General features: G+C 69.7%; 42 protein-coding genes and 1 pseudogene. 21 read left to right on the top strand and 22 right to left on the bottom strand.

The features are described from left to right. Nucleotides 1–38: 38 nt before the first annotated feature. A complete protein-coding gene (gene map, locus ACPCUW_RS26045; protein ID WP_423427706.1) occupies nt 39–806 on the bottom strand; it encodes a type I methionyl aminopeptidase in 768 nt (255 codons plus the stop codon). Nucleotides 807–883: 77 nt separating this feature from the next. On the opposite strand from map, the gene ACPCUW_RS26040 reads away from it, so the two are divergent. After that, complete coding sequence (locus ACPCUW_RS26040) at nt 884–1,147, top strand: helix-turn-helix domain-containing protein (RefSeq protein ID WP_030517033.1); 264 nt, start codon at nt 884–886, stop codon at nt 1,145–1,147. A 6-nt stretch (nt 1,148–1,153) separates the two neighbouring features. Here ACPCUW_RS26040 and ACPCUW_RS26035 read toward each other — a convergent pair whose 3' ends face one another. After that, nucleotides 1,154–1,801, bottom strand: coding sequence for a TetR/AcrR family transcriptional regulator (locus tag ACPCUW_RS26035; protein ID WP_423427704.1), 648 nt, complete (start codon nt 1,799–1,801; stop codon nt 1,154–1,156). A gap of 97 nt (nt 1,802–1,898) precedes the next feature. Here ACPCUW_RS26035 and ACPCUW_RS26030 point away from each other — a divergent pair, with 97 nt between their 5' ends. Continuing rightward, the gene (locus ACPCUW_RS26030) at nt 1,899–2,402 is read left to right on the top strand and encodes a hypothetical protein (RefSeq protein ID WP_423427702.1); all 504 of its coding nucleotides are present in this window, start codon (nt 1,899–1,901) and stop codon (nt 2,400–2,402) included. 16 nt (nt 2,403–2,418) lie between these two features. Here ACPCUW_RS26030 and ACPCUW_RS26025 read toward each other — a convergent pair whose 3' ends face one another. After that, nucleotides 2,419–3,807 carry a metallopeptidase TldD-related protein gene (locus tag ACPCUW_RS26025; RefSeq protein ID WP_423427817.1) on the bottom strand — a complete coding sequence of 463 codons (1,389 nt, stop codon included), beginning with the start codon at nt 3,805–3,807 and terminating at the stop codon, nt 2,419–2,421. 118 nt (nt 3,808–3,925) lie between these two features. Next, nucleotides 3,926–5,449 (bottom strand): TldD/PmbA family protein, encoded by a 1,524-nt coding sequence (locus tag ACPCUW_RS26020; protein ID WP_423427700.1) that lies wholly within the window; start codon nt 5,447–5,449, stop codon nt 3,926–3,928. A 206-nt stretch (nt 5,450–5,655) separates the two neighbouring features. Here ACPCUW_RS26020 and ACPCUW_RS26015 point away from each other — a divergent pair, with 206 nt between their 5' ends. Then, nucleotides 5,656–6,309: a TetR/AcrR family transcriptional regulator gene (locus ACPCUW_RS26015; protein WP_081879689.1), complete on the top strand. Its 654-nt coding sequence runs from the start codon at nt 5,656–5,658 to the stop codon at nt 6,307–6,309. Between the two features lie 7 nt (nt 6,310–6,316). Here ACPCUW_RS26015 and ACPCUW_RS26010 read toward each other — a convergent pair whose 3' ends face one another. After that, the gene (locus ACPCUW_RS26010) at nt 6,317–7,078 is read right to left on the bottom strand and encodes a sulfite exporter TauE/SafE family protein (RefSeq protein WP_228816858.1); all 762 of its coding nucleotides are present in this window, start codon (nt 7,076–7,078) and stop codon (nt 6,317–6,319) included. Between the two features lie 87 nt (nt 7,079–7,165). On the opposite strand from ACPCUW_RS26010, the gene ACPCUW_RS26005 reads away from it, so the two are divergent. The 8 genes from ACPCUW_RS26005 to ACPCUW_RS25970 all read left to right on the top strand — a co-directional run bounded on the left by ACPCUW_RS26005 (nt 7,166) and on the right by ACPCUW_RS25970 (nt 28,889). Continuing rightward, a complete protein-coding gene (locus ACPCUW_RS26005; protein WP_181063949.1) occupies nt 7,166–8,386 on the top strand; it encodes a sensor histidine kinase in 1,221 nt (406 codons plus the stop codon). Between the two features lie 31 nt (nt 8,387–8,417). Then, complete coding sequence (locus tag ACPCUW_RS26000; RefSeq protein WP_036501594.1) at nt 8,418–9,077, top strand: response regulator; 660 nt, start codon at nt 8,418–8,420, stop codon at nt 9,075–9,077. An 84-nt stretch (nt 9,078–9,161) separates the two neighbouring features. Next, nucleotides 9,162–9,644 carry an FxsA family protein gene (locus ACPCUW_RS25995; RefSeq protein WP_063013551.1) on the top strand — a complete coding sequence of 161 codons (483 nt, stop codon included), beginning with the start codon at nt 9,162–9,164 and terminating at the stop codon, nt 9,642–9,644. Nucleotides 9,645–9,694: 50 nt separating this feature from the next. After that, entirely contained in the window at nt 9,695–11,290 is a 1,596-nt protein-coding gene (locus tag ACPCUW_RS25990) for an amidohydrolase (protein ID WP_423427697.1), read from the top strand. A gap of 107 nt (nt 11,291–11,397) precedes the next feature. Continuing rightward, nucleotides 11,398–12,987, top strand: a complete 1,590-nt coding sequence (lnt, locus tag ACPCUW_RS25985; RefSeq protein WP_423427815.1) for an apolipoprotein N-acyltransferase — start codon at nt 11,398–11,400, stop codon at nt 12,985–12,987. Between the two features lie 370 nt (nt 12,988–13,357). Next, nucleotides 13,358–27,001: an amino acid adenylation domain-containing protein gene (locus ACPCUW_RS25980; RefSeq protein ID WP_423427695.1), complete on the top strand. Its 13,644-nt coding sequence runs from the start codon at nt 13,358–13,360 to the stop codon at nt 26,999–27,001. Then, complete coding sequence (locus ACPCUW_RS25975) at nt 26,998–27,987, top strand: ATP-binding cassette domain-containing protein (RefSeq protein WP_063013557.1); 990 nt, start codon at nt 26,998–27,000, stop codon at nt 27,985–27,987. Before ACPCUW_RS25980 ends, ACPCUW_RS25975 begins: the two co-directional genes overlap by 4 nt. A 119-nt stretch (nt 27,988–28,106) precedes the next feature. Next, nucleotides 28,107–28,889, top strand: coding sequence for an ABC transporter permease (locus tag ACPCUW_RS25970; RefSeq protein WP_423427813.1), 783 nt, complete (start codon nt 28,107–28,109; stop codon nt 28,887–28,889). A 66-nt stretch (nt 28,890–28,955) separates the two neighbouring features. Here the strand turns inward: ACPCUW_RS25970 and ACPCUW_RS25965 are convergent, their stop codons facing one another. Then, the gene (locus tag ACPCUW_RS25965; RefSeq protein WP_030517018.1) at nt 28,956–29,291 is read right to left on the bottom strand and encodes an RNA polymerase-binding protein RbpA; all 336 of its coding nucleotides are present in this window, start codon (nt 29,289–29,291) and stop codon (nt 28,956–28,958) included. A gap of 205 nt (nt 29,292–29,496) precedes the next feature. On the opposite strand from ACPCUW_RS25965, the gene ACPCUW_RS25960 reads away from it, so the two are divergent. The 3 genes from ACPCUW_RS25960 (at nt 29,497) to ACPCUW_RS25950 (ending at nt 33,401) form a co-directional block, all read left to right on the top strand. Beyond that, a complete protein-coding gene (locus tag ACPCUW_RS25960; RefSeq protein WP_082856969.1) occupies nt 29,497–29,823 on the top strand; it encodes a hypothetical protein in 327 nt (108 codons plus the stop codon). A 1,402-nt stretch (nt 29,824–31,225) separates the two neighbouring features. Further along, nucleotides 31,226–32,539, top strand: coding sequence for a hypothetical protein (locus ACPCUW_RS25955; protein WP_063013561.1), 1,314 nt, complete (start codon nt 31,226–31,228; stop codon nt 32,537–32,539). A 4-nt stretch (nt 32,540–32,543) separates the two neighbouring features. Further along, nucleotides 32,544–33,401, top strand: a complete 858-nt coding sequence (locus ACPCUW_RS25950) for a DMT family transporter (protein ID WP_146100575.1) — start codon at nt 32,544–32,546, stop codon at nt 33,399–33,401. Here the strand turns inward: ACPCUW_RS25950 and ACPCUW_RS25945 are convergent. Together ACPCUW_RS25945 and ACPCUW_RS25940 are read right to left on the bottom strand one after the other, a co-directional pair. After that, a complete protein-coding gene (locus ACPCUW_RS25945) occupies nt 33,340–34,038 on the bottom strand; it encodes a phosphoribosylanthranilate isomerase (protein WP_423427692.1) in 699 nt (232 codons plus the stop codon). The genes ACPCUW_RS25950 and ACPCUW_RS25945 overlap by 62 nt on opposite strands. Before the next feature lie 80 nt (nt 34,039–34,118). Beyond that, nucleotides 34,119–35,099 (bottom strand): glycosyltransferase family 9 protein, encoded by a 981-nt coding sequence (locus tag ACPCUW_RS25940; RefSeq protein WP_063013567.1) that lies wholly within the window; start codon nt 35,097–35,099, stop codon nt 34,119–34,121. Between the two features lie 221 nt (nt 35,100–35,320). On the opposite strand from ACPCUW_RS25940, the gene ACPCUW_RS25935 reads away from it, so the two are divergent. Continuing rightward, nucleotides 35,321–35,611 (top strand): hypothetical protein, encoded by a 291-nt coding sequence (locus ACPCUW_RS25935; protein WP_030517012.1) that lies wholly within the window; start codon nt 35,321–35,323, stop codon nt 35,609–35,611. Nucleotides 35,612–35,803: 192 nt separating this feature from the next. Next, nucleotides 35,804–36,154 carry a hypothetical protein gene (locus ACPCUW_RS25930; RefSeq protein WP_423427690.1) on the top strand — a complete coding sequence of 117 codons (351 nt, stop codon included), beginning with the start codon at nt 35,804–35,806 and terminating at the stop codon, nt 36,152–36,154. A gap of 58 nt (nt 36,155–36,212) precedes the next feature. Here ACPCUW_RS25930 and ACPCUW_RS25925 read toward each other — a convergent pair whose 3' ends face one another. From ACPCUW_RS25925 to ACPCUW_RS25910, 4 genes are all read right to left on the bottom strand, one after another. Further along, nucleotides 36,213–37,433: a Dyp-type peroxidase gene (locus ACPCUW_RS25925; protein WP_423427811.1), complete on the bottom strand. Its 1,221-nt coding sequence runs from the start codon at nt 37,431–37,433 to the stop codon at nt 36,213–36,215. Then, nucleotides 37,399–38,037 carry a copper chaperone PCu(A)C gene (locus ACPCUW_RS25920; protein ID WP_423427688.1) on the bottom strand — a complete coding sequence of 213 codons (639 nt, stop codon included), beginning with the start codon at nt 38,035–38,037 and terminating at the stop codon, nt 37,399–37,401. Before ACPCUW_RS25920 ends, ACPCUW_RS25925 begins: the two co-directional genes overlap by 35 nt. A gap of 706 nt (nt 38,038–38,743) precedes the next feature. Continuing rightward, nucleotides 38,744–39,301 carry a hypothetical protein gene (locus tag ACPCUW_RS25915; RefSeq protein WP_423427686.1) on the bottom strand — a complete coding sequence of 186 codons (558 nt, stop codon included), beginning with the start codon at nt 39,299–39,301 and terminating at the stop codon, nt 38,744–38,746. Nucleotides 39,302–39,412: 111 nt separating this feature from the next. Further along, entirely contained in the window at nt 39,413–39,922 is a 510-nt protein-coding gene (locus tag ACPCUW_RS25910; RefSeq protein WP_030517007.1) for a GtrA family protein, read from the bottom strand. Nucleotides 39,923–40,023: 101 nt separating this feature from the next. On the opposite strand from ACPCUW_RS25910, the gene ACPCUW_RS25905 reads away from it, so the two are divergent. Continuing rightward, nucleotides 40,024–40,824: a helix-turn-helix domain-containing protein gene (locus ACPCUW_RS25905; RefSeq protein WP_030517006.1), complete on the top strand. Its 801-nt coding sequence runs from the start codon at nt 40,024–40,026 to the stop codon at nt 40,822–40,824. On the opposite strand, the gene ACPCUW_RS25900 is transcribed toward ACPCUW_RS25905, so the two are convergent. Both ACPCUW_RS25900 and ACPCUW_RS25895 read right to left on the bottom strand, forming a co-directional pair. After that, nucleotides 40,810–42,582, bottom strand: a complete 1,773-nt coding sequence (locus ACPCUW_RS25900) for an FAD-dependent oxidoreductase (RefSeq protein ID WP_423427683.1) — start codon at nt 42,580–42,582, stop codon at nt 40,810–40,812. The two genes, ACPCUW_RS25905 and ACPCUW_RS25900, sit on opposite strands and share 15 nt — an antisense overlap. 124 nt (nt 42,583–42,706) lie before the next feature. Next, the gene (locus ACPCUW_RS25895; RefSeq protein WP_423427681.1) at nt 42,707–44,167 is read right to left on the bottom strand and encodes an NAD(P)/FAD-dependent oxidoreductase; all 1,461 of its coding nucleotides are present in this window, start codon (nt 44,165–44,167) and stop codon (nt 42,707–42,709) included. A gap of 236 nt (nt 44,168–44,403) precedes the next feature. On the opposite strand from ACPCUW_RS25895, the gene ACPCUW_RS25890 reads away from it, so the two are divergent. Beyond that, a complete protein-coding gene (locus ACPCUW_RS25890) occupies nt 44,404–45,756 on the top strand; it encodes a WS/DGAT/MGAT family O-acyltransferase (protein WP_423427680.1) in 1,353 nt (450 codons plus the stop codon). Nucleotides 45,757–45,821: 65 nt separating this feature from the next. Here the strand turns inward: ACPCUW_RS25890 and ACPCUW_RS25885 are convergent, their stop codons facing one another. The 4 genes from ACPCUW_RS25885 to ACPCUW_RS25870 form a co-directional block, all read right to left on the bottom strand. Further along, complete coding sequence (locus ACPCUW_RS25885; RefSeq protein ID WP_423427678.1) at nt 45,822–46,889, bottom strand: cobalamin B12-binding domain-containing protein; 1,068 nt, start codon at nt 46,887–46,889, stop codon at nt 45,822–45,824. A 26-nt stretch (nt 46,890–46,915) separates the two neighbouring features. After that, nucleotides 46,916–48,523, bottom strand: a complete 1,608-nt coding sequence (locus tag ACPCUW_RS25880) for a PP2C family protein-serine/threonine phosphatase (RefSeq protein ID WP_423427676.1) — start codon at nt 48,521–48,523, stop codon at nt 46,916–46,918. Nucleotides 48,524–48,584: 61 nt separating this feature from the next. Further along, nucleotides 48,585–49,118, bottom strand: a complete 534-nt coding sequence (locus ACPCUW_RS25875) for an ATP-binding protein (RefSeq protein WP_082857228.1) — start codon at nt 49,116–49,118, stop codon at nt 48,585–48,587. A gap of 6 nt (nt 49,119–49,124) precedes the next feature. Beyond that, nucleotides 49,125–49,484: an STAS domain-containing protein gene (locus ACPCUW_RS25870; protein WP_197516605.1), complete on the bottom strand. Its 360-nt coding sequence runs from the start codon at nt 49,482–49,484 to the stop codon at nt 49,125–49,127. Between the two features lie 434 nt (nt 49,485–49,918). On the opposite strand from ACPCUW_RS25870, the gene ACPCUW_RS25865 reads away from it, so the two are divergent. Together ACPCUW_RS25865 and ACPCUW_RS25860 are read left to right on the top strand one after the other, a co-directional pair. After that, nucleotides 49,919–50,305 carry a DUF1304 domain-containing protein gene (locus ACPCUW_RS25865; protein ID WP_423427674.1) on the top strand — a complete coding sequence of 129 codons (387 nt, stop codon included), beginning with the start codon at nt 49,919–49,921 and terminating at the stop codon, nt 50,303–50,305. A gap of 336 nt (nt 50,306–50,641) precedes the next feature. Continuing rightward, nucleotides 50,642–51,118 (top strand): TspO/MBR family protein, encoded by a 477-nt coding sequence (locus ACPCUW_RS25860; RefSeq protein WP_423427809.1) that lies wholly within the window; start codon nt 50,642–50,644, stop codon nt 51,116–51,118. Nucleotides 51,119–51,141: 23 nt separating this feature from the next. On the opposite strand, the gene ACPCUW_RS25855 is transcribed toward ACPCUW_RS25860, so the two are convergent. Next, nucleotides 51,142–52,695 (bottom strand): AMP-binding protein, encoded by a 1,554-nt coding sequence (locus ACPCUW_RS25855; RefSeq protein ID WP_423427807.1) that lies wholly within the window; start codon nt 52,693–52,695, stop codon nt 51,142–51,144. 163 nt (nt 52,696–52,858) lie between these two features. Here ACPCUW_RS25855 and ACPCUW_RS25850 point away from each other — a divergent pair, with 163 nt between their 5' ends. Next, a complete protein-coding gene (locus tag ACPCUW_RS25850; RefSeq protein WP_423427672.1) occupies nt 52,859–53,497 on the top strand; it encodes a TetR/AcrR family transcriptional regulator in 639 nt (212 codons plus the stop codon). 78 nt (nt 53,498–53,575) lie between these two features. On the opposite strand, the gene ACPCUW_RS25845 is transcribed toward ACPCUW_RS25850, so the two are convergent. The 3 genes and pseudogenes from ACPCUW_RS25845 to ACPCUW_RS25835 form a co-directional block, all read right to left on the bottom strand. Next, nucleotides 53,576–54,496 carry an SDR family oxidoreductase gene (locus ACPCUW_RS25845; RefSeq protein WP_104364661.1) on the bottom strand — a complete coding sequence of 307 codons (921 nt, stop codon included), beginning with the start codon at nt 54,494–54,496 and terminating at the stop codon, nt 53,576–53,578. 115 nt (nt 54,497–54,611) lie between these two features. Further along, nucleotides 54,612–57,272 (bottom strand): excinuclease ABC subunit A, encoded by a 2,661-nt coding sequence (locus ACPCUW_RS25840; RefSeq protein WP_423427670.1) that lies wholly within the window; start codon nt 57,270–57,272, stop codon nt 54,612–54,614. A 206-nt stretch (nt 57,273–57,478) separates the two neighbouring features. Then, a pseudogene (locus ACPCUW_RS25835) lies at nt 57,479–57,671 on the bottom strand (hypothetical protein); the annotation flags it as partial.

Genomic DNA, 57,671 nt, shown 5'->3' with positions numbered 1-57,671 from the left:
CGAACGACACTGCCTGATCGGCATGGCCCAGGGGTGAATCATGCCGTGTGGGTGAGGATTCGGGGGCCCGCGTCGGTGATGGCCACGGTGTGTTCGGAATGTGCGGTGCGCGAGCCGTCGGCGGAACGGATCGTCCATCCGTCCGGATCGGTGATGATGCGATCGGTGGTGCGGGCGAACCAGGGTTCGATCGCGATGGTCAGGCCGGGGACGAGCCGCATGCCGCGCCCGGCGCGACCGGCGTTCGGAACGTGCGGATCCTCGTGCATGGTGCGGCCGAGCCCGTGGCCGCCGAATTCGGTGTTGACGGGGTAGCCGTGCCGCCGCGCGACGCCCGCGATGGCCGCGGAGATGTCGCCGAGCCGCCCTCCCGGCCAGGCGACCTCGACGGCGGCGGCCAAGGCCTCCTCGGTCGCGGCCACCAGCCGGGCGTCCTCGGGATCGGCGGCGCCGACGATGGTGCTGACCGCGGCGTCGGCGACCCAGCCGTCGACCGAGACCGCCAGATCCATGGTCAGCACATCACCGTCGCGCAACCGGTAGTCGTAGGGGAGTCCGTGCAGAACCGCGTCGTTGACCGACAGGCAGACGGTGTTGCGGAACGGGCCGCGCCCGAACGAAGGCGCGTAGTCCCAATAGCACGACACCGCCCCTCGTTCCCGGATGCGCTGCCGCACATACTTTTCCAGATCGAGCAGATTCACCCCGACCTCGGCCCGCTCCCGCAGCTCCGCGAGCACCTCGGCGACGAAGCGTCCGGCCACGCCCATCCGCTCGATCTCGGCGGCTGTCTTCAGTTCGACCACGAAACCTCCCCGGTATCGGTATTTATATACCGACTCTAACCGTAGCGGTATTTGAATACCAGCTCTATGCTGGGGGCATGGTTCGACTTCCGCTGACCCCGGCCCAGGTAGAGGCCGGTCGTCGCCTGGGCGCGCATCTACGTGCGGTCCGGGGCGATCGGGACCCCGTGGAGATCGCCCGCGCGGCCGGCATCTCACCGGAAACGCTGCGCAAGATCGAATCCGGCCGGCTGCCCAGCCCGGCGTTCGGCACCGTCGTCGGACTCTCCGGGGCGCTCGGAATTCCGCTGCAGGAGTTGGCCGAGGTGTGGCAGTCCGCCCGCCTCAGCGCCTCGGCCTAGCGGTAACTAGGAGTTTTCCGCGCGGAACAGGGGAAGGGTCGCGTCGGCTATCGCCTCTGGGGAGGGGAGTGCGGCCCGTGCCTCCGGCGGGCTCATTCGCGACTGGAGTGCTCGCTGGTGGGCTGCGCCCACGAGCAGTAATGCGGCGGTGCGTGGTTCGGTGACGATGTGGTGGCGGGCCGACAGGTGTCCGATCACCACGTCCAGGGCGCGATGCGGGCCCAGATCGAAGTCGCGGCTGCGTTCCGAGTACACCGCGCGCAATTCGGCGTCGGAGTCGATCGCCGCCATGACCGGTAGCGCGGCACGGAAGAAGTCCTCCAGCACGGTCACCAGGTGCACGAGATCGCTTCGCAGATCGGCGGATTCGGCCGCGTCCGCGGAATGGGACGAATCGGCGAGCATATCCTTCAGCGGCCGCAGGTGATGCTGGATCACCGCTTGGAGCAGGCCGGTGCGATCGCCGAAGTGATAGAAGATGCTCGACTCGGCGACGCCCGCGCGAGTGGCGACTTCCTTGGTGGTGAGCCGGGCGACCCCGGAACCGGTGAGGACGTCCTGTGCGGCCACGATGACAGCCTCCCGCACTCCGCTGCGCGGCCGCCCCCGGGTGCGTGTGGGCGGTTCGGTGTTCTGGGCGTGCTGGCGCGGCACCGCGTGTTCCTTCCGATCGGTTCGTGCCCTTGCAGTATGCCGCAACCCGTCGTATTTTCTGAGTAGGCACTCGAAAATACTGATCGGAGCTGTCGACATGTCCACTCCCGGCACACCCCCATCAGCCGGAACCGCCCGCGAATCGGCGGGCCGGGGCCGGTTGCGCATGCAGACGGCGGTCGACGCCGGCATGCGCGCCCTGTTGCGGTCGCCGCTGCATCGCCTGCTCAGCGCGAAATTGATGATCGTCACCGTGGTCGGGTGCAAAACCGGCCGCGTCTACGCGAATCCGGTCGGCTACGCCGAATCCGACGGCGCACTGCTGGTCGGCACCGCGGCGGGCTGGCGGCGCAATCTGCGGCCGGGCGAACCGGTGCGGATCACCTGGCGCGGCCGGGAGCGGCTCGCGGACTGGGAGGTGATCTCCGGTGAAGAGGAGATCGCCGAGCCCTACCGCATCATCCTCACCCAGAATCCGACGCACGGCCGCTTCGCCGGTATCAGCCTCGATGCCGACGGCAACGTCGACCGGGAACAGCTGCGCGCCGCCCTCGGCCGCGGCACGGTGGTCGTGCGGCTGCGGCCGCGATCGATGCGCTGAGTGCGGGTGACCGCGCTCAGGTGGCCTGGCTGACCGAGGACATGTGGAAGTCGGGGATCCGCATCGGCGGCATGGCCGTGCGGGTGAACCAGTCCTTCCATTCGCGCGGCAGCGTGATCTCGGTGGCGCCGACCTCGGTGGCGCGGCGCAGCAGATCCAGCGGGCTCTCGTTGAAGCGGAAGTTGTTGACCGCGGCGGTGACCGCGCCGTCCTCCACCAGGTACACGCCGTCGCGAGTCAGGCCGGTCTGCAACAGCGTGGCCGGATCGACCTCGCGGATGTACCACAGACAGGTCAGCAACAGGCCACGCTCGGTGGTGGCGATCATCTGCTCGAGGGTGGTGTCCGTCCCGCCGCTCAGCAGCAGATTCTCACCGGCCACCGTGACCGGAGCGTCGTACTGCGCGGCCACTGCGCGCGGATAGATCAGCGACTCGATCACTCCCTCGCGCAGCCAGTCCACGCGACCGGCCGAGAGACCGTTGTCGAAGATCGAGGAGGTCTCCGATGAGGCGGCGGTCGCGACGAACGGCCGGTACTCCAAACCCGCGGCAGTCGGATCCGAGTACAACGTCAGCGGCAGGTCGGTGAGCCGCTCCCCGATGCGGGTGCCGCCGGCCCGGGCGAATGCGGTGTGGCCCTCGTGGGCGCCGCGTCCGTCCATCGACCACAGCATCGGAATCAGCAGGTCGGCGACCGCCGAGGGCGGCAGCAGGGTGGGATAGCGACCGGCCGGCAGCTCGACCCGGCGGGCACACCAGTCCAGGCGCCCGCTCAGCTCGGCCAGCAGTGCGGTGACGCCGATATCGGTGAAGTCGGCGGTCGGCGCGCCCACCCAGGCGCTCGCGGGATCGCCGTCCCCGCCGCGTTTGCCGTTGATCTCGATGGATCCGGTGGGCTCGGTCCACCGGCGGCGAATGCCGGTGGAGGTGCCCAGCCAGGTGGTGTGCAGCTGATGATGGGCGAAACCGTAGAGCCGGTCGGCGCCGGCGAACCCGACCGCGAGCTCACCGGCGAGTCCGGTGAATACCTCGATGCCGGTCTCGCGCACGGGGCCCGCCCACTCCGAATCCAGGTGTGCGCCCGCGGTTTCCGGGTCCAGCAGCGGCATCGCGTCCGCGGCGGGCTCGGCCGTGCGAGCCGCCTCTTCGGCGCTGCGCACCACGGCCTCGATCTCGGCCGGATCCACGCTCGTGGAACCGGCACTGCCCACCCGCGCCGAGCGTGGGCCCTCGCGCAGGATCGACACCACCGCCCAGGATCGTGACACCGACGACCCGTTGGTGGTCATGGAATTGCCGGCCCAGCGCAGCGAGGCCTCGGACGCGTCGGTGACGATGACGATCGTCTCGTCCGCGCGCGCGACGGCCAGCGCCCGCTCCACGACCTCCGCGCCGTGCATCATCGTCACCGACCGGCCTCCCGCGTTGTGTGCCAATTCCGAATCGTGGCCATTACCCCGCCTCCTGTGTGGCGGGACCCCCGCACCCGGTCGGCGCGGCGAGTGGCTGCGCGAGGGTTACTCACCCCGCCTCCTGGCGGGTGTTGAGGATGTTCACCCCGCGCACCAGCACCGACGGACATCCGTGCGATACCGCCGCGACCTGGCCGGGCTGGGCCTTACCGCAGTTGAACGCCCCGCCGAGGACCCAGGTCGACGGGCCGCCGACGGCTTCCATCGCGCCCCAGAAGTCGGTGGTGGTGGCCTGGTAGGCGACGTCGCGCAGCTGACCGGCCAACTCCCCGTTGCGGATCCGGAAGAACCGCTGCCCGGTGAACTGGAAGTTGTAGCGCTGCATGTCGATCGACCAGGACCGGTCGCCGACGATGTAGATCCCGTCCTCGACGCGCGAGATCAGCTCGGCGGTGCTGGTATCGGACTCCGGATCGGGCTGCAGGGACACGTTGGCCATGCGCTGGATGGGCACGTGATGGGCGGAATCGGCGTAGGAGCACCCGTTGGACCGGGGCACCCCGAGACGAGGCGCGAAGACCCGGTCGAGCTGATAGCCGACCAGGATGCCGTCGCGCACCAGATCCCAGCGCTGCCCGGCCACCCCCTCGTCGTCGTAGCCGACCGTCGCGAGGCCGTACTCCTGGGTCCGGTCGCCGGTGACGTGCATGATCGGGGTGCCGTAGCGCAGCGTCCCGAGCTTGTCGGGAGTGGCGAAGGAGGTTCCGGCGTAGGCCGATTCGTAGCCGATCGCGCGATCGTATTCGGTGGCGTGGCCGATGGATTCGTGAATCGTCAGCCACAGATTGGTCGGGTCGATCACCAGGTCGGTGGGGCCCGGCGTCACCGACGGCGCGGCGACCTTCTCGGCCAGCCACTGCGGCATCCGTGCCAGTTCCTCGTTCCAGTCCCAGACGCCGTCGGCGCCGGTGACGTACTCCCAGCCGCGCCCGGCCGGGGCGGCGAGGGTCCGCATGGTCTCGAAACCCCCCGTCGCGGCGTCGACGGTGATCGCCTCGAGTTGCGGATGCAGTCGCACCCGCTGCTGGGTGATCGTGGAACCCGCGGTGTCGGCGTAGTAGGTCTGCTCCTTGACCTGCAGCACCGATGCCGTCACGTGATCGATGCCCGCGGCCGAGGTCAGGCGCTGCGAATAGTCCTGCAGCAGCGCGACCTTCTCCGGCGTGGGCACGGTGAACGGGTCCACCTGGTAGGGCGAGCCCCAGGTCGCGTCGCGATAGACCGGTTCGCCGGCGAGTTCGACCCGCTCGCGGTTGAGCGCCCGCAGCGTCGCCGCGACGGTGACCGCGCGCTGGGCCACCGCCACGGCGGTCGCGGGTGTCAGTTCGCAGTGCGAGGCGAAACCCCAGGTGCCGTCGACGATCACGCGGACCGCGAAGCCCAGGTCGTCGGCATTGTCGATGGATTCGACGCGGCCGTCGCGCAACCGGATCGATTGCGTCAGCAGCCGATGCACCCGCAGATCGGCGTACTCGGCGCCGGCCGCGCGCGCCGCCGTCAAGGCCGCATCGGTCAGGGCGGCCAGCGGCAGCGCGCGGAACTGGTCGTCCACGGCCGCAGATGCGATGCTCACCCGGCCTACGCTAATTGCTGAACGCCGGCCGGGCCACCGGATCGGCCGACGGGTGCGGCGAAACACTCTGGGGCCCAACGCGACACGCCGTGCATGATTGCAGACGATGCAAACATGCACGAAATGCGGTGTGGCACGGACTGAAACGCGCGCGAAACGCGCAGCCTGCCGCAGGTTGCGGCGCCGATGGCGTACTGTCTGCCCGCGTGCCGCCATCCGCACTCCGTGACCGTAAGCGGGAACGCACCCGCCGCGCCCTCCTCGAGGCTGCCGCCGATCTGTTCGAATCCCGCGGCTACGAGGCGACCACCGTCGCCGATATCGCCGCGACCGCCGAGGTGGGTACGAGGACGTTCTTCAACTACTTCGAGAGCAAAGAGGAACTGCTCTTCCCCGAACCCGATGAACGCGTCACCGCGGCGGTGGCCGCGATCGCGAGCCGTCGTGCCGACGAACGACCCGTCGAGGTGCTGCTGCGCGCGCTGCGGGCCGCCGGGGACAATCCCGGTGATCACCTCGGCGACGATCTGGCGGCCCGCATCGCCGTGTTGCGGGCCCAGGTCTCGCGCACCGTGCCCGCCGTCAGCGGCCGGGCCGCGCACGCCCAGCTGGCCGCGCAGCAGGAGATCGCGCGGCGGCTGCGCGACGCCTTCCCCGACGAATTGGACGAGGTCGGCGCGGCCGCGCTGGTCGGCGCCGTCGTCGGGGCGGTGTCGGGTGCGCTGACCGTGCTGTTCTCCGGCCGCCACGCGATCGAGGACGGGGAACGGCTGCATCGCACCATCCGCGAGACCACCTCGCGGGTGCTGGCGCCCTGGCTCTCGGCCGGCCGGCATCTGACCGCGGAGGCGCGCTGCTGAGCGCCGCTCAGCCGAACTGCTGCCAGCCCAGGCGCACCACCATCGCGGTCACCACGATCAGCAGCACCGCGCGCACGAACCCGGCCCCGCGCGCGATCGCCATCCGCGAACCCACCACGGAGCCCGCGATATTCGCCACCGCCATGCCCAGGCCCACCGACCAGATGATGTGCCCGGTGGCGGCGAGCAGGATCAGCGCGCCGAGATTGGATCCGCAGTTGATCACCTTCGCCATGGCCGCGGCGCGCACGAACTCGGTACCGAGCAGGGTGGCGAAGGAGATGATCAGGAAGGTGCCGGTACCGGGGCCGACCAGCCCGTCGTAGCCGCCGATCAGCCCGGCCGACAGGCCCACCACCAGGATCGTGCGGCGCCGGGTCGGCGGGTGGGTCGCCATCGTCACCCCGATCGAGGGCCGCGTCGCCACCACGATCGCGACACCGATCAGCACCGTCATCACGATCGGGATGAAATAGCGCCGGTCGATCAGGGCCACCGCGGCCGAACCGGCGGCCGCCGCGCACGCCGCGATCGCCGCACCCGACAGCATGAGCGGCCATCGCATCGGCACCCGGCGCGCGAAAGTCAGCGCGGCGGCACTGGTTCCGGCGAATGCGGCGATCTTGTTCGTGCCCAGCGCGGTCTGCGGGGGCAGCGTCGGCGCCACCAGCAGCAGTGTCGGCAGAATGATCAATCCGCCACCGCCCACCACCGCGTCCACCCATCCTGCGGCCGTGGCCGCGGGCAGCAGCACCGCCCACTCGGCCATACCCACGGCGGCGACCCAATCAGAGTCGGCGACGTGCGGCAAATCGTGGCGCGCGGTGTCGAGGTGGCGGCCACCTAGGCTGAGCGAGTGCGCCGATTCAGTCTGTGGCTCCGTGGCAAACCCATGGTCGCCGATTCCATCCTCGCGGCCGCACTGGTGCTGTTGGATCTGCTCACGCTCGGCGGCAAGGATCATGCGATCGTCTATCTGATCCTCGGGCTGCTGGTTCCGGTGCCGGTGATCTGGCGGCGCAGCTATCCGCGGGCCAGTGCGGTCGCCCTGCTGGTGCTGTCGATCACCACCAGCGCGGTGAGCGTGGTCCTGCACGAGGATCTGCAGCCGCCGGCGCTGCTGGCGGTCGGCGTCGCGCTCTACACCCTCGTCGCGTACGTGGGTCGGCGCGAGGGTTTGCTGTATCTGGTCGGCCTCGCCGTGGACGGGGCGTTCTCGCTGGCCGTGGTCGACCAGTCGGTGCCGATCGTCATCGGCTTCCTGATCATGTTCTACGCGCTGTGCTGGACCCTCGCGGAATTCCTCGGCGCCCGCCACGCCTACGACGCCGAGGTCGCGGCCCGGCTCGCCGTCGCCGACTACGACCGCGAACGCAGCGCCCACGACGCGGTCTCGGCCGAACGCACCCGCATCGCCCGCGAACTCCACGATGTGGTCGCCCACGCGGTCAGCGTCATCATCGTGCAGGCCGACGGGGCGAAATACGCGCTGCGCCGCGACCCCGAGGTCGCCGAACAGGCGCTGGCCACCATCGCCGGCACCGGCCGCGAGGCGCTGCGGGAACTGCGCCGCACGGTGGAACTGCTGCGCACCGAGCACGCCCCGGAGCAGCTGCCGCAACACGGCACCGCCGGACTGGCGAAGGTGGTGGAGATGATGCGCAGCGCCGGGCTGGCCGTGGAACTGGAACTCACCGGGGAACTCGACGATGTCGCCCCCGAGGTGAGCCTCGGCATGCACCGCATCGTGCAGGAATCGCTGACCAACACCTTCCGCCACGCCGGCCCCGACCCACAGGCCTGGGTGCGGGTGCGGCGGCGCGACGCGGACGTGCTGGTCGAGGTGCTCGACCGCGGCGACGCCGGGCCGTCCGCGACCGGGTCCACCGTGGCCACGCAGGCTCCCGTCGTGGACGACACCGCGCTGCGCAACGGCATCGCCGGCAGCGGACTGGGACTGGTCGGGATGCGGGAGCGGATCGCGGTACTCGGCGGCACCCTCGAGGTGGGACGACGTCCCGAGGGCGGCTGGCGCGTCTGCGCCACCATTCCCCTGCAGCGTGAACTACCCGACTGACCGGGCGAGGAGTCCCGGTTAGATTGGTGCGGTGCCGATCACCGTACTCGTCGTCGACGATCAGGAACTCATGCGTGCCGGACTCAAGATGGTGCTGGGCGCGCACCCGGACGTCGACGTCGTCGCCGAGGCCGACAACGGCGCGACCGCCGTGCGCCTGGCCGGTGAGCTGGCCCCCGACGTGGTGCTGATGGATGTGCGGATGCCGGTGGTCGACGGCGTCGCCGCCACCGCTCAGATCCTCGAATCCGGGTGTGGCAGCCGGGTTCTGGTGATGACCACCTTCGATCTCGACGAACACGCACTCGGCGCCCTGCGGGCCGGCGCCAGTGGTTTCCTGCTCAAGGACACCCCGCCCGAGGATCTGATCTCCGCCATCCGCAGCGTCGCGGCCGGTGACGCCGTGGTCTCGCCGAAGGTGACCAAACGGCTGCTGAACCGGCTGATCGCCGCCGACCCCGCCCGCGTGCGCGACCCATCGGTGCTCGACGTGCTCACCGCGCGCGAACGCGAGGTGCTCGAACAGATCGCCGCCGGGCGCTCCAACGCCGAGATCGCCGCCGAGCTGTATCTCTCGGAAGCCACGGTCAAGACTCACGTCGGCCGGGTGCTGACCAAACTGGGACTGCGCGACCGGGTGCAGGCGGTCGTGCTGGCCTATGAAACCGGGCTGGTCACGCCCGGTACCTGACCGGGTGAGCGACGATATGCCCGAATCGGGAGAAAAACGGGGTCGTCGCGCGTTGGGCAGGGTAGATCGTGGAAAGGATCGCCGATGCCCGCCCTGTTGTTCGCCCTCTATCTCGTCGTCGAGATCGCGGCGCTGGTCGTGGTCGGCCACCTCATCGGTGCCGTGCCGACCATTCTGCTGCTCATCGCCGGGTCCGCGCTCGGGCTGATCCTGGTGCGTTCCCAGGGCCGCCGGGTCTTCCAGCAGTTCCGTCGTGCCCGCCGCGGCGAGATCGCCCCGGGAACCGCCGTCGCCGACGGCGCGCTGGTCGGGGTGGGCGCGCTGCTGATGTTCGTTCCCGGCCTGGTCACCTCGGTATTCGGACTGCTACTGCTTCTTCCCACCCGCGCGCTGCTGCGACCGCTGGTCTCGGCCGCGGCGCTGCGGCGCATCGACCGGCTGACCATGGCCACCGGCTATCGCGGCGTGGTGGTGGAACCCTCCGGGGAGGTCGTGGACGGTGTGGTCGTCGAGCAGTACTACGACGACGGTCAAGGTCACGCGCGGCGCATGATCGACCCCCGCTGACCGACCCGCACTGATCGCGGGCCGCCGGCCGTGCGGCACACTGGTCACCCGTGAGTACCCAGTTGCTGGTCGGCGGCCGAATCTACAGTTCCAGTTCCCCCGATGCCACCACGATGGCAATCACCGACGGCACCGTGGTCTGGCTGGGCGCCGAGCGCCCCGGCCGCGCTTTGCACCCCGACGCCGAAATCGTCGATCTGGACGGCGCTTTCGTCGCCCCGGCCTTTGTCGATCCGCACGTGCACGTCACCGCGCTCGGCCTGCAACTGACGGGTTTGGACCTGTCCCAGGCGAATTCGCTGGCACAGTGCCTGGATCTGGTACGCGAGTACGCCGCCACCCATACCGGAACGATCATCGGCGACGGCTGGGACGAAACCCGCTGGCCCGAGGGCCGCCCGCCCACCGTCGACGAGATCGATGCCGCCGCCGGGACCGGCCGTCCGGCCTATCTGGCCCGCGTGGACGCCCATTCCGCGGTCGCCTCGACCGCGCTGCTCGACGCGGTGAGCGGCGTTCGCGCGGCCGCGGGTTACACCGCCGGCGCACCGCTTCGCGCCGACGCGCATCACCTCGTTCGCGAGGCCGCACTCGACGGTCTCGACCGCGCTCAGCGCGACCGGGCTCGGGCCGACGCACTCGATTACGCGGCCGCGCACGGTGTGGTCGCCGTCCACGAATGTGCGGGCCCGCAGATCGCAGGGCGCACCGATGTGCGCGAATTGCTGGAATTCGAGCACGATGTGCAGGTGCGCGCGTACTGGGGTGAGGCCGTCACCTCGGCCGAGGAGGCGCGGGCGCTGCTCGGCGAACTCGGTGTACACGGGCTGGCCGGCGACCTGTTCGTCGACGGCTCGTTCGGTTCCCACACCGCCTGGCTGCGCGAACCCTATGCTGACCGCGACACCACCGGTGTCTCCTACCTCGACGCCGCGGCGATCGCCGCCCATGTCCGGGCCTGCACCGAGGCCGGGATTCAAGCCGGATTCCACGCCATCGGCGACGCCGCTATCGATGCGGTGGTCGAGGGCTTCGCCCGGGTCGCCGGCGAACTCGGCGCACCGGCGGTGGCCACCCGCGGCCACCGGCTCGAACATGCCGAACTGCTCGATGCCGGGCAGATCGCGAAACTGGCCGAATTCGGCGTGATCGCCAGCGTGCAACCGGGATTCGACGCCGCGTGGGGGGGCGCCGAGGGGATGTACGCCACCCGGCTGGGCGCCGAACGCGCCGCGGCCACCAACCCGTTCGCGGCGATGGCCGCCGCCGGTATCTCGCTGGCGATCAGCTCCGATGCCCCGGTGACGGCGCTGAACCCGTGGGAGGCCATCCGCGCGGCCGCGAACCACCGCACCCGGGGCCACCACATCTCCCCGCGCGCCGCTTTCGCCGCCGCCACCCGCGGCGCATGGCGGGCCGGCGGTGTGCGCGATGGTGTCGCCGGAACCCTGGTTCCGGGCGCTCCCGCCAACTATGCGGTGTGGGACGCCGCGGAACTCGTCGTCGCCGCGGCATCGGACACGGTCCAGCGCTGGTCCACCGATCCGCGCTCCCGCGTCCCCGGCCTTCCGTCCTTGGAAGAGGGCGCCGAACTCCCGCGCTGCCTGCGGACCGTCCGCGACGGAGTGACGATCTATACAGCCTGAGGAAACAACGCGACGGAGACCGACCGCGCTTTCCGCGAAAGTGTCGCCGCCGCCGCGGAGCCCCGGCCGGCGGGAACCGCGCGCTATCCCAGTAGGCTGGCGCGGTGCTGGGCGTGACGTGGCGGGTATGGGGGAGGATCGGGGCCGCTGTCGTCGCCGGGCTGTTGGTGTTCGCGAGCTTTCCGCCGCGTACCTGCTGGTATCTCGCGCCGATCGGGATCGCGATCCTCACCCTGACGGTGCGGGACGCGGCGAGGTTGCGCGGCGGCTTCGGCTACGGACTGCTGGCGGGGCTCGCGTTCTTCCTGCCGTTGCTGCCGTGGACCGGCATCTACGTCGGCCCGGTGCCGTGGCTGGCGCTCTCGACAGCATGCGCGGTGTATGTCGGCTTGTTCGGGCTGCTGTCGCGGCTGGTGTGCCCCCTGCCGGGCTGGCCGGTATGGGTCGCGCTGATGTGGACTCTCACCGAATGGGGACGCTCCAGCTTTCCGTTCGGCGGATTTCCGTGGGGCCGACTCGCTTTCGGGCAGGCCGACGGCTGGTACCTGCCGCTGGCCTGGCTCGGTGGCGCGCCGGTGGTGAGCTTCGCGGTGGCCCTGACCGGAACCGTTCTGGCGGCGCTTCTGCTTCGGTTGCGCCCGCAGGCATACCAACCGCGTGCGGTCGTAATTATCACTCTCGCAACGGTTGTGGCTATTATCCCGATTACCGGAGTGATCCTCCGGACCGCGCTGCCCGCCCCGGACGACGGAGACCGGTCGATCACGGTCGCCGCTATCCAGGGCAGCGTGCCGCGGCTGGGCCTGGACTTCAACGCCCAGCGCCGGGCCGTGCTGGACAATCACATTCGCCGTACCGAGGAACTGGCCCGCGCGGTCGCCGCCGGGACCGCCGCCCAGCCGGATGTGGTGATCTGGCCGGAGAATTCCTCCGATATCGACCCGCTGCGCAATTCCGACGCCTACGACGAGATCACCGCCGCCTCCCGCGACATCCACGCCCCGATCCTGGTGGGCGCCGTACTCGTCAACGACGACCGCACCACCACCAATTCGGTGATCGTGTGGGACGCCGACGGGCCGGGGGAGCGCCACGACAAGAAGATCATCCAGCCTTTCGGCGAATACCTGCCCTATCGTGGCTTCTTCCGGCACTTCTCCGACTACGCCGACCGCGCCGGCTACTTCGTACCGGGCCACGGCGACGGGGTCGTGCACGCCCGCTCGGCCGGCGGTGGGCCGATGGTCGCGATCGGCGTGGCGACCTGCTATGAGGTCGCCTTCGACCGGGCGTTCGAGGATTCGCTGCGCGCCGGCGCGCAGTTGCTCACCGTGCCGACGAACAACGCCACCTTCGGCGACAGCGATATGACCTATCAGCAGTTGGCCATGTCGCGGGTGCGGGCAGTCGAACACGGCCGGGCGCTCGTGGTCGCCGCGACCACCGGTGTCAGCGCGGTCGTCACCGCCGACGGCACGGTGCGCCAGCACACCGGGAAATTCGTGCCCGCCGCACTCGAGGCGACGTTGCCGTTGCGCAGCGAAACGACACCCGCGACCGCGATGGGACCCCTGCCGGAACGGATGTTGTGTATTCTTGCTGCGGCCGTCGCCCTGGTCGCGGCTACTCGGTGGCGAACGACGCGTTCGACTCGTCGTGCCGATGAGGACGTCACCGGCGATCCGGCATTCGATTGACGGCCGCCGCAGCTGTTCCGGACAATCACACATCGCGTATACCCGCGAATCGGCATTTCTCACAACCTCGATTTCGCGGGCCGTCCGATCGCATTCGCCGGCCGGTTGCGTCACCGGCTACGTCGCGCCGTCGCTCCTGCCGTCGACGGGCACGCTGAGCTGCTAGGCCGTTGTTTGCGGTGAAATAGCTGTCCAATTGCTTTATCTGCCTGAGGTGTTCGCGGCCGAAGATCACGACATCGTTACCAGTCCGGCCGCAACAGGGCTCCGAATCATAGGGCGTGGATCACGTCCTCCCGCTGGCGCGCGCTTTTCCGCTCGCGGACGGGGACCGGGGAGTTGCGTATACAGCGGCAGAACGGAGTGTTTGATGAGTTCATTGGCCACCGATCGTGTCGACCAATGTGCTTCCGGCGAATTCTCAGCACAACCCTTCGCTCTGTCACCGGCGCAAACCGCCCTGTGGTACGCGCAGCGGATTCGACCCGATGTGCCACTGACCATCGCGCAATACGTGGACATTCACGGTGATCTCGACGTGGGCCGGCTGCTCTACTCCATCGAGCGGTTCGGCGCGGAATCCCAGGTGGGCCAGCTGCGCGTCGTGGAAATCGACGGTGTGCCGCAGCAGGTAGTGGATTCGGCGCATCGGCCCGGCTGGGCCCGGATAGACCTGCGCCAGGAACCCGATCCGCGCGCGGCGGCGCTGCGATGGATGAACGAGCACGCCAGCAGCCCGATCGATATCGAACACGAGCCGTTGACCATCAACGTCGTCCTGCGCCTCGGTGACCAGGACTACATCTGGTACTGCCGCGCTCACCACATCGTCATCGACGGCTACGGCGCCATGAACGCGCTCACCCGCACCGCCGAGATCTACACCGCGCTGGAGAAACACACCGAGCCGTCGGTCTCGCGGGCCGCCTCGCTGGCCGAGATCTACGCCGGGGAGTCGCAGTACCGGGAGTCGAGCCGCTACCGCGCCGACCGGGAGTACTGGCGGGAGCAGCTCGCAGGGGTGGGCGAGCCCCTGACCCTGTCGTCGTCGGGGATCGCCTCGTCCACGCCGGATCCCGGCCGGCGCATCGCCGCGGCCGTGCTCGACGCCGAGACCGAAGCCGAACTCGCTACCGCCGCAACCACTTTCGCTACGCAGAACTCCGCGCTGGTGGTCGCGGCGCTGGCCGGGTACGTGCGCGCGGTGACCGGCACCTCCGATGTGGTGCTGAGCCTGCCGATGTCGGCGCGGACCACGGTCGCGCTGCGCCGCTCCGCGGGTGTCGTGTCGAACGTGGTGCCCATCCGGGTGCGATTCGATGCCGGCACCACGGTTTCCGACGTGGTCAAGGCCACCGAACTGCAGATCACCGGCGCCCTGCGGCACCAGCGTTACCGCCACGACGACATCAGACGCGACTGCGGTTATTCACGCGATGCCCGCGGCTTCTTCGGGCCGATGGTCAACATCATGCTGTTCCACAGCGAATTGAACTTCGGCAGCTTCGTCGGCTCGTTGAACGTGCTGTCGACCGGACCGGTCGAGGATCTGTCGATCAACCTCTACAACGGCGAGGGCGGGCGCATCCACGTCGATTTCGAGGCCAACCCGCAGCTCTACGGCACGGCCGAACTGGCGCGCCACCACGAGCGGTTCCTCGGCTACCTGAACCGCTTTGTGACCGCCGATCCGGCCGATCCGGTCGCGGCGGTGCCGGTGATCACCGACGCCGAACGCGACGAGGTGCTGCGGCAGTGGAATGCGACCGCGGTACCGGAGCGGCCGGGCACGCTCGCCGACCTGTTCGGCACGCAGGCGCGGGCGACGCCGGATGCGATCGCAGTCGAATTCGACGGCGACACACTGACTTACGAACAGCTACGGCAGCGTGCGGACCGGCTGGCCCGCATGCTGATCGCCCGCGGTGCCGGACCCGACACGGTTGTGGGCCTGGCCATGCGGCGCAGCCTCGACCTGGTGGTCGGCATGTACGCGATCGTGCGTGCGGGGGCGGCCTATCTGCCGATCGATCCCGATCATCCGGCCGAGCGCACCGCGCACATCCTCGAACAGGCCGCGCCGCTGTGCGTGCTGACCGCGGCCCGGGACGAGGTGGACTTCCCCGCATCGGTCGCGGTGATCGACGTTCAGGAACTCGGCACCGACGAGTCCGGCGCCGAACCGCCGATCACCGACGCCGACCGGCGCGCACCCCTGCGCCGCGACCACCTGGCCTACGTGATCTTCACCTCCGGCTCGACCGGTAAACCCAAGGGCGTCGGCATCACCCACGCCGCCATCGTGAACCGCCTGGCGTGGATGCAGCACCGGTATCCACTCGACGACAGCGACACCGTCCTGCAGAAGACTCCCGCGACCTTCGATGTGTCGGTGTGGGAGTTCTTCTGGCCGTTGCAGATCGGCGCGCGGCTGGTGATCGCCGCGCCGGACGGCCACCGCGATCCGGCCTATCTCGCGCGGATCATCGCCGAAAAGAACGTGACCACTGCCCATTTCGTGCCGTCGATGCTGTCGGTCTTCGTCACCGACACCGACGTGCGCGGCTGCGGCGGACTGCGCCGGGTGTTCTGCAGCGGTGAGGCGCTGCCGGCTGCGACCGTCCGCGATTTTCACGCCACGGTTCCCGGTGCGCGACGGTCCGGATCGGCGGCATCGGCCGGTGGGGCGCAGCTGCACAACCTGTACGGGCCCACCGAGGCGGCCGTCGACGTCACCTACTGGGCGTGCGCGCCGGAGAACGACGTCATCCCGATCGGCGCGCCGGTGTGGAACACCCAGGTCTACGTCCTCGACGAGACCTTGCGGCCGGTCGCGCCCGGCGTGGTCGGCGAATTGTACCTGGCCGGCGTGCAGCTGGCCCGCGGCTATCTGGGCCGGCCCGGCCTGACCGCGGATCGCTTCGTGGCCAATCCGTTCACCCCCGGCACGCGCATGTATCGCACCGGCGACCTGGTGCGCTGGCGGATGGATCCGATCCCGCCCGCCACCGGTGCCGACCGGTTGCCCGCGGCCCTGGAATATCTGGGACGCAGTGACTTTCAGGTGAAGATCCGCGGGCAGCGGATCGAGCTGGGCGAGGTCGAGGCGGCGCTGCTGGCCGACGAGCGGATCGCCCGCGCGGTCTGCGTCGCCCACACCACCCCGGCCGGTGACGAACTGGTCGGTTACGTGGTGGCCGCACCGGGACACACCGTCGACAGCACCGCGCTGATCGCCGACCTGCGCGGCGTCCTGCCCGGGTACATGGTGCCGACGGTGGTCGTCGTGCTGGACGAATTGCCGTTGAGCGCCAACGGAAAGATCGACCGCAAGGCGCTGCCCGCACCGGAGGCGCCCGCGCGCCGCGGTGGCGACGGCATCGTCGAACCGCGCACGGCCACCGAACGTCAACTGGCCGCCCTCGTCACCGAGGTCCTCGGCGGTGCGAGCCTCGGCGTCGAGGACAGCTTCTTCGACCTCGGCGGCAATTCGCTGTCGGCCGCCCGGGCCGTGGCCCGGATCAACGCCGCCTTCGGTTCCGGACTGACCATCCGGGATCTGTTCGAGTCGCCGACGGTCGCCCAGCTCGCCGAACGGATCGGCGCGCACGGCGTCGACCGGTCCTCCCCGAAACTGGTGGCCGGCCCACGGCCGCAACGCATTCCGCTCTCGCTCGCTCAGCAGCGGCTGTGGATCCTCAACCGCTTCGCCGAACACGCCGGCGCCTACAACATGCCGCTGGCCGTCGAGCTGAGCGGACCGCTCGAGGTCGAGGTGCTGCGCGCCGCGCTGCTCGATGTGCTCGACCGGCACGAGAGCCTGCGCACCACCTTCCCCGATTCGCCGACCGGCCCGGTCCAGGTGATCCACCCGGCCGCCGAAATCCCGCTGAACCTCGAGCCGATCGACACCACCGGTGCCGACGCGCTGGCCCTGGCCACCGAATACGCCGGATACGGCTTCGATCTGCGCAGTCAGGCGCCGATCCGGGTGGCGCTGTATGCGACCGGGCCCGACGAACACATCTTCCTGGTGGTCCTGCACCACATCTGCGGCGACGGCTGGTCGGTGGCGCCGCTGGCCCGCGATCTGATGGGTGCGGTCGCCGCGCGGACCACGGGGCAGGCACCGCAGTGGGCGCCGCTGCCGGTGCAGTACGCCGATTTCGCCCTGTGGCAGCGCGAACTGCTGGGGGACGAGACCGACCCCACCAGCGCGCTGGCGCGGCAGCTGGCCTACTGGCGCACCGCCCTGGCCGACCTCCCCGATCAGCTGGACCTTCCGCTCGATCGCCCGCGCCCGCGTCAGCGCGACACCGCCGGTGGCCGAGTTGAATTCACGATTCCGGCCGAAACCCGCCGCGCGGTGGCCGCGGTTGCGGCCGAGCGCGGCGTCAGCACGTTCATGATCATGCATGCCGCCCTGGCGAGCCTGCTCTCACGCCTGTGCGGCACCGCCGATATCGCCATCGGCACTCCGATCGCGGGCCGCTCCGATCCGGCGCTCGACGACCTGGTCGGCATGTTCGTCAACACCCTGGTGCTGCGCACCGAGGTGGACCCCGCCACCGGATTCGATCGCATGCTCGACCGCGTCCGTGAAACCGACCTCGACGCCTTCGCCAACGCCGATGTGCCGTTCGAGCGGCTGGTCGAGGTCGTCAACCCCTCTCGCGACGCGGGCCGGCATCCGCTGTTCCAGGTGATGCTCTCCTACGAGAACAACCCCGAACTGCGGGTCGACCTGCCCGGTCTCAGCGCGCGGGTGCTGCCGATGGATGTCGGCGTCGCGAAATTCGATCTGCAACTGATCGTCCACGACAGCGATGCCGCCGACGCCGAGGACGGCCCGCTGACCGCCGAATTCGGTTATGCCGCCGACGTTTTCGACCACTCCACGGTCGAGTCGGTGGCGCGGCGTTTCGTCCGGCTGCTCGATGCCGCGGTCGGCGCGCCGGAGACCCCGGTCGGTGATCTGCCGATTCTCGACGCGCGGGAGGTCGGCAAACTGGTGCCGATCGCGGGCGCGCCCGGCGTGCCACCGCTGAGCCTGGCGCGGCTGCTGCACGAAACCGCGGAACGGGTCCCGGAGCTGGTGGCGGTCCGATACCGGGGCCGCGACACCACCTACCGGGAGCTCGACGAGGCCTCCAACCGGCTGGCCCGGGTGCTGATCGAACACGGTGCCGGCCCCGAGGTGGTGGTCGCGATCGCGCTGCCGCGCAGCCTGGCCTCGATCACCGCGATCTGGGCGGTCGCCAAGACCGGTGCCGCCTATGTGCCGGTCGACCCCGGCTACCCCGCCGAACGTATCGAGCACATGCTCGCCGATTCCGGTGCGATGCTCGGCGTGACCGACGCCCGCAGCCACGCCGCCATGCCGGAGCGTCCGATGCATCGCGGGCGCCACCGCAAACAGGGCGCCGACTGGCTGCTGATGGATTCGGGCGTCCTCACCGACGCTCTCGCGCGGGTCTCGTCCGCGCCGATAACCAACCGGGATCGCCCACTGCCGCTGCGTATTTCGCATCCGGCGTATCTGATCTACACCTCCGGCTCGACCGGCCGGCCCAAGGCGGTCGTGGTCACCCACGGCGGTATCGCCTCGCTGGCGCACGAGCAGATGCACCTGTTCCGGGTCAGCGACACGGCGCGCACGCTGCACTTCTCTTCGCCCTCGTTCGACGCCTCGGTGCTCGAACTGCTGCTGGGCTTCGCCGCGGGCGCCACCATCGTGGTCGCGCCGGCCGGACTCTACGGTGGCGCCGAGCTCGCGCGGCTGCTGCGCGACGAGCGGATCACCCACGCGTTCATCACCCCGGCCGCGCTGGCGACCGTATCCCCGGACGGCCTCGACGATCTCGAGGCCGTCATCGTCGGCGGTGACGCATGCCCCGAGGATCTGGTCCGCACCTGGACCGCCGGGCGGCGCATGCACAACATGTACGGCCCCTCCGAGGCCACCGTCGCCGCCACCGCCAGCGATCCGATGGTCGCGGGCCGTCCCGTCCCCATCGGCAAGCCGGTGCGTGGGATGCGATTGTTCATCCTGGACAACCGGTTGCGTCCGGTTCCGCCCGGTGTCGCGGGGGAGTTGTACATCTCCGGACCCGGCCTGGCGCGCGGCTATCTGGGCCGCCACGGCCTGACCGCCGCCCGGTTCCCGGCGAATCCGCACGGTCGCCGCGGCGAGCGCATGTACCGCACCGGCGATCTGGTGACGACCGACGGCAACGGTGTGTTGCGCTTCCTGGGCCGCGCCGACGATCAGGTGAAGATCCGCGGCTTCCGCATCGAACTGCGCGAAATCGACCATGTGCTGCGTGCGCATCCGGGTGTGCGGTTCGCGATGACCGTCGTGCACACCGGTGAGCACGGTGCCGCCCGGCTGGCCTCCTATCTGGCCGCCGACACCGAGATCGATCCGGCCGAGGTGCTCGAGACCGCGCGCCGCCACCTGCCCGCCTATATGGTTCCCGCGGCGATCACGGTGCTGGACCGGGTGCCGGTGACTCCGGCGGGCAAGGTCGACCGTAAGGCGCTGCCCGCGCCGGTCTTCACCTCCGCCGGACCGTCCCGGGCGCCGGAGTCGGAACTGGAACAGCGGGTCGCGCAGGTCTTCGCCACGGTGCTCGGCCACGCCGTACCGGGCGCCGAGGACAGCTTCTTCGACGCCGGCGGCAACTCGCTGCTGGCCACGCGGCTCACCGCCGCACTGCACACCGAATTCGGCGTCGAACTGCCGGTCCGGGCCATTTTCGAAACGCCCACCGTGGCCGGTGTCGCGGCGCACCTGGAACACGCGCCGCGCACGAACCGGGTGGCGCTGACGCGGTACGACCCACGCCCCGGCCGGATTCCGCTGTCGCTGCCGCAGCAGCGGATGTGGTTCCTGAACCGCTACGCGCCCGAATCCAGTGCCTACAACATCGCTTTCGCGTTGCGCATCGACGGTGATCCGGATCTGCCCGCTCTGCGTGCCGCGGTGGCCGATCTGGTCGACCGGCACGAGGTGCTACGCACGATCTTCCCCGAGGATCAGGCCGGTCCGTACCAATTGGTCCTCGACTCCGACCGCTGCCTGCCGGTGCTGGAACCCGTGGTGACCGACGATCACGGCGCTCGGGTGGCGCTGCGCGGCCTCGCCCAACGCGGATTCGATCTCACCCGGGAGATTCCGTTGCGAATGACTGTGCTGCGCACCGGGATTCGCACCTATCAGCTGGGCATCGTGGTCCATCACATCGCCGCGGACGGCTGGTCGCTGGGACCGCTCACCACCGATCTGATGGTCGCCTACACCGCGCGCCGCGGCGGGGCGGCTCCCGCCTGGGCGCCGCTGCCGGTGCAGTACGCCGATTTCAGTCTGTGGCAACGCGAATGCCTCGGCGACGAATCCGATCCGGCCAGCGCCGCGGCCGTGCAGCTGCGGTTCTGGCGCGAAACCCTCGAGGGCCTGCCGGAGGAGCTGCCGCTGCCCTACGACCGGCCGCGCCCGGCCGAGCCGACCAATAGCGCCGGCACCGTGCGGATCCGGATGCCGGAAGAGGTGCGGGAGCGGCTCGAGGAGCTGGCCCGCGCGCAGGGCGTGAGCCTGTTCATGGTGTTGCGCTCGGCGCTGGCGGTGGTGCTGCGCGTCGTCACCGGCGGCCGCGACATCGTCATCGGCACGCCGGTGGCCGGGCGGGGCGACACCCGCCTCGACGACCTGGTCGGCATGTTCGTCAACACCCTGATGCTGCGTTCGGATGTCGACCCCGACCACACCTTCGCCGATCAGCTGCGCGCCGACCGTGACGGTGAACTCTCCGCCATGTCGCACGCGGAACTGCCGTTCGAGCGCATCGTCGAGGAACTCGGCCGCGCCAACGGCGGACGGCGGCCGCTGCTGCAGGTCGCGCTTACCGTGCAGGACACCACGCCGCCGGCCCTGGAATTGCCCGGCCTGCGGTTGCGCGCGGAGGAACTCGACATCGCGGTGGCCAAGTTCGATCTGGAACTGCGGGTGCCCGCCGATACCCGGGACCTCGAAATGGTCTACGCCGCGGAACTTTTCGACGAGGACACGGTGCGCACGCTGGCCGAGCGGCTGCTGCTGGTGCTGGAGTCGGTCAGCGCCGATGCGCGGATTCCGGTGCGCGACATCGACGCCCGCACCGACGTCGAACGCATGGAGTTCACCCCGCGCCGCGGCCCGGCCGCCACCCCGCAGTGCAGCCTGGCGAACTACTTCACCGCCACCGCGCACCTGCATCCGCACCGCACCGCGATCCGCAGCGGAGACGACGAGCTCAGCTACGCCGAGTTGGAGCGCTGTTCGAATCGGCTCGCCCGCGCCCTCATCGCTCGCGGCGTCGGCAGCGGCGACCGGGTGGCCATCGGGCTGACCCGCTCGATCGAATCGGTGGCCGCCGCCTTGGCCGTCACCAAATCGGGTGCCGCGTTCGTCCCCGTCGATCCGAATTATCCGGCCGACCGCGTCCGGCACATGCTCACCGATTCCGGATGTGCGATCGGACTGTCGGTGACCGCCCACCGGGATCGGCTGATCCGTGCCACCGCGGGCAACGGCTCGGGGCCGGCCACCGAGTGGTTGCTGCTCGACGACCCGGTGCTGTGCGCCGAACTCGACGCCCAGGACGAGCGCACGATCACCGGTGGCGAACGGCTGCGCACGGCGTGGACGACCGATCTGGCCTACCTGATCTACACCTCCGGTTCGACCGGAAAGCCCAAGGGCGTGGCCGTCACCCACGCCGGACTGTCGAACTTCGCCGACGAGATCCGCGAACGGATGCGCGTCGACCGTGACGCCCGCACCCTGCACTTCGCGAGCCCGAGTTTCGATGCGGCGATGCTGGATCTGCTGCTGACGATCGGCGCGGGCGCCACCATGGTGATCTGCCCGCCCGATATCTACGGCGGCGACGAGCTGGCCGCGCTGATGGATCGCGAACGCATCAGCCACACCTTCATGACCACCTCCGCACTGGCCACCATCGACCACCGGCGCTGGCCGCTGCCACATCTGCGCTCGATCATGGTCGGCGGCGAAGCGCTCGGCACGGATCTGATCGAGCGGTGGGCGCCGGGCCGGATGCTGTTCAACGGCTACGGGCCGACCGAGACGACCATCGTGGTCACGATCGCGGGTCCGCTCGCAATCGGCGACCAGGTGACCATCGGCTCGCTGGTGCGCGGGGTGCATGCGGTCGTGCTCGACGAGCGGCTGCGGCCCGTCCCGGTCGGCGTCCCGGGCGAGTTGTATCTCGGTGGCCAGTCGGTCGCGCGCGGCTACTTCGAGCGCCCCGACCTCAGCGCGGCGCGATTCGTCGCCGACCCGTACGGACCGGACGGCGCGCGCATGTACCGCACCGGCGATGTGGTGCGGTGGCGCGCCGACGGCGAGATCGTCTACCTCGGCCGCAGCGACCACCAGGTGAAACTGCGTGGTTTCCGTATCGAACTCGGTGAGATCACCGAGGTGCTGGCCGCGCACCCGGCGCTGCGTTTCGCCCACACCGAGGTGCGCACGATCGCCGGCACACCGCGGATCGTGTCCTATGTGCTGCCCGCCGAGCCCGGCGCCGAACTCGATGTGGAGGCGTTGCGAGACCATGTGGCCGCGCATCTGCCGGCGCATATGGTGCCCAGCAGCGTCACCGTGCTGGAGCGGATTCCGCTGACCCCGGTCGGCAAACTCGACCGGGACGCGCTGCCGGAACCGCAGCAGATCACCACCACGGCGCGGGAACCGCGCACCGATACCGAACGTCTGGTCGCGCACGTGATGGCCGAGCTGATCGGCGCCGAATCCGTCGGCGCCGACGACAACTTCTTCGAGATCGGCGGAAACTCGCTGCTGGCAACGCAATTGGTGGCCCGGCTCAGCGATGCCACCGGGGTGCGGGTGCAGGTGCGTTCGGTCTTCGGCGCCCCGACCGTCGCCGAACTCGCCGCCCTGCTCGACGGCGGCGCCCGCGACGGCGGCCACGGCCCCGCTCTGACGCGGCGCGAGCGCCCCGCCCGGGTGCCGCTCTCGGCGGCGCAGCGGAGGCTGTGGTTCCTCAACCGGTTCAACGCCTCCTCGGCCGAGGATCTGTCCGGCGTCTACAACGTGCCGGTCGCTTTGCGCATGCACGGCGCGTTGGATGTGGCGGCGTTGCACGCGGCCCTGCATGCGGTGCAGCGGCGTCACGAAACGCTGCGCACGGTCTTCCCGGAGGTCGACGGCGAGCCCCACCAGCGGGTGCTCGCCCCCGGCGAGGCCGCGGTGGCGCTACCGGTGGTAGACGTCGACGAGGGCGAAATCACCGGCGCCGTACGGACTTTCGCGGCGGCCGGATTCGATCTCGCCTCCACCGCACCGCTGCGCGCGCAGCTGCTGCGGATCGCCGCCGACGATCACGTCCTGGTGCTGGTGGTCCACCACATCGCGATGGACGGCTGGTCGCTGGAGCCGCTGGCCGCCGATATCGCCGGTGCGTACCGGTCGTATGCGGCCGGGTCGGCGCCGGAATGGGCCGAGTTGCCCGTCCAGTACGCCGATTACACGCTGTGGCTGCAGGACACCCTGGGCGCCGAGGACGATCCGGAATCGCCGATCAGCCGCCAGCTCGACTACTGGCGCGAGGCACTGAGCGGCATTCCCGAACTGCTGCCGCTGCCCACCGACCGGCGTCGCCCGGCGACGCCGAGCTATCGCGGGGGCACGGTGGACTGCGTCCTCGATGCCGTCACCCATCGCGAACTGCAGGCCATCGCCGCCCGCCACGGCGTCACCATGTTCATGGTCCTGCACGCCGCGCTGGCCTCGCTCCTGCACCGGATCAGCGCCGAGCACGACATCACCGTCGGCACCCCGATCGCCGGACGCGGGCAGCAGGCCCTCGACGCGATGGTCGGCATGTTCGTCGGCACGCTGGTGCTGCGCACGCCGGTCAGCGGCGCACAGACCTTCGCGGATCTGCTGCGGGCGGTCCGCGACACCGACCTCGAGGCGTTCGCGCATGCGGATGTGCCGTTCGAGCGGCTGGTCGAGGTGCTCAATCCGGCGCGCTCGCAGGCGCATCACCCGATGTTCCAGGTGATGCTGTCGGTGCGCAATCAGCCGGTGCGCAGCCTGGAGCTGCCCGAGCTGACGATCGAGGCGTGCGACGCCGATCCGGGGATCGCGAAATTCGATCTGCAATTCACCCTCACCGAATCGTGGACAGAGCAGCGGGAACCGGCCGGGATCACCGTCTCGGTGAATTTCGCCCGCGACCTGTTCGACGACACCAGCGCCGCTCGCCTCGGCGCCCGCTTCGCCCGGCTGCTGCAGGCGGCGGCCGCGAACCCGGAACTGCCGGTGGGCGATCTGGAGCTGCTCGACCCCACCGAATGGTCGACGCTGGCGCCCGTGCGAGGTGCGCTCGCCGGCCGTCCGGGGACGCTGCCCGAGGTCTTCGCCGCCGCGGTGGCCGCCGATCCGCGGGCGATCGCCCTGCGCACCGAAGACGCCGAGATCAGCTACGGTGCGCTGGACCGGTGGACCAACCGCCTGGCCCGGGTGCTGATCTCCCTCGGGGTCGGACCGGAAATGCTTGTCGCCGTGGGTATTCCGCGGTCGATGGAGTCGGTGGCGACGACCCTGGCGGTGGCCAAGGCCGGTGCGGCGTTCGTGCCGGTGGACCCGAACTATCCCGAACACCGCATCGCCCACATGCTCACCGATTCCGGTGCCACCCTGGGCATTACGCTCGCCGCGCACCGCGAGCGGATGCCCGCGGGCGCCGAATGGATGGACCTGGACGGACCGGACCTGCAGGAGCACGTGCTGCGCGCCTCCGAGGCGCCGATCGCCCCGGCGGAGCGGCGGGGCCGGTTGCGGATCGAGAACCCGGCCTACGTCATCTACACCTCCGGTTCGACCGGCACCCCCAAGGGAGTGGTGGTCACCCACGGCGGTCTGTCGAACTTCGCCGCCGAAACCGCCGAGCGGTTCGACGTGCGGCCCGGCAGCCGGGTGCTGCACTTCGCCACCCCGAGCTTCGACGCGGCGATGCTCGATCTGCTGTTCGCCCTGGGCGGGGCGGCGACACTGGTCATCGCCCCGACCGGGCTCTACGGCGGTGCGGAGCTCGCCCGGCTGCTGGCCGAAGAGGACATCACCCACGCGTTCATCACCACCGCCGCGCTCGGCACGGTGGACCCGGCCGGACTCGACTCGTTCCGGCACGTACTCGTCGGTGGCGAGGCGCTGCCGCCGGAGCTGGTGGCGCGGTGGGCGCCCGGCCGGAACCTGCACAACGTGTACGGCCCGACCGAGACGACCATCGTGACGCTGATGGCCCCGCCGATCGCGCCGGGTGCGCCGATCACCATCGGCGAACCGATTCGCGGTGTGCACGCGGCGGTCCTGGACCCGCGGCTGCATCCGACCCCGGCCGGCGTCGTCGGCGAGCTGTACCTGTCGGGTCCGGCGCTGGCGCGCGGGTACCACAACCGCACCGGGCTCAGCGCCGGGCGGTTCGTGGCCAACCCGTTCGGCAAGCCCGGCGAACGCATGTACCGCACCGGCGATCTGGTGCGCTGGGTGCAGCGCGGTGGCCGCTTCGAACTCGAGTACGTGGGCCGCACCGACCACCAGGTCAAGATTCGCGGCTTCCGCATCGAACTCGGCGAGATCGACGCCGCACTGCACCGCCACGCCCAGGTCGAGTGGTCCACCACGATCGGTCACCGGACCGCCGCGGGCGCCACCGCGCTGGTGTCGTATGTGAAGCCGCGCACCGGCACCGATCCGACGCCGGCGCAGTTGCGCGCCCATGTGGCCGGCCTGGTGCCGAGTTATATGGTGCCGCAATCGATCATGCTGCTGGAGTCGGTGCCGCTGAGCCCGGTGGGCAAGCTGGATCGCAAGGCGCTGCCCGAACCGGTCTTCGCCACCGAGCACGGCTACCGCGCGCCGTCGGGACCGATGGAAACGGCGGTCTGCGACGCGTTCGCCGAGGTGCTGGGAGTCGACAAGGTCGGCGTCGACGACGGGTTCTTCGATCTGGGCGGCAACTCGCTGCTGGCGACGAAGGTGGTGGCACACCTGCGTTCCGCGGGGGTCGAGATGCCGGTGCAGCTGATGTTCGCCGAATCCACCCCGGCCGGCATCGCCCGGCAGCTGGCGGCTTCCGGCGAGGATGTGCTGGCGGTCGCGATGCAGCCGTTGCTGCCGATCCGCCCCGCCGCCGAGGCCACGCTGCCGCCGCTGTTCTGCGTGCACCCGGCGATCGGCCTGTCGTGGTGCTACGCGGGCCTGCTGGCGCATCTGCCCGGCGACCGCCCGGTCTACGGGTTGCAGGCGCCGCACATCACCGGCGAGCAGGAGCACGACTCGATCCGGGCGGCCGCGAAAGACTATGTCGCGCATATGCGTTCGGTGCAGCCGGAGGGCCCGTACCATCTGCTCGGCTGGTCGCTGGGTGGTTTGATCGCCCATGAGATCGCGGTGCAGCTGCAGGAGGCGGGCCGGCAGGTGGCGCTGCTGGCGATGATGGACAGCTACCAGCTCGGCGACCGCTGGCTCGACCGGGCGATGCCGGGCGTGGCCGACATCATCGGCGAATTCGGCAGCGATCTGCTCGGCGGCGACAACGGCGTGGATCCGGGCCTGACCCTGGAGGAGGCGGCCGAGTTGCTGCGCGGCCGGCCCGGCCCGTTCGCGGCGCTGACGATGGACCACCTGCAGCGGCTCTACACCGGATACGCCAACGGCACGGTGCAGGCCAACGGATTCCGGCCGCGCGTCTTCGACGGTGATCTGCTGTTCTTCACCGCCGCCGACGACGAGGTCAACCTCGCCGATCCGGAGCGCTGCGCCGCGGCCTGGGAACCGTTCGTGACGGGTGTGATCGAGGACCGCAAACTGCGCTGCCGGCATTCCGGCATGACGACACCGGAAGCGCTGGCCGTCATCGGTCCGGTGCTGCGGCAACAACTCGAGGCCGCCGCCGGCGGCGACACGGAGGAGACGCTGTGAGTTTGGCAGTGGAAGTCACCGATCTGGTCAAGACCTACGGTAAGGCGCGGGTACTCGACGGCATCGACCTGGAGATCCCGTCGGGGACCGTGATGGGTCTGCTGGGTCCCAACGGCGCCGGTAAGACGACGACGGTCCGAATAGTCACCACCCTGTTGAAACCGACCTCCGGCAATGTCCGGGTCGCCGGGGTCGACGTGGTGCATCATCCGGCGCGGGTGCGCACCCGGATCGGGCTTTCGGGGCAGTACGCCGCGGTCGACGAGAATCTGTCCGGATTCGAGAACCTGCGGATGGTGGCCCGGCTGTACGGCATGGACCACAAGAAGTCCGCCGAGCGCGCGACCGAACTGCTCTCGGCGCTGGGGTTGGAACATGCGGCCGGGCGGCGTGCGGGCACCTACTCCGGCGGTATGGCCCGCCGCCTGGACCTCGCGGGGGCGCTGGTGGCCCGGCCCACGGTGGTGGTGCTCGACGAGCCGACCACCGGCCTGGACCCGCGCGGCCGGCTCGACATGTGGAAGGTGATCGGCGATCTGGTCGACGACGGCACCACCGTGCTGCTGACCACCCAGTATCTGGAGGAGGCCGATCAGCTGGCCGACCGGATCACGGTGATCGACAAGGGCCGCGTGATCGCGCGCGGCTCCGCCGACGAACTGAAGACCTCGATCGGCGGCGACCGGCTCACCGTGACTCTGGCCGAGGGGCAGGATCCGGGCCCGGCCAAATCCGTGCTGAGCGAGGTCGGCCTCGGCGAGCCGATCCACGAGCCGGGAGCCGATCACGTCTCGATCGTGGTCGGCGACGGCACCCGGACCATGGTCGAAGCCCTGCGCCGGCTCGACGACGCGGGGGTGTGTGTGGTGGATGCGGAGGTGACCCGGCCGAGCCTCGACGATGTGTTCCTGTCGCTGACCGGCACGCCCGCAGAGCCGATCGAGGAATCCGAAACCGAAGACGTAGCAGAGGAGATCATGTCGTGAGTACCGTCGAAGCGGCGGTCGCCGAATCGGAGACGGCGGCAGAACCCACGCAGACCGACGCGGCGGTGACGCGGCCCGACACCGACAGCGACGTCCATACCATCGCGGCGCCGGTCCGGGTGTTCCGCGACAGCGCGATCATCGCCTACCGCAACCTGCTGACCATCCTGCGGGTGCCGACCCTGCTGGTGACCGCGACGGTCCAGCCGTTGATGTTCGTCTTCCTGTTCTCCTACATCTTCGGGGCGTCGCTGGGCGGCGGCCAGTATCGCGAATTCCTGCTGGCCGGCATCTTCACCCAGACGGTCGCGTTCAACGCGGCGTTCACGACGGTGGGCCTGGCCAACGACCTGCAGAAGGGCATCATCGACCGGATGCGCACGCTCCCGATGTCGCGGATGGCGGTGCTGATGGGGCGCACCCTGTCCGACACGGTGGTCAACGTGGTGGCGCTGGCCGTCATGGTGGCCTGCGGCTATCTGGTCGGATGGCGGATCAACGGGTCGGTGGCCGATGCGGCCCTGGGGTTCGCGATCATTCTGCTGTTCGCGTTCGCGATGTCGTGGGTGGGCGCGCTGACCGGGCTGATCGCGCCGAATGTCGAGGTCGCGCAGAGCGCGGGACTGATCTGGCTGTTCCCGGTCACGTTCATCTCCTCGGCCTTCATCTCCGCCGAGACGCTGCCCGGCCCGCTGCGCTCGATCGCGGAGTGGAATCCGATCACCGCGGTCTCGGCGTCCGGGCGGAAACTGTTCGCCAACAGCTCACCGCCGACCTTCGCCGCCCCGCACGGCTGGCCGGTCGACCACTGCGTGGAATACGCGGTGGCGTGTTCGGTGGCGATTCTGGCCGTCGCGGTGCCGCTGGCGTTGCTGCAGTACCGCAAGGTGGCCAGTCACTGACGGTCCCGATAAGCGAAAGTCCCCTCGCACCGGTCGGTGCGAGGGGACTTTCGCTGTGTACTCGATCTACCGGCCGCGCCGGGTCTTGAGCAGTTCGAGGCGCTCCTGCAGCAGTTCCTCGAGCTCCTCCTTGGAGCGGCGTTCCAGCAGCATGTCCCAGTGGGTGCGCGGGGGCTTGACCTTCTTGGGCTCCTGGGTGGTGCCCTCGATCAGGATGCCCTCCTGGCCGTTACGGCACAGCCAGGTCGGCGGGATTTCGGCGTCGTCGGCGAACGGGACGTCGAACTCCTCGCCGTTGTCGGTCCGGTACCGCGCCACTCGACGTGGTGCCAGGTCGTGGTCGCGGTCCGTCTCGTAGCTCACCGCTCCGAGCCGGCTACCTCGGAGTACGCGATCTGCCATGGTGTGCGGTCCTCTCTGGCCTGTCGGCAACGTTCTACTTGACTATCAACGCGCCGGCGGCCCGATCGGTTCCCGCGACGGTCAACCGGGGTATTTTACGGTCTCGGCCGGGCCCGGCCGAGACCGGCCCGGGCGGTAGCGGCGATTCGCCGGTTGCGGCGTGGCCCGGGCGCGAGTGCCGGGCGGACGGCTAAGGTGTCGGGTCATGTCGCGCCGTGTGCTGTCGTCGTGTCTGTGGTGCGGTCGGGAAATCGCCGATTCCGAAATCGGCCGTCGCCGCCGATACTGCCGGCAATCCTGCCGCCAGCGCGCCTACGAACATCGCAAGGGTTTGGAGGGCACCGGTATTCCGGAGGATTCGGTGGTGCTGAGCGCTCAGGAGGCCGCCGATCTCGCCGACCGCTGGTTCGCCGCCCGCTGCGCGGCCGAGGATGTCGCGACCGCCGTCGCCGAGGGCGCCGACCCGTCGGAGCTGGCCGCTTTGACCGCCAATCTCGTCGAACTCGCCAAGGACGCCGAGCGGCTGCGCTGAGCGTGCCGCACGACGGCCGCGCCCGCGCCCAGTGTCACCACGCTCAGTGCGAGGAATGCGAGCACGGCGGCGCGGTCGGGGTGGATCAACGGCTGCGCTCGCAGCGCCTGCCACAACAGCAGCGCCACCAGCCCGGCGTAGCCGAGGGCCAGGACACCGATCAACCGGGCGCGCGCCCGTTCGTCCAGCCAGGGCCGCCGCCGCGCGAGCCAGGCCGTGATCACGACCGCCGCGAGCAGGAATTGGATGCCGTGCAGCCCCGCGAAATGCGGGATCCGCAGATCGCCGCCGATCGTGCTCCAGTGCGTGATCGGCATACCGCCCACGCCGTCGCGCACGGGCAGGGCGGTATCGGTCACCGTATGGCCGGCGGCCAGCCGCACCGGACGGCCGTGGGCGTCACGCACCGTCTGCTCGCCGGTGAAGCCCATCAGATATCCGAGCGCCATCCCGGCGACGGCGATGGTGAGCCCGGCGTGCACGGCCCGGCTCGTGGGACGGTCCAGGACGCGCTGCCGGCACAGGATCACCGCGACGACGAGGTTCGCGACGAACAGGCCCGGTACGCCGGAGGCGAACACCATCTGGCCGATCGAATTGACCGCATCGGTTTCGGTGTCGAAGTGGCTGAAGGTGCCGCGTGCCGCCTGCACCACGATGAAACCCACGTCCACGACGCCGGTGAGGGCGAAAACGGTTCCCGCCCACCAGGTCACGCGGGCACCGCGGTGCGGCACCGACAGCAGCCACGCGAGGGTCAGCGTGTACAGGCAGAACGCGATGCCGAACTTGCCGGGTTTGAGCCATACCGACTCACCGAGGATGCGGCGGTCGTCGAACGGCGCGGCGCACAGACAGCACAGCGCGAGTGCCGCCATCGCCGCCGCGGTCCACAGCAACGGCCGGTGCCATCGACGGGCGGGGTAGCTGATCGTGGTCATGACGCGAAGTGTGCGGGCGCTGCTACCCGTCGCGCGTCCCCCGGCCGTACTGTTCGGCTCTCATACTCCGGTACCGGTTCGCCGTCGGCGGAAGGCGAGCTCTGTCACGGGATTTGCGCCGCGCGGGCCGGTAGCGCAGGGTATCGGCGCGTCGTGGGTTGCAATTCGGATTCGGGCCGGAAGCGTTCCGGCAACGGGTCGACTGCCCCCGGATAACGGGCCCCTCCAGGAGGGTGAACACCCGCAGCGCCGTCCCGCGAAACCTGCGCGCGGCCTTGGTCTTTCGTGACGCTGTCCCGCACACCGCCGGCGGCGAGGCTCGAGATGGAACCGAAATATGTTCGCTACCAGGCAATTCGGGCGCCGAACGGCGGCGCTGCTTGTCGGACCATCCGAGTAACTTGGCGGTTATCAGCCCCAACGAAAATCTACGGGGCTTCGTATCAAGGGGGCGGAGGGCCATGTCGAACATCGACGAGCGAATCCGGATGGCAGTGGAATGGCTGCGCGGCAGTCAGTTACCGCATCTCGACGGGGGTGCGGGCTGGGGCTGGATCCCCGATGTGCCGCCCAATCCGCAGAACACCGCCGAGGTGGTCTGCATCCTGCATCGAGCCGGGTGCGAAATCCCGCGTGCCGCAAAGGTCGCCATGCTGGTGCGGGCAACGGTCGTGCAACGGCCGATCGGCGACGAATGGTACTTCCGCACGCCGATCGATGTCGCGTGGCGGATCCGGGCCCTGCGCTGCCTCGACATCGAGGAGTCCGACCCCGGCCTGGCCGGTGCCGTGCGAAATCTGCTGGACCAGCAGGATTCCGAAACCGGTGGCTGGCGGATGTCGGGTTTCCTTGGCCCGGTGTCGATTACCGCGACCTCTGCCGCGGTCGAGGCGCTGATCGGCGGCGGGGCCTTCGACGGTGAACGCCATCAGGCCATCTCGCGCGGCATCGCCTATCTGGTGTCCTCGATGTATCAAGAGCCCCGGACGTTGCCGATGTACGCGGCGGCGCATATCGCGGCCGTGCTCGCCCGGCCGGAGATCGTCCGGATCGGTGACAAGCGCGCCGAGCGCGCGTGCGAGCTGGCGGTCAAGCGCCTGCTGACCGGACTGCGCCGCGGTGAGTGCGATATCGAGACCGAGATCTTCCGCCGTGACGATCTCGTCGACACCTGGCGTCACCTCACCTTGCACCTGGCGGTCGGGGCCGTGATCGCCGCCGACAGCCGCACCATCTTCGACCCGGCCGTGCGGGCGGCGATCGTCGCGCTGCTGGATATGCAGGAGATGGACGCACTGGCCATCTACCGGGGCGGATTCCGCATCTCCGACGAAGGCCCGGTCACCTCCTATGCCACCACGCAGGCGCTGGAGGCGCTGTTGCAGGTGCGTCCGGCGATCAACGAGCGGGTGAATCCGGCCAAGGTGTACGACGAGATCTGCCGGGTCGACGGCGCCCATCGCACCGACCCGCAGGCGATCGCCACGCTGGGCCGTCATCGCATGTTGATGAATTCGACTGCCGGACAGGCGTTGCTGGTGCTGGCGGCCTCCGCCGGTGCGACGGTATTCGCGCTGGCGGTGGGTTTCGACACCGTATTCGGCACGGTCGGCAGCCGCGCGCTGGTGGTCTGGGGAACGGCACTCGTCGCGGTGGGTACGTATTGCGGTCTGGCGACGCGCTTTCCGCGACTACCCAAGCGGCACGTGGCGAGCGCGGTCTTCGCCGCGTTCACCGCGCTGGTCATGCCGGTGGTCACCTATCTGCTCGCCTGAGCCGATGAACGGGCCGCTGGTCCTCATGGTCGCGGTGACCTGTCTGTGGGGTACCTCCAGTGCCCTGCTGGCAACGCTGGCCGCTCCCACCACCGCGGGCCTGGTGGCCCTCGGTGGAGCGGTGCCGCTGCTGATCTGGGCGCGGCTGCGCGGACAGCACCCGTGGACGACGCTGACCGCTCATCCGGCGCTGTACTTCCGGCTGGGCGGGCTCGAGGCCGCCAATCTGGCGCTGTACGTGGCGGCGCTGCGGATGGGGCCGTTGCCGGTGGTGGTCGCCCTGCACCTGACCGCGCCGGTCCTCATCATCGCCGCCGCACTGGTCCGCGGGCGGCGGGCGCCCACGCTGCCGGTACTGGCCGAACTGCTGCTGGTCGGGGCGGCGATCTGGCTGGTCGCCTGGCGGCACCCGGGCGGCGACGCGCAGATCGCGGCCCTGACCGGATGCGCCCTGGCACTGGGCAGTGCGGCCTGTGTGGCGATGCTGGTCAGTGTGGTCGCCCGGCACTCGGGACCGGACCACACGGCCACCTCGGCGGCCTTGCAGTTGCTGTTCGGCGGCATCGCGAGCAGCCCGCTGCTGGTGCTCGATCCACCGTCCGGGCGGGTGGCGGCCGAGCTGGCCGCGATCGGCGCCACCCTGCTCGGACCCGGATTCGCGCTCTACTGGCTGGCGCTGCGGCGATTGAGCGCGGCCACGGCCAGCGTCATCGGGCTCAACGAGGCCGTCGTGGCCACGCTGGTGGGAGCGGTGGCCACCCGGAGCCTGCCCACCGCGGCGACCGCCGCGGCGGGGTTGCTCATTCTGATCGCGGCCGGGCTAGAGCAGCGATCGGCACCGCGACATCGCGTGCCGCCCTGACGAATTCGGTACAGGTCGCCGGGTCCTTGTCGCCCCGGCCGTCGTCGACGCCGGAGTTGACATCGACCCAGGCCGGCCGGACGGCGTCGATCGCGGCCGTGACGTTGTGCGGGTCGAGTCCACCGGCGAGCATCACCGGAAATGCCGAGTCGTCCAACAGTTCGACGATGCGAGCGCTGATCGACCAGTCATGGGTGCGCCCGGTGCCGCCCAGCCGGTCGGCGGAACGCGAATCCAGCACGAGCCCATCGCAATCGGGGGCCGCGCGCTCGGCGGCGGCGACCGCCTCCGGGCCGGTGACGTGGACCGCGCGGATCACCCGCCGCCCGCCCGCACCGCGCCGGACCGCGCGCGCGGTGTCGTGGGAGATCAGGCCGTGCAGCTGAATGCAGTCGACGCCGATCCGGTCGGCGAGGCGCAACACCTCGCCGGCGTCGGTGAGATGGGTGACCAGTACGCGCTCCATCGAGGAGGGCACCAGCCGTGACAACCGGTGGGCCGATTCCGGGTCGAGTTCGTCTTCGCTGAAATGCGTCGTGCCCGAAATGAATCCGGCCGCGTCCGCATCAGCGGCGACGACGGCCCGGAGATCGGACTCGCTACGGATACCGCAGATTTTCGTTCGGACGGTGATCATCGGCACACGATACTGCCCGAACGTGTCCGGTCAGGCGGTTCGTGTCGATTACCACGCTGCCCGCCGCCGCGGCGGGGCGCTCACCCGACCCGGCGATAGGCGGTTCCGCGCCGGTCGGCCTCGGCCCACCGGCGGCGGTCCAGCTGCGTGTCGACGGCCTCCACGACGTCCGGGACGGTGATCTGCAGCAGACCCGGATCGGGGGTGTCGCCGTCGCGCTCGCCGGTGTGGCCCGCCCACAGCGCGATGTGGCGGCCGGACAGATGCGGCGGCGGCCCGCTGCGGCCGGGGGCGGTGGGGCCGAACAGCGCGACGGTGCGGGTGCCGAATGCCGTCGCCAGATGTGCGACACCGGTATCGCCGCACACCACCAGCGCGGCCTCGGCGACGGTGGCCGATAGTTCGATGAGATTCTGCTGCCCGGCCAGTACCTGGTCGTGCGACAGCCCCGCGCGGGCGGCGATGCCGAGGGCGAGGTCGCGTTCGAATTCGTCGCCGGTCACCACGACCTCGCGACCTTGTACGAGCAGATGCCGGATCACCGCGGCGAATCGTTCACCGGGCCAGCGGCGGGCGGGTGCTCCGGCGCCCACGTGCACCACTACACAGTCGCGGTGACTGGTGGTGGCCACCGGCGGCACCAAGCCGAGATTGCGGCGGTCGGCGTTGATTCCGGCCGATTCCAGCAGATGACACCAGCGGTCGATGTCGTGCATATCCGCTTGCCATTCGGGGCCGTCGAGATCGGGAAAGGCGGCATTGCGGTAGCTGAGCAGCCGGGCGGGTTCGGTGCGGGAGAGTTCGACGATGCCGTCGGCGCCGGGGCCCTGCAGATTGACCGCCAGGGCGGGGGCCGCGCCGTCCCAGCGCATGGTGTGCGGGTCGGCGGCGGCGACCATCTCGTCGACCGAGGTGATCAGGTCGACGATGGGTTTGAGCCGGTGCGGTGCGGCCAGCACGATGTGATCGCGCGGCCTCGCCCGGCGTAGCGCGCGAAGAGCGGGGACCGCGGTGAGAAGATCACCCAGTCCACGTGCGCGCAGCACGAGTACAACCGCCACCCTCTTCTCCTAGCCATCACCAAGCGACCCAGCAGTCCCGACCCACTCGATTCCGCGCCGTTGCCGCGGCACGACCGAAGAGAGCCACCTGAGGATGACTACCCGACCCGATCCGGCGTGAAACGCGCGTATTTCCGCCGGGTCCGCGTCGGTGCTGTGGCCGGGGGCGGCGGAACCGGTAACCTGAGCGACGGTCGGGCCGAAACAAACTGGAGGATTTCATGATTCGCACCGCTGGACTCATCACCGCCGTCGCGGCGGCGGGCGCGTTCGCAGTGCTCGGCGCCGGTGCCGCGCAGGCCGCGCAGGGCACTGTCACCGTCAACGGGCAGATCTACAACAACCCGACCGGTTGCATCGAACCGCACGCCTACCAGCTCACCGTCGGCAACAGCACCGACAAGGTGATCGAGGTCCACGCCGGGCGGGGATGCACCGGGCCGGTGATCGGCAAGGTCGACCCCGCCGGCATCACCATGGTGCCGCGCGGCAGCCTGCTGATCGTCGAATAATTCTCCCCGTTCCGCCCCGCGTCCGAGGATCGGCGCGGGGCGGGGCTGTGCCTGCGCACGGCGGGACAACGGCACCGTGAAAGCGAGCCCGCGAGAATGCCTGCGGCGGTGCGGATATCCGGGGCCCGGCGGGGATGTAAGCCCTACTACGCCGTGTCGTTGAATTGGTGCCGATGATCTACGCTGTGAGCCATGACAGTGGTCTACAACCTGGTGGTCGTCACCCACCTGCTCGGACTCGCCGCGGTGATCGGCGGATACGCCGCCGGCCGGCCGGCCGTGTCGCAGGTGATGCTCTGGGGTGCGCGGGCGCAGATCGTCACGGGTCTGATTCTGGTCGGCATGGCCGACGGCATCGATTCGCTCGACAAGGATCTCGACATGGCCAAGATCGTGGTGAAACTGGTCATCGCGGTCGCCGTGGCCGGTCTGGCCGAGATCGCACACGCGGATGCCAAGCGTGGCAAGACCATTGCCTGGATGGTCGACGCCGCCGGACTGCTGGCCATCGCCAACGTGTTCGTGGCCGTGCTGTGGCACTGACATCCGATGCGGTTCGGCACCTGTTGCCGAACCGCATCGAGTGCGTGCGGTGCCCGGTTCAGCCCTCCAGCAGGGTCTGGCCGATATAGCCCTGCGCGTCGGTGATTCCCGGTGGAATCACGAACACCGCGGACCCGACGGGAGTGGTCCAGGTGTTCAGGGCGTCGAATTCGGCGAGGCGACGCTGCACGGGCAGATACTGCGCCGCGATATCGCGCTGGTAGGCGGCGAACAACAGCCCTGAATTCGAGGTGGTCCCGGGCGCGGGCGCATCGTCGTAGTTGTAGCCGCGGCGCAGGAAACGCTCGCCGTCGCTGGTGTGATGCGCCCGTGCGATATGCGCCGAGGGCGGAATGACCGGGATGCCGTGGGAGTCCACGGCCGCGAAATCCGGATTGTCGCTTTCCCGGGTTCCGGTCAACGGCGCCCCGCTCGCGATGCGCCGGCCCACGGTCAGTTCTCGCCCCTCGGGGTCGAGTTCGTCCCAGGTGTCCAGATTCATCGCGATCCGGCGCAGCACCATCGACGTTCCACTCCGCAGCCACGGCAGGGGCGCGCCGTCGTCCCACACCAGCCGATCGAAATCGGCCCCGGGGGCGATGTTGACCGTGCCGTCGACCTGACCCATCAGATTGCGCATCGTCTGCCCGGCAGCGGCGTTGCGGAATCCGCGCTGGGTCCAGCGCACGGTCACCAGCGAGGTCACGCTGCGCGAGAGCGCCCGCACCGCATGCGCCACTGTCGTCGCCTCGTCCGCGCAGACCTGCAGCAGCAGATCCCCGTCACAGAATGCGGGATCGAGCCGGTCGATGGTGAAGCCGGGCAGTTGCGTGAGCCAGTGCGGCCGCGCGGATTCCAGTCCCGCCACGGTGAACAGCCGCGGGCCGAATCCGATGGTCACGGTCAACCGCGCCGGCCGGTGAGCCAGCTCCGGCTCGGTATCGGCCAGCGTCGGCTCACCGGCCGCGAGCCGCGCCGCGTCCCCGGACCAGATGCGCAGCAATCCCACGAGGTCGGCACGGGCGGTGCCGGGTCGCAGATCGAAGGCCACGAACGCCGCGTGCTGCTGCGGCGCGGTCGCGACCCCGCCCTGGTGTGGTCCATAGAAAGGTTCGCGTGCGGTGCCCGGATCGGCGGTCCCGGTATGGCGGGTCCAGCGTTCGGCGCCGAGGGTGAGCCCCGCGACCCCCGCCGCACCCGCCGCGACCGCACTGCCGCCGAGCAACCGGCGCCGCGACAGCCGCTCAGCCACCGTGGGCGGCCGTAGTCGGTGCGTAATTCTCCTGATTGCCCGCGAAGTCACGCACCTGCGCGGTGAAGGTGGTGCTGGTGCCGTCGGCGAACTTCACCGTGATCGGCGTCTGCGTTCCGGTGCGCAGCGGGGCCTTCAGGTCGATGAACATCAGATGGTCGCCGCCCGGCGTCAGTTTCGCGCTGCCGTGGGCGGGGATCGCCAGCCCGCCGGCCTTGGGACGCATCATGGACGCGCCGTTCGACTGGACCACCTCGTGAATCTCCACGCGCGCCGAGGCCGGGCTGGTCGCGTCGACGATGCGGATCTCGTGGCCGCTGGTGTTGGTGAAATTCGCGAACGCCGCCGACATCCCCGCGTTGGCGGCCTTGATCCACTGATCACCCACGGTGACCGAATCGGCGTCCGCGGCGGTGGATGTGCTGCCGGACGAACAGCCGGCCAGCAGCAGTGGGATCGAGGCCGCGGCGGTGATCAGCAGGCTCGCCGACCGACGCCGGCGGGTGGAACCTGCCGTGTGGCGGGACGGCCGTGTCGCACCGTGGGACCGGGCCTGGGTGGATGCCGCACGGCGCGGGCCGCGGTCGCTCGAGGCGAGGGGGGAACGCCCGGTGTGGGGGAGAGAGGACATTGGTGAACTCCATTGCATGAGAAGGGGTTTCATCGAGCAGGCGGCACGTCGTCGCGGATTCTCACCGCGCCCGGGCGCTCGTCACACCCTCGAACCACGCGTTGCGCGGCGTAGGGGTGAGTGCGCGGCGTGTACCGCCACCGGTGTTCGTTCGTTGCTGCGTGCCCAGCGGCGAGCGGTGCGACCTCCGCGGTCACACGCGAATCAGCCACCCGCAAGCCTGTCCGGCGTATCCGATCGCCCAGGACGTCGTCGGAAACCGACGAGGACCGACCGACCAGCACTGCGCCCGATCAGCGGTCAGGGCCGGACCGGCACAGCGATGACCGTGACCGAGCGTGCAGGCGCGCCGACGTCGACCGATACGCCGACAGCTCGACCGACCGCTTCGGCAAAGGGTCGGCCGTCCAGGTGCCGTGCGCTAACGGTCGATTCGGGTAGCCGCAGCCTCGATTGCCGATTGCCGATTGCCGATTGCCGATTGCCGATTGCCGATTGCCGATTGCGGGTCGGCGGCTGCAGCTCGGCGGTGTGCCGTCACTGGCTCACGGACGTTGCCGCACGGGCGCGGCTGCGCGTGCTGTGCGATCCGATGTGACGCTCTCGAGAGCTATCCGTACATCGGGTGGCTCAGCCGTTGATCGTCATCCGTGGTCCGGCCGCACTCCGGCATGCCAGTGGACGCGTCCACCGATGTGCCGATAAATCACGCCCACACGGGTACGCGGTGCAAGGCAGCGAACGAACCGGTGAGCCTCGGCGGCCCGCGCCGCCCGGTGCCGGAGGCCAGCACGATCCGCCGCGGCGCGGTCACCGCATCCGGTACCGAGACGACGACCGGAGCGCTGGAGACGCCGAGGTTGTGCGCGACCGCGCCGACCACGCGGCGGATCAGCGAAACGGCGCGTCGCAGTGTGATTTCCGCGCCGCGGACGAGGACCGCCCCGACCACGGTCGCCGTGATGTGCGCGACCAGCATGGGGGCGGTGATCAGCACCTCGTGGCAGTGCGGGGACGTCGACAACGCCAGATGGCCGATCGCCTGGCCGACCGCGAGCAGGCCCATCAGCCGGAACAATCCGGTGCGGGTGTGTGCGGCGAGGCAGCCGATCGCGGTGCTGGCGGCGATCAGCATCATGATCGCCGTGGAGCCGGGTGCCACCGCGCCACCACCGAGGGCGTGGGCGGCGATACTCACCGTGCCCGCGGCGGCACCGACGCATCCACCACGCAGCTGCGTGGAAGGGTCGGCCGTTGCTCGCACGAGATCATGGTATCGGGGCTCGCCGGCGGGCCGGGCCGCCAGGTCCACCTGTAGGCACCGGCCGTGATGCCCGTCACCACCTGCGGTTTCGGCGCCTCGCGGTTGCGGCGGTCAGAGGATCTCCAGTTCGGCCTCGCGCAGATCCTGGGGGAAGACGAATCGGCGCAACGCCCAGAACCGGAAGGCCATCGCCAGCAGGACACCGAGAATCTGCCCGGTGATGAAGTTGGAGACCGCCTGGGTGAACGCGCTCACATGCGGCACCCGGATATCGAAGACGTACAGCGCGACCGCCTGCGGAATGACGGTCACGCCGACGGCGAGCGCGCTGACGGCGAAGAACAGCGCGGCCTCGTGACTGCGCTGGCGCCCGCCGCGGGTGTTGAACGACCATTCCCGGTTCAGGATGTAGGAGGCGATCGTCGCGATCAGCACGCCGAACGCGCGCGCGGTCAGCGGCTTGTCCGGCAATACGGTCAGCTTGAGGGCGTACACCACTCCGGTGTCCACGAACCACGTGATCGCGCCGACGACGGCGAATTTCATCAGCTCCCGATGGGCGAGCAACAGTGCGCGCCAGCGTTCGGGCAGCCGGTCCAGTCCAGCCTGCACCAACGACACGCAATCCACCCTAACCGTGAGCCGCGCACCGGGCATCCGGACAGCGATCATGACCCGCGAGGTAATCGTCACGCCCACCCGTGCCGCATACGATCGAGCAGGTGCCGACCCATACTGCCGGGGATCTGCTGCGCCATTGGCGTCGCACCCGCCGCCTCAGCCAGCTGGAACTGGCCGGGCGCGCCGAAACCTCGACCCGTCACCTCAGCTTCGTCGAAACCGGCCGGTCCACGCCGAGCCGCCAGCTGATCCTGCACCTCAGCGAGGAGCTCGACATCCCACTGCGCGAACGCAATCGGATGTTGCTGGCCGCCGGTTACGCCCCGGTCTACGCCGAACCCGGATTGGATACCCCCACCATGGCCCCCGTCCGCACCGCGATGCGGCAGATCCTCACCGGCTACGAGCCGTATCCGGCGTTGGCCGTGGACGCGCAGTGGAATATGGTCGACGCCAATTCCGGTGTCGCCCTGTTCCTCGACGGCGTTCGCGCCGATCTGCTGACTCCGCCGGTCAACGCGCTGCGGCTGAGCCTGCACCCGGAGGGTCTGGCGCCGCGGATCCTGAATCTCGCGCAGTGGCGCGGACATCTGTTCGAACGCGTCGATCGCCAGATCGAGGCCACCGGCTCGGCCGATCTGGCCGCGCTGCGCGCCGAACTGCTCGAATATCCCGGTGGCCGCGACGATCCCGGCCTGCCCGAACCGGATCAGGCCGTCGTCCCGCTGCGGCTGCGCCACCACGACGCCGAACGCGGGGATATCGACCTGGATTTCATCAGCACCATGACCATCTTCGGCAGTCCGATGAACGTCACGGTCGCCGAACTCGCGATCGAGTCGTTCCTGCCCGCGAGCCCGGCGACCGCCGAATTCCTGCGCAGCCGTTCACATATCGAGTAGATGCGGCAGCCCGGCGCGATAGCGGTCGGCGTCGATGCGCTTGAACGGTTCGAGCTCGGGCGGCGCGTACATCGGGAACACCGCCGCCCGCGGCGCCGCGTCACCGGCCGCGTCGAGCACCGCGTTGGCCGCCTTGCGTCCCGCCTCGCACGCACCCTCCATGGTCGCCAGGTCGATGCCGGTCCGCACGTGGTCGCCGCAGAAGAACACGTTGCCGATCGCCGAATGCGCCTCCGGCCGGTGGTCCCAGGAGCCGACGGTGTTCACCAGCAGCGGGGTGTCGTTGCGGTTGCCGCCCTCCTCGAAATGTACGCCGGGATCGACGAACCACGAGTGCAGGTCGTCGTCGCGCAGCCAGCCGGTGCCGGTGTTGAGCCAGCGTTTCAGTTGTGCCCAGACTTCCTGCACCACTTCGTCTTTCGAGCACTGTTTGGCCGGTTTGCCGAACAGGATGCCGGGGGTGTCCCAGTCCGACACGTCGGCGGACAGGCATTCCACCACCGTCCCGTCGCCGTAGCGGGCCGCGAAATCGCCGCGCCACATCGGCGCCTGCCGCAGTGCGGTGATCGCCCACGGCGAGCCGAGCGCCGCGATATGTCCTTCCGGCACGCCGGTGGGCCGGCGCAGATAGAACTGCACCCCGACCATCCAATCCAGCACCAGCTCACGCATCCCGGCCAGCGCCGGGTCCGCGGCGAGAATGTCGTCGTCGAGGATCGTGGCCGCGCGGTCGGCCGGCATCGCGCATACGTACCAATCCGCCTGCACCGCACGTCCGCCCACGTTCGCACCGCTGATCCGGTCACCGGACAGGCGCAGGCTCGTCAGTCCCGCGCCGGTGACGAACCGGACTCCCTGTCCGGACAGGTGCGCCACCCACGGATCGATCCACGCCTCGTTGGTGGGGCCGTTCAGGATCCGGTCCACCCCGCCGCGATACTGCGGCGCGATGCCGGCGCCGGCGAAAACCAATGCCTCTCCGATGGTTCCGATGGTGCGCGCGGAGCTGGTCTCCGACTTCGCCGCCACCGTGATCCGGGTCAGGGCGCGCGCCAGATAGTCCCGATAGGCCTGCGACTTCCCGTTCGCCGCGACCGCGTCCACCCATGATCGGTACTCCCATTCGCCGAAGCGGCGTTCGGGGGAACTGGTGAACCACATCATCATCCGATCGCCGAAGAACGCCAGCTCCTGCGGCGGCAGCTGCGGCACGAAGCCGAATCCGGCGACGAGCGAGTTGCGGATGCGCTCGGGGTTCAGCTCGCGCAGCCCCGCGATCTCGGTCGGCACCGTCACCGGCGGCAGATCCGGAAATCCGGCCACCGTCGATTCCACCCGGATCAGATTTCCGGCCACACCGTTCGCGTTGCCCGGGAACGGAATTCGCGCCATGGTGTCGGGCACGTGCTGGTAGCAGCCAGGGAAGAAGCGGAAGCCGTGTTCGCCCGGCAGATCGGCGCGACCACCCGCCCCGGTGCCGGGCACGCTCATACTGCGCGCCTTCCCGCCCAGCGCGGTCGGCTCGTACACCGTGACCGCGTAGCCGCGTTCGGCCAGTTCGTGCGCCGCGGTCAACCCCGAGACCCCACCACCGAACACCGCCACTGTGCGTCCCGGGCCGAGCTGGCGGCGGCCCGGATTCGCCCGCGCTGCCGCCGTGGCCCAGGTGCCGCTCGCCGCCAGAGCCGCGCCCGCGACCGCCGCGCCTCGCAGCAACTGCCGCCTGCCGAATCCACCCGCATTGTCCCGACCGGTCATGTCCACTCCTCGAATCAGCGAGCGGGACCGGCCCTGCGTCGATCCCGAAGCCCGAATATCTGCGCCTGCGAAGTCTTTTCACCGAGGTCCGGCAGTGTCGAGGGCCCGCCGGCCGGCCCGGCCCTCACTTCGGCGCCGCCGCGGGCCACCGCGACCACGCCGAACCCCACCGCGCCGCCTGACGTTCCCGCCAGTCCTGCGCGTTGTCGCACACCTCGCGAATCACGGTGTCCACCACCGCGGCCGCCGGCGCGTGCGCCAATGCCTGTATCGCGAACTTCGCCGCCCGCGCCGGGGTCAGCAGTTCGTCGGGAGTTCGCGCCCGGGTCATCACATCCAGCGCGAGGCCGGCCAGGTGCGGGTCGGCCGCGCCGGCGCGGTACAGCTGCACTTCGAGCGGTGTCATCTCGGTGCCACGGGCGAGCCGGTTGGTCCACTGGTACATGGGCAGGCAGTCCTGTTCGCGCTGGTGCTCCCATCGGGTCACTGCCCGGTCCAGCGCGGCCGGGTCGTCGAGTACCGGGGCCGCGTATTCGCCGAGCAGCCGTCCGTAGCGCATCGCATCGCGCATGCCCTGCGCGGTGACCGGATCCTTGAAGTGGCCGGCGTCGCCGGGCAGCGCCCAGCCGGGACCGCTGGAGCGGCGGAAGTAGGAGACGATGTCGGTGGCCGAGCGCACCCGCCCGAGCGGTTCGCAATCGGCCAGTCGCGCAGCGAGTTCCGGGATCGCGGCGACCATGTCCCGGTAACGCCGCTCGGTCTGCCCGGCGGTGCGCGGCCCGTGCGTGACCGGCGGCTGGATCAGTGACAGCACCGCCCCGTCCTCGCACGGGAAGGCGGTTCCCAGCAGCTGCCCGGCCCGCCACTGCGCCGCCGTCGACCGCCAATCCGGGCGGTTGTCGCGCCAGTAGGCGAAGTAGCACGCCCGCCCACTGGGTTTGCTGCGGTACGGGTCCAGCGCTCCGGTCAGCCGCGCGACGGTGGAGCGCCTCCCGTCCGCGCCGACCACCAGGCGCGCCCGGATCTCGTGGGTGGCCCCCACGCGATCGACCGCGCGCACGCCGGCGACCCGGCCGCCGTCGCGGATCAGCTCGGTGACCCGCATCGACTCGTGGATCGTGGCGCCGGCCGCGCGGGCGGTGGCGACCAGAGCGGCGTCGAATCCGGTGCGCCGCACGCACATCGCGTAGTCGATGCCGTTCACGGCGGTGAACGGTGCCCGCACCACCTGGCCCGCGCCGCCGGCGTAGGCGACCCGCAGTTGTGGCGCGCCGAGCGCCAGCACCTTCTCCAGCGCGCCCAGCGCCGCCACTTCGGCGATGCCGGCGGGCCAGAGCAGATGGGTCGAGAGCGTGTCGGAGGGAAATCGGGCCGCGTCCACGACGACGACGCGCCGCCCCGCACGGGCGAAGGCGATCGCGGCGGCCGAACCCGCGCAGCGCGCTCCGACAACCACTACGTCCGCGAATTCGCCTTCCGGGCAATCGGTTTCGTCAAGCACTCGATCGCGTACCGGAAGGTCTCGGACGGTCGCGGCGGTACCCGAATCGGTCGGCGAGGAGTCGGCAGGTTCGTCGGTAGGCATCGGCGCCGCCTTCCGGGGTCACTATGTTCGGACACTGTGTCCTAATGAGAGAATGAAGTGACTCCTCTCACATTGTCAATATGTTTGATTCGATTGTTCCCGGCAATTACCGACGCCTGAGCCGCCCGGGCCCGGTGAGACTCCGGATCACGCACCTGATCCGACCGCATCCGCGATGATCACCGGAAGGTGTGGCCACCCGGCCCGATCGGAAACGACCGTGATGAGGTACCGCGATGGCGTTGATGTCACCCCTGGACTCGGCATTCCTGCTGCTGGAATCGCGCGAACATCCCATGCACGTCGGCGGGCTCTCCCTGTTCCGTCCCTCGGGCACCGAGCCGCGATCGGCGCGGCAATTGCATGAGGAATTGGTCTCGGGCACTGACAAACTCACGTCCTTGTTCCGGCGCCGCCCGGCCCGATCGCTGGCGAGTTTCTCCGCGCTGCAGTGGGATCTCGACGACGACGTCGACATCGACTATCACGTGCGGTTGCTGTCGCTGCCCACCCCCGGACGGGTGCGTGAACTGCTGGAACTGGTGTCGATGCTGCACGGATCGCTGCTGGACCGGCATCGCCCGCTGTGGGAGGTCTATGTCATCGACGGTCTCGCCGACGGCCGAATGGCTCTCTACACCAAGACGCATCACGCGCTGATGGACGGTGTGTCGGCAGTGCGCACCTGGCAGCGGGCCCTCTCGGCCGACCCCGATGCCCGCGACTGCGTGCCGCCGTGGCGCTCGCCCCGCCGTCGTCCGGACGCCGGCCCGACTACGTTGTTGCGCCGCTCGGCCGAGGCGGTGCGCATGGCCGGGCGGATCGGCACCGCCGTCCCCGAATTGCTGTCCGGCGCTTACGAGATCGCGCGGGACTATCCCGAACCGCGCCCGTTCCGGGCCCCGCACACGATGTTCAATGTCGCCATCACCGGTGCCCGGCGATTCGCCGCGCAGTCGTGGCCGTTGCCGCGGTTGCGCGCGGTCGGGGCGCGGACGGGGGCGACCGTGAACGACGTGGTGCTGGCGATGTGCGCGGGCGCGCTGCGCCGGTATCTGCTCGCCGAACAGGCGCTGCCGGACGAGCCATTGATCGCGATGGTGCCGGTCTCGCTGCGCGGCACCTCCGAAACCGCTGTGGGAGAGGGCAATTCGGTGGGCGCGGCGCTGTGTGATCTGGCCACCGACGAACCGGATCCGGCCGAGCGACTCGCGCGCATCCACTCGTCGATGGCGCGGACCAAGAACACCATGTCGCGGCTGACGCCACTACAGATCCTGGGGCTGTCGGCGGTGAATGTGGCGGGGCTGGCCTCGGCGGCGCTACCGGTCCGGTTGCCGTCCGCCGCGCCGCCGTTCAACATCGTGATCTCCAACGTCCCCGGCGCCACCGAACCCCGCTACTGGAACGGGCTGCGCCTGGAAGCCGCCTATCCGGCCTCGATTCCCCTCGACGGCCAAGCGGTCAACATCACGACGATCAGTTCCGGTGGCGCCATGCATTTCGGCATCATCGGCTGTCGCCGCAGTGTTCCGCATCTGCAGCGGCTGCTGACCGGACTCGACGAATCCCTCGCCGAACTGGAGTAACCGGACTCCGCGGCAAGGTGGCGAGGATTCGGGCGCGCCGCGCGGTCGTCGGCCGGCGTCGACGGTCAGGCGATTCGCGCGGTGTCGGTGAGGGCGTCGGTCGCGGCGGTGAGAATCCGTCGCGCCCGCGGGAAGTCCTGCAGTTGTCCGCTCAGCAGGTCGAGGACGGGAAACAGCGATTGCGCGGGGACCGCACGCGCGCTCAGCACACCCGCGGTCCACGTGACGAACGTGGTGAACAACTCGTCGTCGTCCAGATACAGTGCGGTGGCAAGGAATTCGAGGATCTGCGCGATATCTTCGGCGGTGCGCTCCAGCTGGGATTCGGAGTACTCCCGCATCGCGGGGAAGCGATGCTCCAGCTCCGCCATGGTGGTCGCCAGCAACTGCGGTGTGCTGCGGGCGATCATGGTGAATTCCTGATCGGTCAGATGCGGCAGCGTCCGGTGCGGTCGGTCCGGCTGCTGCTCTCGCCGCAGCCCCCGGGCGAGCAGCTCGGCCGCGGTCGCGGCGTCCGGCGCCCAGGCGTCCGCGCCGAGCAGGTTCGCGTAGCGGCCGTCCGGCCCGAACGCCGCCCCGCCGACGAGCACCGGCACTCCGGCCGCCTGGCATGCGGTGATGGTGCCGTGCGCCGACGGCAGGCGGGTCGGCAGCGACGACGACAGCAACACGGCGTCGGGGCCGGTGTTGTGCAGGTGCGCGATCAGGTGGCGGGTCGGCACCTGGGCACCCAGGAAATCGACCTGCCAGCCGCGCAGTCGCAGCACTTCGGTCACCAGCCGCGCGGGAAGGGAGTGCCATTCGCCGTCCACGCACGCGACGGTGACCCGCCCGGCCGAGGCGGGGTGCGAGGCGGCCGCATGCAGTGCCAGCGCCGTCACGGCCCGGTCGTTGATCGCGGTGGCGGTGTGCTCGTCGGCGACACTGAGGGTGTTGGCGGCCCATTCCGCACCCACCCGGCGCTGGACCGCGGCGATGACGTCGAGCAGAACCGCTTCCGGTTCGAGCCCCGAATCCACCGCCGCGAGCACGATGCCGATCGCCGCCCGTTCGTCGCGGCCGGTGACCGCCGTCCACAATTGCTCGCGAAAAGCCGGGGCGTCCCGCGAGTTTCGGCGATGCGGCTCGGGCATGAACGGCGGCTCCTTGGCGGTAGCGGTCAGGTGAGGACGGTATCCGAGGTTCGCGGCGCGGTGATCGCGACGACCGCGATGTCGTCGTGCTCGTTGCGGCCGACCCACTGGGTGGTGAGCATGTGAATACGCTCGACCACCGCCTCCGCGGGCATATTCGCGCACTGCGCCAGCGCGGCGGTCAGACGCTCCTCACCGAACATGCGTCGGCCCAGCGGTCCGCCGCGAGCCTCGGTCACACCGTCGGTGTAGAGCAGGCAGGTTTCCCCGGGCGCGAGCGAGGTCCGGAACGTCGTGGCGCTGATCTCGGGCAGCGCGCCGACCAACTGTCCCCGCGTCTCGGCCATGTCGACGCTCCCGTCGGCCCGGACGATCAACGGCGGCGGATGCCCGGCGGAGGTCAGCCGCAGCTGCACCCGTCCTTCCCGACGCACCGCCGATGCCAGCACCAGCGTGGCGAACCGGTCGTGCCGCGAGGACATCAGCGCGTTGTTCAGCAGGGTGAGCATGCGCTGGTGATCGTCGGCCATCGGCACCAGCGCGTGCACCGTATTGCGGATCTTGCCGGTCAGCACGGCGGCCTCGAGACCCTTGCCGCAGACGTCGCCGAGGACGACGAGGGTTTCCCCGTCCGGTGCCGCCGCTCGATGTACGTCGTAGAAGTCGCCGCCGATGATTTCGTGATTCTCCGAAGCCCGGTAGGCGCCGGCCAGTTCGATGCCGTGGACGTGGTGCAGTTGCGGTGGCAGCAGCTCGCGCATCAGGATCGCGGTGATGCTGGTCTGCTCGGCGTACAGCCGTGCCGCCGACAACGCGATTCCGGCGCGACCGGCGAACAACTGGGCGAAGATCTCGTCGCGCTCGTCGAAGCTCCGCTCGCCGGAACGCCGCAGCAGGACCAGCGCACCCGCCGAAACCCCGTGGCCGGGAAGCGGAGTCACGATCACCGAGCCCGTGCCGTGCTCGAAACCGGGCGGCAGCAACCACACCGGCACCGCCGCGGGGTCCAGCCACTGCGAGGGAATGGGCGGGAAGCCGCGCAGCGCCTCGCTCAGCCCGGCCACCGCGTCGGGGTCCTCCTCGACGACGTTCACCCGCACCACACCGTGCTCGTCACAGGAGACGACCGACAGCGCCCGCCCGGCCGGGGGAGTGACGACCACCGCGGCGTCGGCGAGGTGGCGGGCGGCCAGCCGGACGGTCGTCTCCAGGCATCGGTCCACGTTCAGCGAGGCCAGCAGCCGCTCGGAGGCCTGCGACAGGAATGCGGTGCGTTCGCGTTCCTGCTCCAGTTCCGAGCGGCTCTCCTGCAGCGAGGCCGCGGTGTCGCCGAGCAGCCACCAGACGACCGTCCCGTCGGCGCCGGGGGAGGCGACCGCGTGCAGTTCGCGCCCGCCCACGCGCCCGGATACCGAGGCGGGCGACGGCGCGATGCCCGAGGCGGCCGTCTCCTCGTGTGCGGTGGACAACCAGGGCGGCACCGCACGGTGCAGCGGTTCGCCCACGACCGCGTCGGGAAACAGGGCGGCCGCTTGTCCGCTCAGCGCGACCACCGTGCCCGCGCCATCGACCACCACGGCCGGATGCGGTACCGCCGACCATCGGTCGACGTCACTCACCACAGATTCGGGCACGGTGAGCTCCTCACATCCGATCGGGCGAGTGAAACCCGCTGCGCCGCAGCCGAAACCGATGTCACGGCTGGTCCGCGGAGCTGCGCCGGGGCCACTGCCCGGTGTCGGAATCCGAACGGGATTCGGCGGCGGGCGAGACCACGAATTCCACCGTCGTCCCGTCGGCGCCCGAGACGACGCGGGTTCCGGGCATGAGGGCGTTCATCATCGGCAGGCCGCGACCGCGATCGATTTCCTCGTCCGCCCGCGGCGCGCGCCAGGTCCCGCTGTCGGAGACGGCGATGCGGATCGAATGGGCGGCCGACGCGTGCAGCACGACGGTCCGGCCGTCACCGCGATGTCCGTGCTCGACCGAATTCGAACAGGCCTCGTTGACGGCCAGCAGGAGGTCGTACGCGCGATCCGGTCCGAGGCTCGTCCCCGCGAGCCAAGCGCGCAGCAGGGCCCGCACCCGCTGCAGTTCCTCGGACCGGGCCCGGAATTCGATGTGCAGGTCCTCGAGCGATCGCTGTCCGCCGCCGGTCGCGGCCTTGTGAGCTGCGCCTTCGGGACGGCGTGGGCTGTCGGGGTGACGCATACCTTCGGGGTGACGCATGGGATATCAGCCGTTCGTGTGGGAGACAGCGCTCGCGACGGCGGCATCGACGTCGTCGAAGAGTGCGAATACCGTCGACAGGCCGGTGACCTCCACGACTCGCCGCACCGGCCGCGGCGCCACCACGAGCACCCGGCCCGCCTGTCGCAGCGCGCGTACCAGCACATTCATCCCGGAGGAGTCGAAGAACTCGACCGCGGACAGATCGACGATCAGCTGTCCCGGTTGACGAGTCACGGCCTGCTGGACGGCGGTGTCCAGCCGCGGGGCGGTATGCGAATCGACCTCACCGGCGGCGACCACCACCCAGAGGCCGCCGACCGAGATCACCTCGGCGGTGCAGCCGCTGTGGCCTTCGTATCCCACGTGTTCACCCTTCCCTACACTCGCGGCATCCGGGTCCGCCCCTACGAGTATGAATCGTGACGGCGCAGCGGATTTGTGCAGGCACATTCGCGCATGACGAACACCGCGATACTCGGCGTAGTTCGCGGTGCCGCGCGCGGCTGTGGTCTCAACCTCGCAAGGTCATCGAGTGTAACGGCCGCTGCGACTCGCCGGGACACGCGTCGGCCGGGGCGCACCGGGCTCCCGCTACGGCGCCGCCGCGGCACCCGTCGTCCGGTGCGCGAAATCGCATGCGCTGAGCGGTGTTCGGCAGGTGAGGGCACGTCGAAGCTCGCGTTGCGGCGCATTCGCAGGTCGGGCCGGGGGTGTCCACCGCAACATTCCGACGTGTCGCCGACACGTTCCGTCCGCCGCGTGGTTATATCGCGCGACGACGTTCACGGAGGTGTTCGGTGACGACAGCAGGTCTCATCCTCGCGTGCCTCGCGGCCATGATTCACATCTACATCTTCTATCTCGAATCGGTGGCGTGGACGAGTCCGAAGACACGAGCCATCTTCGGAGTCTCCTCGGCGGCCGAGGCGGAGACGACCAGACCGCTGGCGTTCAATCAGGGCTTCTACAACCTCTTCCTGGCCCTCTGCGTGATCACCGGCACCGTCTTCTTCGCGGTGGGCGATAGGACGATCGGCGCTACCCTGGTGTTCACCGGCGCCGGTTCGATGACCGCCGCCGGCCTGGTCCTGCTTCTGTCCAGCCCCGGCAAGGCGAGTGCGGCCCTCAAACAACTCGTGCCGCCGCTGCTCGGCGTGATCGTTCTGGCGATCGGCCTGGTGTAACGCACAGCGCCAGGTTGAGATGCTCGGCGATGTCCGCGCGGGTCTGCACATCGGGCCGGATCCGGTGCCGGGCCGTACGCCGCAGGGCCATGTTCGGTCAGTACATGTCGCCACCTGCCCGCCGACCTTGCCCAGCCGCAGCAGTCGCCGTGACCCGTTATCGGCAGCGAAGTATGGGTAGGCCGAGCAGGGGACCGACCGCGCTGCCGGTTCGCCCTGGCCGCGGAGCCCTCGCGTGACAGCTCTGCGGGCCTAACCGGTCGATCGCTGCCCGGCCCGCAGCACCCGGCCCCGCGACGAAAGGAGTCTCCCGTGATCGGAACGCGCACGCGGCGAATGGATTCGAGCCGGTGGAGACAATCGTGGTGGACGTTCCCGGCCACCGCCGCCGCCGCGACGGCCGGCTCGGCGGCGACCACGACCGGCTCGCGGTGGTATCAGCGCCTGGAGAAGCCACCTTTCCAGCCGCCGCCCGCGGTCTTCCCGGTCGCGTGGACAACCCTCTACGTCGATATCGCCGCCACGACCGCCCGGGCGCTCAACCGCGCCGATCCGGCCCAGCAGCGACGCCTCCGCACCGCCCTGCTGCTCAACCTGACCCTCAATGCGAGCTGGAGCTGGGTGTTCTTCCGCGCACACCGTCTCGGCGCGGCCACGGCCGTGGCGGCCGCCCTGACGCTGAGCAGTGCCGATCTCACCCGCCGCACGGCCGAGGTGGACCGTGCAGGCCTCCTGCTGGCGGCCTATCCGGCGTGGTGCGGCTTCGCCACCGTGCTGAGCGGTGCCCTCTGGCGCCGCAACCGCGCCGGGTGAGACGCGCCGGGAGCTCAGGGACCTCAGATCTTTCGATCGTGATCGGCCCAATAGGGCGCTCGCAGTTCGCGTTTGAGGATTTTGCCGCTGGCATTGCGAGGCAGCGCGTCGACGAAACGGAATTGCTTGGGGCATTTGTATCCGGCCAGATGTTCGCGGCAGAACCGCTGGATGTCGTCGGCGTCACCGTCGGAGACGAGGATCGCGAGCACCGATTCGCCCCAGACCTCGTCGGGTACCCCGATGATCGCCGCGTCGGTGACGGAGGGATGTGCCAGCAGGACCCGCTCGACCTCGGGTCCGTACACGTTCTCGCCACCGGTGATGATCATGTCCTTGAGCCGGTCCTCGACGTAGAGGTAGCCGTCGGAGTCGACCCGGCCGATATCGCCGGTGCGGACCCAGCCGTCCACGATGGTCTCCGCGGTGGCGTCGGGGCGGTTCAGATATCCGGTCATGCGCTGGTCGGTGTGCAACCAGATTTCACCCTCCTCGCCGACGGGAACCTCGGCGCCGGCGGTGATGTCGGCGATGCGGACAGTGACGCCGGGTACCGGCCGTCCTGCCGACAGCAGGCGCCGGTCCGCATTCGGCCCGCGATGGTCGCCGGGGTCCAGCGTGGTGGCTACGCCGGATACCTCGGTTTGCCCGTAGACCTGGACGAAGCGCACGTCGGGGAGGGCGTCGAGGGTTCGGCGCAGGAGTGGGAGCGGCATGGGCGCGGCGCCGTAGCCGAGGTAGCGCAGCTGCGACAACGCGTCGACGGCCGCATCGCCCGCGGCGAGGAATCCGGCGATCACCGGCGGTACGAAGAACGTGTGCGTCGCCCCGGCCAGCAGTGCGGTGATCAGCGCGGCGGGTGTGGGTTCGCGCGTCATGATGCTGTGTACGCCCGCGCGGATGCCGAACAGTGCGTAGCAGACGCCGCCGACGTGGAACATCGGCATCGCGACCAGATTCCGGTCGCCGTCGGTGAACGGGAACTTGGTTCCGACGCAGACGGTATGGGCGACGAGTGCACGCTGGCTCAGCAGGACGCCTTTGGGCCGGCCGGTGGTGCCGGAGCTGTAGATCACCAGCGCGACATCCGATTCCGTTGCCGCCGTGCCGAGTTCGGCATCACCGCTCGCGGCGGCGAGGAAGTCCTCGTACTCGTCGTCGATGGTGATGATGCGTTCCAGCCGGTGCGCCGCGCCACGTGCCTGCTCGGCAGTCGTGCGGAATTCGCTGCCCGAGAACAGAATTCGTGCCTCGCTGTCGTCGAGGACGTACGCCAGTTCGTCGCCCGCCAGGCGCCAGTTGAAGATGGCGACCCCGGCGCCCAGTGCGGCTGCCGCGAACAGCAACTCGAGCCCGGCCGGATGGTTCTTGTCCAGGAAACCGATGCGGTCACCACGGCCGATTCCGGCGGCGGCCAGACCGCGGGCGGCGCGGTCGATGCGGTCGTTCCACTGTGCCCAGGTCCAGCGCTGGTCGCCGTAGTCGATCGCGATCCCTTCGGGCCGTTCGGCCGCCAATCCGGTGACGAAGTCTCGCAGCAATTCCGGTGTGCCGGAGCCGGTTCGGCTGATGTGCATATGCGCCTCGGTGCTGGTGGCCAACTGATCGCCCTTTCGCTTCCCGGGTCTCGTCACGAGGACGGAAGTAGCCCGTTCGACAGAACTAGTCCACTTGGACTAGTAGCATGATGGGTGATTCAGTTCACACCTGTCAATGCCCCGAAGTCGATAGGAAGCGACCGTGCCGGACCGAACACGAGGAGAACGCGCTCGCGCGGCGGTGATCGACGCGGCGATCACGCTGCTGACGACCGGCGGATACACAGCCCTGACCACCCGTGCCGTGCAGGAGACCAGCGGGCTGTCTCGCGGATCGATGCTGCACCAGTTCCGGACCCGGGAGGATCTGCTGGCCGCGACGGTAGAGGAACTCGTCGCCCGGCGCGCCGCGCGGGCCGAGGAGATGATCGCGAAGTTTCGCGCGGAACCGCCCGGGGATCGCTTGACCGCCGCCATCGTCGCGGTGCGAGAACTGTTCTCGGGCCCCGATTTTCTGGCCGAGATGGAGTTGTGGGCGGCGGCCCGCACCAATCCCACGCTGCACGAGACCCTGGTTCCGGTCGTGGAGCGCATCGGCGGCCGGCTGCGTGAGCAACTGGCCGAATTGTTCGGCGCTGAATTGGCCGCCCATCCCGACTATCCCAAGGTGTCGATGCTGACGGTCGAGGTCGCCCGCGGCCTGGCATTCAGCGCCCCGATTCGCCGCGGCCACGGCGACCCGATACTGCTCGAGTACTGGTGCGCCGCTGCCGCCACCATGCTCGGCTGCCCCGCTCCCGGCACCCCGCATCGCGATCACGATTACCGGGTTGTCGTCTGAAATGTGCGGCGTCCGAAGTGGCCGGCGGGGGTCGAAGCTGTTGTGCCGCAGATTGTTTCGAGATTCGCCGGCGAGTAGTTATCCGAAGAGCCGGCGATGGTCGCGAACGAACTGCTCGAAGGTTCTCGGCGCGTCACCGGTCAGGTCGGTGACTGTCGACAGCACCGAATCGGCTCCGCCGTCGCCGTAGACGGTGCTCACCCGGACCAAGGCTTCTGCCATGAATGCCGGAACGCCGGCGGCGAGCAGGCCGTCACGTGCTTCCGTCGCGGTTTGTGCGTGGTATCGCACGGGCTTGCGCAGAACATCCGAGAAGACGTCGGCCACCTCGTCGTAGGTGAGAGCGCGGGGACCGGTGAGGGCATAGATCCGGCCGTCGTGGCCGCCGGTGGTGAGGACATGTGCGGCGACACCGGCAACGTCACGGGCGTCGACGTAGCTGATGGGCGCCGAACCTCCCGGGCGTGCGATCACTCCGTGCTCGGCGATTGACGCCGCCATCTGCGCGAAGTTCTGCATGAAGAAGTTCGGCCGCAAGAAGGTCCACCGCAATCCGGAGCGTTCGATGGCCTCCTCCACCGGCCGATGCAGGTCGGCGAGGGGAGTGAGGCGTTCGTCGGCGCGCCACAAAGACACCTTGACGACCCGTTCGACGCCGGCTCTGTACGCCTCTTCGACCAGGGCGAGTTCGTCCCGAGTCTGCGTCGCGGTAGTGGCGGTGACCAGGAAGAGGGTGCCGACGCCCGCCATCGCGGCGGGCAGGGTGGCAGGGCGCGTGTAGTCGACGGTGACCGCGTCGTGGCCGGATTCCCTCATCGCGGCGGTGCGTGCGGGATCCCGGTAGGCCGCGCGAACGGGTGCACCCGCCGCGAGCAACGCGGCCACCACGCCCGAGCCGATTCTGCCCGATGCGCCCGTGATCAGCACCGGACGGCCGGATTGCGGCGATAAGGCCGGAAACGGCGCCGAGGGCTCTGTTCCGGTGCGGGGTTGGTTCACATGCCGGACGTTACCGAGAGCCACCGACAAGAATCCGAACGCAGACAGTGACTTTCACCTTGCTCGGCCGAGACCGCAGTCACGCTGATCGGCTCGTCCGCAGTCCCGACCGGTGTCAGCGCAGCGCCGCCGCGAGGTAGGGAGCGGTCGCGCTGTGCGGATCGGTGGCCGCCTCGGCCGGGGTGCCGGTGGTGACGACGCGACCGCCCTCGTTGCCGGCGCCGGGGCCGAGGTCGATGACGTGGTCGGCCTGGACCACCACACGCATGTCCAGTTCGGCGACCACGACCGTATTGCCCGCGTCCACCAGTTTCTGCAGGTGCAGCATCAGCCGGTCGGTATCGGCCGGATGTAATCCCGAGGTGGGTTCGTCGAGGAGGTACAGGGCGTCGCCGCGATGTGCGCGCTGCAGTTCGGTGGCGAGTTTGACCCGTTGGGCCTCGCCACCGGACAGTTCGGTCGCCGGCTGCCCCAGCCGGAGGTAGCCCAGTCCGACGTCGTCCAACACGGTCAGTGAGCGGAGGATGTCGGTGTCACCCTCGAAGAACGCCCGCGCCTCGTCGACGCTCATCTCGAGAACCTCGGCGATATTGCGGCCGTGCCAAGTGATTTCGAGTGTGCTCGCTTGATAGCGGGTGCCGTGGCAGTCCGGGCACGGAGTGTAAACGCTGGGCAGGAAGAGCAATTCGACCATCACCCAGCCTTCGCCCTCACAGGTGGGGCACCGCCCGGAGGCGACGTTGAACGAGAATCGGCCCGCGTTGTAGCGCCGGCGCCGCGCCTTCGGTGTGGCGGCGAAACGGCGGCGGATGTGGTCGAACATTCCGGTGTAGGTGGCGACGTTCGATCGGGGAGTGCGCCCGATCGGTTTCTGATCGATGCACACCACCCGGCGAAGATCGCCGACTCCGCCGACGATCGTGCCGTCGACGGCCTGCGAGTCGTCCGACAGCAGCAGATCGTCTCCGGTGTCGTCGGCGGGCGCGCCGACCGGATGCCCCAGATACTCACCGATGAGAGCCGGTAACGCCTGACTGACCAGGCTCGACTTCCCGGAGCCGGACACGCCTGTGACAGCGGTCAGGCACTGCAGCGGAAACGACACCGACACGTCGCGTAAATTGTTGCGGCGCACCTTCTTCAGTCGCACCCATTCCTCCGCGCGCCGCGGCGGCCGGGGTGCGGGCCGTTCGTGACCGAACAGGTAGCGACGGGTCGCCGACTCGCCGACCTCCGCCAAGCCTTCGGGCGGTCCGCTGTGCAGAATCCGGCCGCCGTTCTCGCCGGCGCCGGGCCCGAGATCGATCAGCCAGTCGGCGGCGCGAACGATGTCGAGTGAATGCTCGACGACGAAAACGCTGTTGCCGCGCCGCTTCAGACCCTCCAGGATGACCAGCAGGGCGTCGCGGTCGCGCGGGTGCAGCCCTGCCGACGGTTCGTCGAGGACGTACACGACTCCGAAGAGCTGTGAGGACAGTTGCGTCGCCAGCCGCACGCGCTGCAATTCGCCGGACGACAGGGTCGGTGTGCTGCGGTCCAAAGACAGATAGCCCAGGCCCAGGTCGGTGACGGGCCGCAGCCGTTCCAGCAGTTCGGCGACCAAACGCTGTGCGGCAGCGCGTTTTTCGACCGACATGTTCGGCGTGCTGCGCACGTCCGGGGCCGCATCGTGTGCCGAACCGCCGGCCGCGACACGCTTGTCGACCGCCGCTCGGCGGGTCGTCTCGTCGAGTACGGCGTCGGAGCCGGTTCCGGTCGGGTGCCAGTTCTCGGCGAGTACCGACGACAACAGTTCGGCGAGGCGGCCCAGGGGAAGTGCGGAGAATTCGGCGATGTCGAGCCCTTCGAACGTCACCGACAGGGCTTCCGGTTTGAGCAGTTTGCCGTCGCAGGTAGGGCACACCGCACTGCTGATGAACCGGGACACCCGCTTCTTCACCGAGGCGCTCTTGGTGTTCGCGAAGGTGTCGAGGACATACCGGCGCGCGCCGGTGAACGTGCCCTGGTAGCTGGGCTCCATCTGCTGTTTCAGCGCACGCCGCGTCTGTGCCGGAGTGAAGCCCGCGTACACCGGCACCGTGGGGTGCTCGTCGGTGTAGAGGATCCAGTCGCGGTCCTTCTTCGGCAGATCTCGCCACGGCCGGTCGACGTCGTATCCGAGCGAGACCAGGATGTCGCGGAGGTTCTGACCGTGCCACGCCGGTGGCCAGGAGGCGATGGCTCGTTCCCGGATCGTCAGCGACGGATCGGGGACCATCAGCTTCTCGGGCACCTCGTACACGCGGCCGATTCCGTGACAGGTGGGACACGCTCCTTGAACGGTGTTCGGCGAGAAGTCCTCGGCGTAGAGCATCGGTTGCTTCGCGGGGTAGTTGCCGGCTCGTGAATACAGCATGCGGACCAGGCTGGACAACGTCGTCACACTGCCGACGGAGGAGCGGGCACTACCGCCGGCGCGGTGTTGCTGCAGAGCGACCGCCGGCGGCATCCCCTCGATCGAATCGACGTCGGGTACGCCCACCTGATCGATGAGGCGGCGCGCGTACGGGGCCACCGACTCCAGATACCGGCGCTGGGACTCCGCGAACAACGTGCCGAAAGCCAGCGACGATTTCCCCGACCCCGAGACGCCGGTGAACACGACCAGCGCGTCGCGGGGTATGTCGACATCGACGTCGGCGAGATTGTGCTCCCGCGCGCCACGCACTTGGACACGGTCGGGAACGGCGATCGGCGGGTTCCTAACGGCCGCTGGCTTCGCGGGAGAACCTGCCATCACACCTGGCCTCACGTTGACGGGATCGATCCTGTGCCGAAAAGTGGTGCTTCGATTTGTGCCGGATACCCGCGTCCAGCTGCTTTTATCCTGCAACTCGTCCGCACCGATGTCTAAATGGGAACACCGCCTCGGTAATGACAACGGTGCCCTCACAGCAAACGCTGTAAGGGCACCGTCGCGTAGTCCGGCAGCGGATTAACTTGTTACTTGCTCGGTGCCGGCTTGAAGGGGGCGTTGATGGTCGCGAAGTACTGGATCGCGGCGCCGATGGCGACCGGGGCGGTGATGAAGATCTGCCCGGCGAGCACGCCCAGGAAGCCGACGGCGGCGGCACCGGCGACACAGCCGCCGAGCGGGCCGAGGCCGAACAGGGCGGCCAGCGCGCCGGTGGCGACG

It is taken from the genome of Nocardia sp. AB354 (genome assembly GCF_049538315.1).
In the GTDB taxonomy this organism is placed as follows: Bacteria; Actinomycetota; Actinomycetes; order Mycobacteriales; family Mycobacteriaceae; genus Nocardia; species Nocardia nova.
The sequence above is the reverse complement of the archived record's forward strand: the minus strand, read 5'-3'. Positions and strand labels throughout refer to the sequence as shown.

Coding starts and splice junctions, on each gene's coding strand:
- ACPCUW_RS25965 (WP_030517018.1), bottom strand. CDS start 29,291: ATGGCAGATCGCGTACTCCGAGGTAGCCGGCTCGGAGCGGTGAGCTAC.
- ACPCUW_RS26040 (WP_030517033.1), top strand. CDS start 884: ATGGTTCGACTTCCGCTGACCCCGGCCCAGGTAGAGGCCGGTCGTCGC.
- ACPCUW_RS25885 (WP_423427678.1), bottom strand. CDS start 46,889: ATGCCCGAGCCGCATCGCCGAAACTCGCGGGACGCCCCGGCTTTTCGC.
- ACPCUW_RS25935 (WP_030517012.1), top strand. CDS start 35,321: ATGATTCGCACCGCTGGACTCATCACCGCCGTCGCGGCGGCGGGCGCG.
- ACPCUW_RS25930 (WP_423427690.1), top strand. CDS start 35,804: ATGACAGTGGTCTACAACCTGGTGGTCGTCACCCACCTGCTCGGACTC.
- ACPCUW_RS25895 (WP_423427681.1), bottom strand. CDS start 44,167: ATGCCTACCGACGAACCTGCCGACTCCTCGCCGACCGATTCGGGTACC.
- ACPCUW_RS25900 (WP_423427683.1), bottom strand. CDS start 42,582: ATGACCGGTCGGGACAATGCGGGTGGATTCGGCAGGCGGCAGTTGCTG.
- ACPCUW_RS25955 (WP_063013561.1), top strand. CDS start 31,226: ATGTCGAACATCGACGAGCGAATCCGGATGGCAGTGGAATGGCTGCGC.
- ACPCUW_RS25920 (WP_423427688.1), bottom strand. CDS start 38,037: ATGTCCTCTCTCCCCCACACCGGGCGTTCCCCCCTCGCCTCGAGCGAC.
- ACPCUW_RS25995 (WP_063013551.1), top strand. CDS start 9,162: ATGCCCGCCCTGTTGTTCGCCCTCTATCTCGTCGTCGAGATCGCGGCG.
- ACPCUW_RS26030 (WP_423427702.1), top strand. CDS start 1,899: ATGTCCACTCCCGGCACACCCCCATCAGCCGGAACCGCCCGCGAATCG.
- ACPCUW_RS25840 (WP_423427670.1), bottom strand. CDS start 57,272: ATGGCAGGTTCTCCCGCGAAGCCAGCGGCCGTTAGGAACCCGCCGATC.
- ACPCUW_RS25855 (WP_423427807.1), bottom strand. CDS start 52,695: ATGCACATCAGCCGAACCGGCTCCGGCACACCGGAATTGCTGCGAGAC.
- ACPCUW_RS26025 (WP_423427817.1), bottom strand. CDS start 3,807: ATGATGCACGGCGCGGAGGTCGTGGAGCGGGCGCTGGCCGTCGCGCGC.
- ACPCUW_RS25980 (WP_423427695.1), top strand. CDS start 13,358: ATGAGTTCATTGGCCACCGATCGTGTCGACCAATGTGCTTCCGGCGAA.
- ACPCUW_RS25945 (WP_423427692.1), bottom strand. CDS start 34,038: ATGATCACCGTCCGAACGAAAATCTGCGGTATCCGTAGCGAGTCCGAT.
- ACPCUW_RS25875 (WP_082857228.1), bottom strand. CDS start 49,118: ATGCGTCACCCCGAAGGTATGCGTCACCCCGACAGCCCACGCCGTCCC.
- ACPCUW_RS25960 (WP_082856969.1), top strand. CDS start 29,497: ATGTCGCGCCGTGTGCTGTCGTCGTGTCTGTGGTGCGGTCGGGAAATC.
- ACPCUW_RS26010 (WP_228816858.1), bottom strand. CDS start 7,078: ATGGCCGAGTGGGCGGTGCTGCTGCCCGCGGCCACGGCCGCAGGATGG.
- ACPCUW_RS25890 (WP_423427680.1), top strand. CDS start 44,404: ATGGCGTTGATGTCACCCCTGGACTCGGCATTCCTGCTGCTGGAATCG.
- ACPCUW_RS25950 (WP_146100575.1), top strand. CDS start 32,544: ATGAACGGGCCGCTGGTCCTCATGGTCGCGGTGACCTGTCTGTGGGGT.
- ACPCUW_RS25860 (WP_423427809.1), top strand. CDS start 50,642: ATGGATTCGAGCCGGTGGAGACAATCGTGGTGGACGTTCCCGGCCACC.